The 55,988-nt window shown below is 60.4% G+C and carries 55 protein-coding genes (1 of these 55 only partly in view); 28 read left to right on the top strand and 27 right to left on the bottom strand.

Annotated elements, in window-relative coordinates; genetic code table 11:
• Positions 1 to 202 precede the first annotated feature (202 nt).
• The gene (locus ACEWPJ_RS11660; protein ID WP_416513244.1) at positions 203 to 991 is read left to right on the top strand and encodes a hypothetical protein; all 789 of its coding nucleotides are present in this window, start codon (positions 203 to 205) and stop codon (positions 989 to 991) included.
• 6 nt (positions 992 to 997) lie between these two features.
• On the opposite strand, the gene ACEWPJ_RS11665 is transcribed toward ACEWPJ_RS11660, so the two are convergent.
• The gene (locus ACEWPJ_RS11665) at positions 998 to 2,683 is read right to left on the bottom strand and encodes an NAD(P)H-dependent oxidoreductase subunit E (RefSeq protein ID WP_416513245.1); all 1,686 of its coding nucleotides are present in this window, start codon (positions 2,681 to 2,683) and stop codon (positions 998 to 1,000) included.
• A gap of 163 nt (positions 2,684 to 2,846) precedes the next feature.
• Between ACEWPJ_RS11665 and ACEWPJ_RS11670 the strand changes: the two genes are divergently transcribed.
• Complete coding sequence (locus tag ACEWPJ_RS11670; protein ID WP_416513246.1) at positions 2,847 to 3,920, top strand: alkane 1-monooxygenase; 1,074 nt, start codon at positions 2,847 to 2,849, stop codon at positions 3,918 to 3,920.
• Between the two features lie 51 nt (positions 3,921 to 3,971).
• Entirely contained in the window at positions 3,972 to 4,364 is a 393-nt protein-coding gene (locus ACEWPJ_RS11675; protein WP_416513247.1) for a hypothetical protein, read from the top strand.
• A gap of 14 nt (positions 4,365 to 4,378) precedes the next feature.
• Here ACEWPJ_RS11675 and xseA read toward each other — a convergent pair whose 3' ends face one another.
• The gene (gene xseA / locus ACEWPJ_RS11680; RefSeq protein ID WP_416513248.1) at positions 4,379 to 5,929 is read right to left on the bottom strand and encodes an exodeoxyribonuclease VII large subunit; all 1,551 of its coding nucleotides are present in this window, start codon (positions 5,927 to 5,929) and stop codon (positions 4,379 to 4,381) included.
• Between the two features lie 68 nt (positions 5,930 to 5,997).
• Between xseA and purD the strand changes: the two genes are divergently transcribed.
• Positions 5,998 to 7,260 (top strand): phosphoribosylamine--glycine ligase, encoded by a 1,263-nt coding sequence (purD, locus tag ACEWPJ_RS11685; protein ID WP_416513249.1) that lies wholly within the window; start codon positions 5,998 to 6,000, stop codon positions 7,258 to 7,260.
• Between the two features lie 75 nt (positions 7,261 to 7,335).
• On the opposite strand, the gene ACEWPJ_RS11690 is transcribed toward purD, so the two are convergent.
• From ACEWPJ_RS11690 to rpiA, 8 genes are all read right to left on the bottom strand, one after another.
• Positions 7,336 to 8,052: an FG-GAP repeat domain-containing protein gene (locus tag ACEWPJ_RS11690; RefSeq protein WP_416513251.1), complete on the bottom strand. Its 717-nt coding sequence runs from the start codon at positions 8,050 to 8,052 to the stop codon at positions 7,336 to 7,338.
• A complete protein-coding gene (locus ACEWPJ_RS11695; protein ID WP_416513252.1) occupies positions 8,052 to 8,375 on the bottom strand; it encodes a 2Fe-2S iron-sulfur cluster-binding protein in 324 nt (107 codons plus the stop codon). Before ACEWPJ_RS11695 ends, ACEWPJ_RS11690 begins: the two co-directional genes overlap by 1 nt.
• Before the next feature lie 156 nt (positions 8,376 to 8,531).
• Complete coding sequence (locus ACEWPJ_RS11700) at positions 8,532 to 9,953, bottom strand: Do family serine endopeptidase (RefSeq protein ID WP_416513253.1); 1,422 nt, start codon at positions 9,951 to 9,953, stop codon at positions 8,532 to 8,534.
• A gap of 192 nt (positions 9,954 to 10,145) precedes the next feature.
• Positions 10,146 to 10,343 (bottom strand): DUF2065 domain-containing protein, encoded by a 198-nt coding sequence (locus ACEWPJ_RS11705; protein ID WP_416513255.1) that lies wholly within the window; start codon positions 10,341 to 10,343, stop codon positions 10,146 to 10,148.
• A complete protein-coding gene (hflC, locus tag ACEWPJ_RS11710; protein WP_416513257.1) occupies positions 10,343 to 11,212 on the bottom strand; it encodes a protease modulator HflC in 870 nt (289 codons plus the stop codon). The genes ACEWPJ_RS11705 and hflC overlap by 1 nt, the downstream gene beginning before the upstream one ends.
• Positions 11,212 to 12,360 carry an FtsH protease activity modulator HflK gene (hflK, locus tag ACEWPJ_RS11715; protein ID WP_416513259.1) on the bottom strand — a complete coding sequence of 383 codons (1,149 nt, stop codon included), beginning with the start codon at positions 12,358 to 12,360 and terminating at the stop codon, positions 11,212 to 11,214. Before hflK ends, hflC begins: the two co-directional genes overlap by 1 nt.
• Positions 12,361 to 12,424: 64 nt before the next feature.
• Positions 12,425 to 13,783 (bottom strand): glutathione-disulfide reductase, encoded by a 1,359-nt coding sequence (gor, locus tag ACEWPJ_RS11720; RefSeq protein ID WP_416513261.1) that lies wholly within the window; start codon positions 13,781 to 13,783, stop codon positions 12,425 to 12,427.
• A 14-nt stretch (positions 13,784 to 13,797) separates the two neighbouring features.
• Entirely contained in the window at positions 13,798 to 14,580 is a 783-nt protein-coding gene (gene rpiA / locus ACEWPJ_RS11725; protein WP_416513263.1) for a ribose-5-phosphate isomerase RpiA, read from the bottom strand.
• An 84-nt stretch (positions 14,581 to 14,664) separates the two neighbouring features.
• On the opposite strand from rpiA, the gene ACEWPJ_RS11730 reads away from it, so the two are divergent.
• The 3 genes from ACEWPJ_RS11730 to ACEWPJ_RS11740 all read left to right on the top strand — a co-directional run bounded on the left by ACEWPJ_RS11730 (position 14,665) and on the right by ACEWPJ_RS11740 (position 17,964).
• Positions 14,665 to 15,492, top strand: coding sequence for a glutathione S-transferase family protein (locus ACEWPJ_RS11730; protein WP_416513265.1), 828 nt, complete (start codon positions 14,665 to 14,667; stop codon positions 15,490 to 15,492).
• A gap of 13 nt (positions 15,493 to 15,505) precedes the next feature.
• Positions 15,506 to 16,882, top strand: a complete 1,377-nt coding sequence (locus ACEWPJ_RS11735; protein ID WP_416513267.1) for an L-serine ammonia-lyase — start codon at positions 15,506 to 15,508, stop codon at positions 16,880 to 16,882.
• Between the two features lie 107 nt (positions 16,883 to 16,989).
• On the top strand, positions 16,990 to 17,964 hold the full coding sequence (locus ACEWPJ_RS11740; RefSeq protein ID WP_416513269.1) for a DMT family transporter: 975 nt from the start codon (positions 16,990 to 16,992) through the stop codon (positions 17,962 to 17,964).
• Here the strand turns inward: ACEWPJ_RS11740 and ACEWPJ_RS11745 are convergent.
• A complete protein-coding gene (locus ACEWPJ_RS11745; protein WP_416513271.1) occupies positions 17,855 to 18,538 on the bottom strand; it encodes a thiamine diphosphokinase in 684 nt (227 codons plus the stop codon). The genes ACEWPJ_RS11740 and ACEWPJ_RS11745 overlap by 110 nt on opposite strands.
• 224 nt (positions 18,539 to 18,762) lie before the next feature.
• Here ACEWPJ_RS11745 and ACEWPJ_RS11750 point away from each other — a divergent pair, with 224 nt between their 5' ends.
• Positions 18,763 to 20,964 carry a hypothetical protein gene (locus tag ACEWPJ_RS11750; protein WP_416513273.1) on the top strand — a complete coding sequence of 734 codons (2,202 nt, stop codon included), beginning with the start codon at positions 18,763 to 18,765 and terminating at the stop codon, positions 20,962 to 20,964.
• A 68-nt stretch (positions 20,965 to 21,032) separates the two neighbouring features.
• Here ACEWPJ_RS11750 and ACEWPJ_RS11755 read toward each other — a convergent pair whose 3' ends face one another.
• Together ACEWPJ_RS11755 and ACEWPJ_RS11760 are read right to left on the bottom strand one after the other, a co-directional pair.
• Positions 21,033 to 21,257: a DUF2842 domain-containing protein gene (locus tag ACEWPJ_RS11755; RefSeq protein ID WP_416513275.1), complete on the bottom strand. Its 225-nt coding sequence runs from the start codon at positions 21,255 to 21,257 to the stop codon at positions 21,033 to 21,035.
• Positions 21,257 to 22,549, bottom strand: coding sequence for an adenylosuccinate synthase (locus ACEWPJ_RS11760; protein ID WP_416513276.1), 1,293 nt, complete (start codon positions 22,547 to 22,549; stop codon positions 21,257 to 21,259). The genes ACEWPJ_RS11755 and ACEWPJ_RS11760 overlap by 1 nt, the downstream gene beginning before the upstream one ends.
• 137 nt (positions 22,550 to 22,686) lie before the next feature.
• Between ACEWPJ_RS11760 and ACEWPJ_RS11765 the strand changes: the two genes are divergently transcribed.
• From ACEWPJ_RS11765 to ACEWPJ_RS11805, 9 genes are all read left to right on the top strand, one after another.
• Positions 22,687 to 23,082, top strand: coding sequence for a DUF6524 family protein (locus ACEWPJ_RS11765; RefSeq protein ID WP_416513278.1), 396 nt, complete (start codon positions 22,687 to 22,689; stop codon positions 23,080 to 23,082).
• A 71-nt stretch (positions 23,083 to 23,153) separates the two neighbouring features.
• Complete coding sequence (gene secG / locus ACEWPJ_RS11770) at positions 23,154 to 23,519, top strand: preprotein translocase subunit SecG (RefSeq protein ID WP_416513280.1); 366 nt, start codon at positions 23,154 to 23,156, stop codon at positions 23,517 to 23,519.
• Positions 23,520 to 23,690: 171 nt separating this feature from the next.
• Positions 23,691 to 25,334 carry a CTP synthase gene (locus ACEWPJ_RS11775; protein ID WP_416513282.1) on the top strand — a complete coding sequence of 548 codons (1,644 nt, stop codon included), beginning with the start codon at positions 23,691 to 23,693 and terminating at the stop codon, positions 25,332 to 25,334.
• Positions 25,335 to 25,375: 41 nt separating this feature from the next.
• Positions 25,376 to 25,819: a TerB family tellurite resistance protein gene (locus tag ACEWPJ_RS11780; RefSeq protein ID WP_416513284.1), complete on the top strand. Its 444-nt coding sequence runs from the start codon at positions 25,376 to 25,378 to the stop codon at positions 25,817 to 25,819.
• A complete protein-coding gene (locus tag ACEWPJ_RS11785; RefSeq protein ID WP_416513286.1) occupies positions 25,816 to 26,574 on the top strand; it encodes a phosphate/phosphite/phosphonate ABC transporter substrate-binding protein in 759 nt (252 codons plus the stop codon). Before ACEWPJ_RS11780 ends, ACEWPJ_RS11785 begins: the two co-directional genes overlap by 4 nt.
• Positions 26,575 to 26,674: 100 nt before the next feature.
• Positions 26,675 to 27,454: an ABC transporter ATP-binding protein gene (locus ACEWPJ_RS11790; protein WP_416513288.1), complete on the top strand. Its 780-nt coding sequence runs from the start codon at positions 26,675 to 26,677 to the stop codon at positions 27,452 to 27,454.
• A gap of 38 nt (positions 27,455 to 27,492) precedes the next feature.
• Complete coding sequence (locus tag ACEWPJ_RS11795; RefSeq protein WP_416513290.1) at positions 27,493 to 28,227, top strand: transporter substrate-binding domain-containing protein; 735 nt, start codon at positions 27,493 to 27,495, stop codon at positions 28,225 to 28,227.
• Positions 28,228 to 28,266: 39 nt separating this feature from the next.
• Positions 28,267 to 29,151 (top strand): ABC transporter permease, encoded by an 885-nt coding sequence (locus tag ACEWPJ_RS11800; protein ID WP_416513292.1) that lies wholly within the window; start codon positions 28,267 to 28,269, stop codon positions 29,149 to 29,151.
• Positions 29,148 to 29,975 carry an ABC transporter permease gene (locus tag ACEWPJ_RS11805; RefSeq protein ID WP_416513294.1) on the top strand — a complete coding sequence of 276 codons (828 nt, stop codon included), beginning with the start codon at positions 29,148 to 29,150 and terminating at the stop codon, positions 29,973 to 29,975. Before ACEWPJ_RS11800 ends, ACEWPJ_RS11805 begins: the two co-directional genes overlap by 4 nt.
• A gap of 73 nt (positions 29,976 to 30,048) precedes the next feature.
• On the opposite strand, the gene ACEWPJ_RS11810 is transcribed toward ACEWPJ_RS11805, so the two are convergent.
• Positions 30,049 to 30,237 carry a hypothetical protein gene (locus tag ACEWPJ_RS11810; RefSeq protein ID WP_416513296.1) on the bottom strand — a complete coding sequence of 63 codons (189 nt, stop codon included), beginning with the start codon at positions 30,235 to 30,237 and terminating at the stop codon, positions 30,049 to 30,051.
• 166 nt (positions 30,238 to 30,403) lie between these two features.
• Here ACEWPJ_RS11810 and ACEWPJ_RS11815 point away from each other — a divergent pair, with 166 nt between their 5' ends.
• A complete protein-coding gene (locus ACEWPJ_RS11815; protein ID WP_416513298.1) occupies positions 30,404 to 31,126 on the top strand; it encodes a GNAT family N-acetyltransferase in 723 nt (240 codons plus the stop codon).
• Here ACEWPJ_RS11815 and ACEWPJ_RS11820 read toward each other — a convergent pair.
• Positions 31,123 to 31,839 (bottom strand): response regulator, encoded by a 717-nt coding sequence (locus tag ACEWPJ_RS11820; protein ID WP_416513299.1) that lies wholly within the window; start codon positions 31,837 to 31,839, stop codon positions 31,123 to 31,125. The genes ACEWPJ_RS11815 and ACEWPJ_RS11820 overlap by 4 nt on opposite strands.
• Positions 31,840 to 31,981: 142 nt before the next feature.
• Between ACEWPJ_RS11820 and mce the strand changes: the two genes are divergently transcribed.
• Both mce and ACEWPJ_RS11830 read left to right on the top strand, forming a co-directional pair.
• Complete coding sequence (gene mce, locus ACEWPJ_RS11825) at positions 31,982 to 32,386, top strand: methylmalonyl-CoA epimerase (RefSeq protein ID WP_416513300.1); 405 nt, start codon at positions 31,982 to 31,984, stop codon at positions 32,384 to 32,386.
• Positions 32,386 to 32,682 carry a DUF1467 family protein gene (locus ACEWPJ_RS11830; protein ID WP_416513301.1) on the top strand — a complete coding sequence of 99 codons (297 nt, stop codon included), beginning with the start codon at positions 32,386 to 32,388 and terminating at the stop codon, positions 32,680 to 32,682. Before mce ends, ACEWPJ_RS11830 begins: the two co-directional genes overlap by 1 nt.
• On the opposite strand, the gene ACEWPJ_RS11835 is transcribed toward ACEWPJ_RS11830, so the two are convergent.
• Together ACEWPJ_RS11835 and ACEWPJ_RS11840 are read right to left on the bottom strand one after the other, a co-directional pair.
• Positions 32,642 to 33,334 carry an EI24 domain-containing protein gene (locus ACEWPJ_RS11835; protein ID WP_416513567.1) on the bottom strand — a complete coding sequence of 231 codons (693 nt, stop codon included), beginning with the start codon at positions 33,332 to 33,334 and terminating at the stop codon, positions 32,642 to 32,644. The two genes, ACEWPJ_RS11830 and ACEWPJ_RS11835, sit on opposite strands and share 41 nt — an antisense overlap.
• The gene (locus tag ACEWPJ_RS11840) at positions 33,334 to 33,912 is read right to left on the bottom strand and encodes a nitroreductase (protein WP_416513302.1); all 579 of its coding nucleotides are present in this window, start codon (positions 33,910 to 33,912) and stop codon (positions 33,334 to 33,336) included. Before ACEWPJ_RS11840 ends, ACEWPJ_RS11835 begins: the two co-directional genes overlap by 1 nt.
• Before the next feature lie 177 nt (positions 33,913 to 34,089).
• Between ACEWPJ_RS11840 and ACEWPJ_RS11845 the strand changes: the two genes are divergently transcribed.
• Entirely contained in the window at positions 34,090 to 35,052 is a 963-nt protein-coding gene (locus ACEWPJ_RS11845) for a LysR family transcriptional regulator (protein WP_416513303.1), read from the top strand.
• A 4-nt stretch (positions 35,053 to 35,056) separates the two neighbouring features.
• Here the strand turns inward: ACEWPJ_RS11845 and ACEWPJ_RS11850 are convergent, their stop codons facing one another.
• On the bottom strand, positions 35,057 to 36,262 hold the full coding sequence (locus ACEWPJ_RS11850) for a DegT/DnrJ/EryC1/StrS family aminotransferase (RefSeq protein WP_416513304.1): 1,206 nt from the start codon (positions 36,260 to 36,262) through the stop codon (positions 35,057 to 35,059).
• A 182-nt stretch (positions 36,263 to 36,444) separates the two neighbouring features.
• Here ACEWPJ_RS11850 and ACEWPJ_RS11855 point away from each other — a divergent pair, with 182 nt between their 5' ends.
• Positions 36,445 to 36,921, top strand: coding sequence for a hemerythrin domain-containing protein (locus tag ACEWPJ_RS11855; protein WP_416513305.1), 477 nt, complete (start codon positions 36,445 to 36,447; stop codon positions 36,919 to 36,921).
• A gap of 39 nt (positions 36,922 to 36,960) precedes the next feature.
• On the opposite strand, the gene aspS is transcribed toward ACEWPJ_RS11855, so the two are convergent.
• A complete protein-coding gene (gene aspS / locus ACEWPJ_RS11860; protein ID WP_416513306.1) occupies positions 36,961 to 38,739 on the bottom strand; it encodes an aspartate--tRNA ligase in 1,779 nt (592 codons plus the stop codon).
• Positions 38,740 to 38,978: 239 nt separating this feature from the next.
• Between aspS and ACEWPJ_RS11865 the strand changes: the two genes are divergently transcribed.
• The gene (locus ACEWPJ_RS11865) at positions 38,979 to 40,199 is read left to right on the top strand and encodes a class I SAM-dependent methyltransferase (protein ID WP_416513568.1); all 1,221 of its coding nucleotides are present in this window, start codon (positions 38,979 to 38,981) and stop codon (positions 40,197 to 40,199) included.
• Here ACEWPJ_RS11865 and ACEWPJ_RS11870 read toward each other — a convergent pair.
• From ACEWPJ_RS11870 to ACEWPJ_RS11895, 6 genes are all read right to left on the bottom strand, one after another.
• A complete protein-coding gene (locus ACEWPJ_RS11870) occupies positions 40,181 to 40,798 on the bottom strand; it encodes an aminotransferase class IV family protein (RefSeq protein WP_416513307.1) in 618 nt (205 codons plus the stop codon). The two genes, ACEWPJ_RS11865 and ACEWPJ_RS11870, sit on opposite strands and share 19 nt — an antisense overlap.
• Positions 40,795 to 41,871: an aminodeoxychorismate synthase component I gene (locus ACEWPJ_RS11875; RefSeq protein WP_416513569.1), complete on the bottom strand. Its 1,077-nt coding sequence runs from the start codon at positions 41,869 to 41,871 to the stop codon at positions 40,795 to 40,797. The genes ACEWPJ_RS11870 and ACEWPJ_RS11875 overlap by 4 nt, the downstream gene beginning before the upstream one ends.
• Before the next feature lie 166 nt (positions 41,872 to 42,037).
• On the bottom strand, positions 42,038 to 43,087 hold the full coding sequence (locus ACEWPJ_RS11880) for an ACP S-malonyltransferase (RefSeq protein WP_416513308.1): 1,050 nt from the start codon (positions 43,085 to 43,087) through the stop codon (positions 42,038 to 42,040).
• Positions 43,084 to 45,267, bottom strand: coding sequence for a thiamine pyrophosphate-dependent enzyme (locus ACEWPJ_RS11885; RefSeq protein WP_416513309.1), 2,184 nt, complete (start codon positions 45,265 to 45,267; stop codon positions 43,084 to 43,086). The genes ACEWPJ_RS11880 and ACEWPJ_RS11885 overlap by 4 nt, the downstream gene beginning before the upstream one ends.
• Before the next feature lie 67 nt (positions 45,268 to 45,334).
• Entirely contained in the window at positions 45,335 to 46,549 is a 1,215-nt protein-coding gene (locus tag ACEWPJ_RS11890) for an acyl-CoA dehydrogenase (RefSeq protein ID WP_416513310.1), read from the bottom strand.
• A gap of 106 nt (positions 46,550 to 46,655) precedes the next feature.
• On the bottom strand, positions 46,656 to 47,723 hold the full coding sequence (locus ACEWPJ_RS11895) for a saccharopine dehydrogenase C-terminal domain-containing protein (protein WP_416513311.1): 1,068 nt from the start codon (positions 47,721 to 47,723) through the stop codon (positions 46,656 to 46,658).
• A 106-nt stretch (positions 47,724 to 47,829) separates the two neighbouring features.
• Between ACEWPJ_RS11895 and ACEWPJ_RS11900 the strand changes: the two genes are divergently transcribed.
• The gene (locus tag ACEWPJ_RS11900; protein WP_416513312.1) at positions 47,830 to 48,735 is read left to right on the top strand and encodes a LysR substrate-binding domain-containing protein; all 906 of its coding nucleotides are present in this window, start codon (positions 47,830 to 47,832) and stop codon (positions 48,733 to 48,735) included.
• 2 nt (positions 48,736 to 48,737) lie between these two features.
• On the opposite strand, the gene ACEWPJ_RS11905 is transcribed toward ACEWPJ_RS11900, so the two are convergent.
• Positions 48,738 to 49,466 (bottom strand): Crp/Fnr family transcriptional regulator, encoded by a 729-nt coding sequence (locus tag ACEWPJ_RS11905; protein WP_416513313.1) that lies wholly within the window; start codon positions 49,464 to 49,466, stop codon positions 48,738 to 48,740.
• Between the two features lie 95 nt (positions 49,467 to 49,561).
• On the opposite strand from ACEWPJ_RS11905, the gene ACEWPJ_RS11910 reads away from it, so the two are divergent.
• Positions 49,562 to 49,912, top strand: coding sequence for a hypothetical protein (locus tag ACEWPJ_RS11910; RefSeq protein WP_416513314.1), 351 nt, complete (start codon positions 49,562 to 49,564; stop codon positions 49,910 to 49,912).
• 105 nt (positions 49,913 to 50,017) lie between these two features.
• Complete coding sequence (locus tag ACEWPJ_RS11915; RefSeq protein ID WP_416513315.1) at positions 50,018 to 51,529, top strand: aldehyde dehydrogenase family protein; 1,512 nt, start codon at positions 50,018 to 50,020, stop codon at positions 51,527 to 51,529.
• Positions 51,530 to 51,544: 15 nt separating this feature from the next.
• Here ACEWPJ_RS11915 and ACEWPJ_RS11920 read toward each other — a convergent pair whose 3' ends face one another.
• Positions 51,545 to 52,174 carry a type II CAAX prenyl endopeptidase Rce1 family protein gene (locus tag ACEWPJ_RS11920; RefSeq protein WP_416513316.1) on the bottom strand — a complete coding sequence of 210 codons (630 nt, stop codon included), beginning with the start codon at positions 52,172 to 52,174 and terminating at the stop codon, positions 51,545 to 51,547.
• 282 nt (positions 52,175 to 52,456) lie between these two features.
• On the opposite strand from ACEWPJ_RS11920, the gene carB reads away from it, so the two are divergent.
• Positions 52,457 to 55,792: a carbamoyl-phosphate synthase large subunit gene (carB, locus tag ACEWPJ_RS11925; protein ID WP_416513317.1), complete on the top strand. Its 3,336-nt coding sequence runs from the start codon at positions 52,457 to 52,459 to the stop codon at positions 55,790 to 55,792.
• 96 nt (positions 55,793 to 55,888) lie between these two features.
• Positions 55,889 to 55,988 carry the beginning of a hypothetical protein gene (locus ACEWPJ_RS11930; protein ID WP_416513318.1) on the top strand. The gene runs 431 nt beyond the window's last position, so the window shows 100 of its 531 coding nt (coding positions 1-100); it begins with the start codon at positions 55,889 to 55,891; the stop codon falls past the right edge of the window.

The raw sequence follows: 55,988 nt of genomic DNA on the forward strand, positions 1-55,988 counted from the left end.
GCTGAGAGTCTGCGGCGACCTGCGCCTCGTCAAGCAGTTCCTCTTCCTCGCCGCCTTCTTCGACAATCGCGTCGATCCCCTCTTCGATCTTCGATGAGGATTTGAACAGGCGGGTCTTGAGCTTTTTGAAAAACGACATTGCAAAGCCTTTCAACGTATCCCAATCAACTATTCCACGGTGGCCCGGGATGGAAGGGGTCGGGTGGGCAAAACATGCGAGGGCGATTGTATTGGCGTGCAATCCCGCTATATCAGCCCGATGACCGAGACTTGTGACCCGCCCGCTGACCTGACTGACCGCATTCGGACCCATCTTGCGACCGATCCGGGACGGGTGTCGCGGTTGGAGGTCAACGAGCGGACGCTCTGGATCAAGCAGCGCGAAACACTTGATTTACGCCGCCGTTTACAGAAGGGCGATCCATCGAAGGGGTTTGAACGGGAGCGCGCGGCGCTCCATCACCTGGCAACCATCGACGCGCCGGTGCCGCCCATCGTGGCGGAGGGGGCGGATTTCTTCGCGCTCCCCGATTGCGGACAACCGCTCAGCCAGATTTTGCAGCAGGGGGTCGGAACGGATGCTGAGCGTATTCAGATTTTCCGCGCGGCGGGGGAGGCATTGTCCGGCCTTCACAAGCGCGGCGTCAGTCACGGGCGACCGAACCTCAAGGACATATGCTGGCAGGACGGAGAAATCACCTTCATCGACTTGGAGCGTTATTCCGGCAGCCGCAACACCCCCAAGGGGCACATGCAAGACCTCATCATGTTTGTCTTCAATGCCCATGCCGTTGCGGGCAAGCCAAGCGCCGAAGTGGATGCGGCCATTGACGCTTACCGCGCGACGGATACCGCCGGAATTTGGGCGGCGGCAAAGGCTTGGTGCAGGCGGATGCGTTGGGTTGAGGTCATCACCAAACCGGTGCGCTGGCTGCGCAGTTCCGCGGAATTTGACGCGATTCCAATGGTTTTCAGAACGTTCGGCGCTTAAAGCGCCTTACACCTCGTCCGGGAAATGCTTGATCGTCATGCGGATCGGGTTCGGCGCCGCCTGCCCCAGACCGCAGATCGACGCATCGGCCATCGCGGTGCAAAGCTCCTCCAGCAGCGGTTGGTCCCATCGGTCGGCCTGCATCAGCTTCACCGCCTTTTCGCATCCGACGCGGCACGGCGTGCATTGGCCACAGCTCTCATCCTCAAAGAACCGCAGCATGTTCAACGCGGCGGCGCGGGCGCTATCCTGATCTGACAGGACCACAACAGCGGCAGAGCCAATAAAGCTGCCATGCGGCTGCAACGTGTCGAAATCAAGCGGGATGTCATCCATCGACGCAGGTAGCAGGCCAGAGCTTGGTCCGCCCGGTTGGTAAGCCTTGAACGCGTGCCCGTCGAACATTCCACCAGCGGCTTCGATGATGTCGGTGATTGTCGATCCCGCAGCCAACAGATGCACGCCCGGGTTCTTGACCCGCCCGGACACGGAATAGCTGCGCAGCCCTTTACGCCCGTTCTTTTCGGTCGCGCTCAGCACCTCTGGCCCCTCGCGGCAGACCTTCGCAACCCAGTGGAGCGTTTCGACGTTGTGAACCAGCGTCGGGCGATTGAACACGCCGACTTGCGCAACGAAAGGCGGGCGGTGGCGTGGAAGGCCACGCTTCCCTTCGATCGATTCAATCATCGCGCTTTCTTCGCCGCAGATATAGGCACCGGCACCGCGCCGCAGGTCGATATAGCCTTCCTCGACAACACCCGCGCCTTCCAACGCCTTGATTTCGCGGCGCAAAACCTCAAGCACTGCCGGGTATTCGTCGCGCATGTAGATAAAGCAACGCTCCGCCTCGACCGCCCACGCGGCGATCAACATGCCTTCCAGAAACAGATGCGGCACCCGTTCGAGGTAATAGCGATCCTTGAAAGTGCCCGGTTCGCCTTCGTCCCCATTCACGGCCAGATAGCGCGGCCCGGATTCAGCACGGACAAAACCCCATTTCTTGCCTGACGGGAACCCCGCCCCGCCAAGCCCGCGCAGGCCAGAGGAGAGCACTTTCTCCTGCACCGCTTCCCAATCACCGCTGGCCCGCAAATCTTTCAGAACCCGATAGCCGCCACCCCCGGCGTAGACGTCGTAGGTTTCATATTCGGGCAGATGCACGTGGGTGTCGCCCGCCTTGATCGCACCCGCGACCTTTTCAGGGGTCGCGTGGTCAATGTGGTTGTGCCCAAGCTCCAACACCGGGGCGGTGTCACAACGGCCCATGCAGGGCGCGCGGACCACGCGGACCTCGGACGCGTCCAGCCCGTCTTTCAATGCGGCCATCAGTTCCTGCGCACCGGCAAGCTCGCAGCTAAGGGAATCGCACACCCGAATCGTCAGTTGCGGAGGCGGGGTTTCACCCTCTTTCACCACGTCGAAATGGGCGTAAAAGCTGGCGACTTCGTAAATTTCGGCCTGCGCGGTGCCAAGTTCCTCGGCCAGCGCCCGCAGGTGAGCAGCCGAAAGGTGGCCGTAGGTGTCTTGGATCAAGTGCAGGTATTCGATCAGCAAATCGCGGCGGCGCGGTGCGTCGCCAAGCAGCGCGCGAACCTCTTCCCAAGCGCCATCTTCAAGCTGGCGACCTTTAGGCGTCCGACGCCCTTTGCCTTTGCCGGACTTCCAAACGCCCTTATCCGCTACTGCCGCCATGTCGCACCCGTCCTTGGTTTTGCCTGACCTTATCGCCACAAAGCCATGCAAGACCACGACAAAAGCGACGCCCCCGTTGCCATATGCGTTACCATCTTGTCTGATATTCGTAATCCGGCCCGATTTCGCCGGGACGGGAAGAATGCCCGAAGGGAGAACAGGGATGAAATATCCGATTGCAGCCTTTGGATTGGCGACACTGGCGCCGGTTCTGCTGCTCGGCATGGCGGCCGCATCTGGCGGAGTGTGGATCGCCGTCGCCTGTGCCTATCTGACGGTCGGTGTGGTGCAGTTCGACGCGCTGCCGAAAATCCAGATATCTCCCAGCCCAGATGGCACGGCAGAGATCGGCGGCGAACGGCTTTCGATGATCCTGAGCGTTATGCATTTCGCCTGCCTGTTCGTCGCCGTTCTGACGATCAGCGGTGAAACCTTCTCGATGGCGGAGAAAATCGGGCTATTCGCAGCCGTGGGCCTTTACCTTGGCCAAACCAGCGCCGCCAACGCGCATGAGATGTTGCACAGGTCCGATCCGAATGCCGCGTCAGTGGGCCGGGCGATCTATGCCTCTGTTCTGTTCGGGCACTACGCCGCCGCGCATCAGCGGATACACCACCGCCTTGTTGCGACACCCAGCGATCCTTGCACCGCGAAACCCACCGAATCCTTCTACCGCTTTGCGCCCCGCTGCTGGTTTGGCGCATTGCTGTCCGGCTACCGGGCAGAGCTTGAGGCGCAACGCCTGAAGCGCCCGCGATATACCCGGCTGACGCACCCCTACATGGTCGATATCGGCACTGGGCTGCTTTGCCTGTTCTTGGCTTGGCTGATCGGGGGCGGGCTTGGCTGCTTGATCTACATCGGGCTGGCCGCGTTCGTTCAACTTCAGATATTGCTGGTCGCCTATGTTCAACACTACGGCCTGTCCCGAAGCGTGCGACCAGACGGAACGACCGAACCCGTCGCCCCTACCCACGCATGGAGCGCGCCGCATTGGTTGTCCGGTTTGATGATGCTGAATCTGCCCCGCCACAGCGACCACCACCTTAGGCCCGACGCGCCCTTTCCGCAGCTTTCGATGCCGGAACCCGATACCGCGCCCACCCTGCCCCATAGCCTGCCGATGATGGCCGCGCTCGCCCTGATCCCCGTCCTTTGGCGCAAGAAGATGGACCCGCTGGCCGAGCTTTGGACCGAACGAGCGCGGCTGCGGCGTGTTCGGCAAGACGTCGCCTGACTGGACAAGCGTGCTCTGGTCAAGGCCATTTCGATTTGGCAAGATAATCCTATGAAACCTCTCGTTTTCCTCATACTCTCATCCACGGTTGCTTCGGCCGAAACCCTCGTGACCCCGGAAATGTTTGAACAGATGACAGAGGGGCGGACCTTTTATTACGGCCAAAATTCAGAGCCTTACGGGGCGGAGGAATATCTGCCGAACCGTCGCGTGCGGTGGACGTTTCTGGATGGGCAATGCGAAGAGGGCGAATGGTTCGTCGAACTCGACCTGATCTGCTTTGTCTATGACGCAAACCCGGTGCCGCAATGCTGGTCCTTCTATCAGCAGGACGAAGGCGGGTTGATCGCCCGGTTCGAAAACGACCCCAACGCGACGACGCTTTATGAGATGAGCCAGAGCGACGATCCGCTTCGCTGTCTGGGGCCGGACGTCGGCGTCTGACTAGGCCATTGCCGCTAAAACAGGCTGCCCTGCTCCGGCTTTGGCGGCGTGGGCTTGCTGGCTGGTTTCGGTTTCGCGCCGCCGGGGGCTATGCGACCGTCCTGAAATTCAATCTCAATCGCGTCTGCCTTCTTGGCGGCAGCGGCGGTGGTGACAACCTGCCCGTCGCCCCGCACCACCGCATAGCCGCGCTTCAGCGTTTCGGTGTAGCCGAGCGTTTGCCGCAGACGGTCCCGCGCATCAAGTTGCGTTCGCCAACCGGTGACTTGCGCCGTCGCGCTGTCGGTCAGACGTGCGGCGAGCCGGTCGTAGTCATCCCGCCGACGCTTCAAATCCTGTTGCAGCGCGGGCAAGCGCAATCGGGACGCCTGATGGCTTAGGTCCCTGCGTTGTTGCGTGATGCTCCGGCTCAGACCCGGACCAAGCCGTGCGCTTAACTTATCGACGGTCTGGCGGTGCTGCACGACCCGCCCGCCCAGAACCGAAGGGCGCAGACCCGACGCTGCCGCTGTCATCGCGCCGCGTTTCTTTTCGGCCAGCAGGCTTAGCGCGCCGGGCAGACGTTCGGCCCAGCGATCAAGTCGCTGGCTTGCATCCGCGACTAGCGTTTGTGGTCGAGGCAAAGCCCGCGCAAGGTCGCGCAAACGCTGGCCGCGCTGACTGATCGCAAGGCTGAGTGCGCGGGTCAGTCGGCTATCCTGCTGCCCGACCCAACCAAGCAGTTCGAGCCTGACCGGAACCGCATGTTCCGCCGCAGCCGTCGGCGTCGGCGCGCGCAGGTCAGACACGAAGTCGATCAGCGTCGTATCCGTTTCGTGCCCCACCGCAGAGATCAGCGGAATGTCCGACGCGGCAGCGGCGCGGGCGACGGATTCCTCGTTGAAACCCCAAAGGTCTTCGATAGACCCGCCGCCCCGCGCAACGATCAGCAGGTCCGGGCGCGGCAACGCGCCACCGGGTGTCATTGCGTTGAACCCTTCGATGGCGCGGGTGACTTCCGGCGCGCATTTATCGCCCTGCACGGCGACCGGCCAAATCAGCACCTTGCGGGGAAACCGATCCCGCAGACGGTGGAGAATATCGCGGATGACAGCGCCAGAGGGTGAGGTGATGACGCCGATGACTTCGGGCAGATACGGCAGCGGGCGCTTGCGGTCGGCGGCGAACAGCCCTTCAGCCTCAAGCGCCTTCTTGCGTTTTTCCAGCATCGCCATCAGGGCGCCCATGCCCGCCGGGGCGATATCGTCAATCACGATCTGGTACTTCGACTGGCCGCCAAAGGTCGTGATCTTGCCGGTAGCGACGACCTCCATCCCCTCTTCGGGCTGCACCTTCAGACGGGCCGAAACGCCCTTCCAGATAACGCCGGACAGGACCGAACGATCATCCTTCAAGTCAAGGTAGATATGCCCCGACCGCGGGCGCGACACGCGGCCAACCTCGCCCCGGATGCGAACCCGCGAAAACGCGCCTTCGATGGTGCGTTTCACCGCGCCGGAAATCTCTGTCACCGTGTATTCGGGTGCATTTTGCCCTGGTTCAGGATCGTCGATCAGGTCGGACATCGTGCCTCGCTTGTCTTGGCCTCGCCCGCACCTTAGAACGCTGCCAAGCGAAGGCCAAGGAGACATGCATGAACATCCTCATTCTCGGAAGCGGCGGGCGGGAACACAGCCTTGCATGGGCGGTCAAACAGAACCCGAAATGTGACCGCCTGATCGCCGCACCGGGCAATGCGGGCATGGCCGAGATTGCAGAATGCGCCAAGCTCGACATCATGGATGGCGGCGCGGTCGTCACCTTTGCCGAGGAAAACGCGGTTGATTTCGTGATTGTCGGGCCAGAAGCCCCACTGGCCGCTGGCGTCGCGGACCGTCTGCGTGATGCCGGGGTCGCGTGTTTCGGCCCCTCTGCCGCTGCGGCAAAGCTCGAGGCCTCGAAAGCGTTTACCAAGGAGATTTGCGACGCGTCCGGTGCGCCAACGGCTGGCTACGCCCGGTTTACGGAGGCCGCCCCGGCCAAGGATTACATCCGCGAACAGGGCGCGCCGATTGTTGTGAAGGCCGATGGCCTCGCCGCTGGCAAGGGCGTGATCGTTGCGATGACCGACGACGAAGCGCTCGCCGCGATCGACGATATGTTCGGTGGAGAGTTCGGCGCAGCCGGGGCTGAGGTTGTGATCGAGGAATTCATGGAGGGCGAAGAAGCGTCGTTCTTCATCCTATGCGACGGAACGGACGTGCTGCCGATTGGCACGGCGCAGGACCATAAACGGGTTGGCGAAGGCGACACAGGGCCGAACACCGGCGGGATGGGCGCATACTCCCCCGCGCCGGTCCTGACGGATGAGATTGCAGAACGGGCCTTGGCCGAGATCATCCGCCCAACAGTGGCCGAGATGGCGCGGCGCGGCACACCCTATCAAGGGGTGCTTTATGCGGGTCTGATGATCAAGGACGGTGCACCACGGTTGGTGGAATACAACGTGCGCTTCGGTGACCCGGAATGTCAGGTGCTGATGATGCGGCTGGGCGCGCAAGCGCTCGACCTCATGCTGGCTTGCGCGGAGGGGCGCTTGGCCGATGCGCGCGTCAACTGGGCCGAGGATCACGCACTGACGGTTGTGATGGCCGCGAAGGGCTATCCCGGCAGCTACGACAAGGGCAGCGTCATTCGCGGCCTTGATGGGTTGCCGGAGACGAGCAGCGAAATGACCTTTCACGCCGGGACTGTCCTTGATGGTGGGTCGGTGGTCGCAAACGGTGGGCGCGTCCTGAATGTGACCGCGCGGGGCGACAGCTTGCAGGACGCCCGCGACCGAGCCTATGCGATGGTTGAGGCGATAGACTGGCCGGAAGGGTTCTGCCGCAAAGACATCGGCTGGCGCGCGTTGTAGGGGGCTGTCTGCCCCCGCCCTTTGGCGATGCCAAAGGACTCCCCCGAGGATATTTCTGGAAAGATGAAAGCCGGGTCAGCCCTTGCAGGCAAGCGCGTCGGTTAGGCTGGCGCGGTTATTGAAGGGGCCAAGGACGCGGGTCGTGACGCTGCCACCTGCGAGGCGGGAGGCGACGACCTGCGTCCAGTCCGCGTTCGCCGTGATGATTTCCGGCCCGCCGCCACAATCGCGGATACCGCCCGAAATGTAGTCCTGCCCGATCCGATGATTGGTCAGGCCGGGCCTGTCGGCGATCGGGATCAGCCGTCCATCCTGATAGCGCCAGATGCGGAGTGTTTTCGCGAGGTGCGGCCGGTCGATATAGGCGAGTTCGATCAGGCCGTCGCCGTCGAGATCAGCCACCCCCAGCGGCGCAAGCCAGCGGCGGGTCTGGCCAATATGCGGGGTTTCGGCAAGTTTCCCGGTTTCGTCATAGATCGCAAGTGCGGCGCCCTGACGAACATCGGTTTCGACGACGATCATTTCGCGGTCGCCATCACCGTCCACATCGGCAAGGCGGGGGGCGGTGTCTTCGAACACATGATCTGAGGGCAAACGGACAAGGGCCGTTCCGCGCTGAGGGGTGGATGTCGGATTGTCGAACCGCATCTCCAGCGCACCGTATTCGATAGCGTCACCCAGAACGCCGTGATTGTAGCGATCTGTCGGTTCCAGATACCGGGCGCTGAGAACGTCGGCGGACGCCGCGCCCGCCGATAACGCGGCGGCCAATAGGGCTGCCGCCCGCAACATCAGATTTGTTTTTCGGGCATCTGAACGATCAGACCATCGACCGCATCGCTGACCTTCAACTGACAGGTCAGGCGGGATCGGGTCGTGTCAGGTTCATACGCAAAGTCGAGCATGTCTTCTTCCATCGCGTCCTTCGCGGGCAGCTTTTCGACCCAGTCAGGGTGCACGTAGACATGACAGGTCGAACAGGCGCAGGCGCCGCCGCAATCTGCTTCGATACCGGGAATATTATTGTCGCGCGCGCCTTCCATCACGGTCAGGCCATCGGCAACGTCAACAACGTGTTCGGTGCCGTTATGTTCGATATAGGTGATCTTTGCCATCCGCCTTCGTTCCTTAACGAGAATTCATCAAAACGTCCTTAGCGGGCGAAACGCGCCCATGCCAGAGTCTTTTTTGTCCAGAGGGTTGGTGTGTTGCCTTACGAAGAAGGGGCACCGTTGCGGGCGCCCCTTCTAATTCAATGCGAAAGTCGCACCTTAGCTAAGCGGCAACGCCACAAAGCGCGGGTCGCCTTCGCGACGGACCAGCAGCAGGATCGACTTGCGCCCGGCGTTGCGGGCATCTTCGATCCGGGCTTGCAGATCCTCGATGGTGCGGACGCGCTGTTGGCCAGCTTCGGTCACGATGTCGCCGGCCCGGATGCCTTTGGAATAAGCGCCGGATTCGGTTGCGACATCGGTGATGACCAAGCCATCATCGCTGGTGTCGAGACCAAGTTGTTCGCGCAATTCGTCGGTCATTTCGGACAGGGTTAGGCCAAGCACCTCTTCGGTGGCGGGTTTGTCCGGGACAGACCCAACGGCGGGAATGCTGCCTTCGGCGGTTTCACGACGGCCAAGCGTCACGCGAAGGGTTTCTGTGCTGCCCTCGCGGTTGACGACAACGCGGACGGTCTTGCCGACCTCGGTATTGCCAACCTGACGGACAAGATCGCGGGTGTCGGCAACTTCGACGCCGTCAAACGATACGATCACGTCGCCCTGCTCCATCCCGGCTTCGGCAGCCGGACCTTCGGGAACGTCTGTCACAAGCGCGCCAGAGGTTTCGGTCAGACCCATCGCCTCGGCCACATCGTCGGTCACATCCTGAATGCGGACACCAAGCCAGCCGCGGCGGGTTTCGCCAAACTCTTTCAACTGGTCAACAACACGGGTCACAACACCGGATGCCATTGAGAACCCGATGCCGATGGACCCACCGTTCGGGCTAAGGATCGCGGTGTTCACGCCGATCACTTCGCCATCCATGTTGAACAACGGACCGCCGGAGTTGCCGCGGTTGATGGCGGCGTCGGTCTGGATGTAGTCGTCATAGGTCCCGGACAGCGCGCGGTTGCGGGCGGATACAATCCCCGCCGAGACCGAGAAGCCCTGCCCAAGCGGGTTGCCCATCGCCATGACCCAATCGCCAACGCGCATGACATCGCTGTCACCAAACGGGACGAACACCAGCGGAGAGTCACTTTCGACCTTCAACAGCGCGATGTCGGTGTTCGGGTCGGTTCCGACGACTTCGGCCGGCAGTTCCTCGCCCGAGAAAAACTCGATAAGGATCTCATCCGCGCCTTCGATGACGTGGTTGTTGGTAACGATGAACCCATCTTCAGAGATCACGAAACCCGAACCGAGCGCTTGGCTGCGGCGGGGCGGTTGATCACCTTGCGGGCCGCGTTCGTTGAATTCACGGAAGAAATCTTCGAACGGGGAACCTTCGGGCACCATCGGCATGGGGCCGCCGCGTGTGGCGACCGTCGTGGATGTGGTGATATTCACAACTGCGGGGCTGACCTTGTCAGCGAGGTCAGCAAAGCTTTCCGGGGCGCCGCGTGCGGCGGCCGAAAGCGCCTGGGCGATCAAGAGCGCAAAGCTCAACACCAGAACCCAGAACGCGCGCAGCATTCTGTCTGCTCCTGCTTGCTGAGGAATCGAAATTGCCTGAGGTTTCACTGCGAACTCCTTCGTTTTCGGCTTTTCGTCGCCCGTCCGTGCGGGCCTGTCTACTCTATATTTTGAACGATTGTCGGAATCTTCAACTGTGGTTCCGTGTTTGGACATAACAACAACGTGAGCGCGTTTGCTTGTTTTGAAGTGTCACGCACCCAGCACCGCCTTTGCAAGCCAGATTATCGCAACACCTGCGGCAATCGCGAAAAGGCCAATCATACGGCGTCGTTCGATCGACATTAATCTAAGGGTTTCAAGTATATCCTCGATACGCGAAGGGGCCAGCGCAAGCACCAGCCCCTCAACCGCGAAGACGAGTCCAAGTCCCAGTAGCAGCGTTGCCATTACCGGGGTTGGTCCGTTTCAAGGTAGTCAAAGAATTCGCTGTCAGGTGACAGGACCATTGTCGTATTGCTGCCCTGAAGCGATTGACGATAGGCCGAAAGCGACCTGTAGAATTCAAAGAATTCCGGGTCAGCGCCGAACGCCTCGGCAAAGATCGCGTTTCGGCGGGCGTCGGCCTCACCCCGGATGATCTCTGACTGACGCTTGGCGTCGGAGACGAGTTCGACAACCGTTCTGTCAGCCTGTGCCTGAATACGCTGCGCGGCCTCCGCACCGCGGGCGCGTTCGTCGGTCGCTTCGCGTTCACGCTCGGCCCGCATCCGGTCAAACGTCGCTTGCAGGTTTTCGCGCGGAAGGTCGGTGCGTTTCAAACGCACGTCGATGATTTCGAGGCCCAGCGCACGCGCTTCGAAGATCGCGGCGTTTCGGATACGGAGCATCAGCGTCGCACGGTCCGAACTCAGGATATCATTCGAGCTGACAGAGCCCAAAATCTCTCGTGTTTTAGATCGCAGGATTGAATCCAAGCGCACCTCTGCCGCCGCAATGCCACCGACACCAACGGCCTGACGGAACTGCTCGACGTCAGCGATGCGATACCGGGCGAATGCGTCAACGACCAGACGGCGGTCATCAAGTGGTGTCACCTCAAGCGGATCAATATCGCGGCTGAGGATACGGTCGTCATAGCGCACAACCTCTTGAATCAGCGGAATTTTGAAGCCAAGACCGGGCTCTTCCTTAACGTCGACAACGCGGCCAAATTGTAGGATCAAGGCCTTTTCGCGTTCATCCACGATGAAAACCGAGGAAAGAACAGCCGCAATCACGATCACGACGATCGGCAGTATGATTGTGGATTTACGCATCAGTTATTCCCCTCGGAAGAGTTACGGCGCAGCTCGTTTAGCGGCAGGTAGGGCACGACGCCCTGCCCTTGTCCGCCGGCGTTATCGTCAAGAATGATCTTGTCGACTGAGCCAAGCACTTGCTCCATCGTCTCAATATATAGGCGGCGGCGCGTCACTTCGGGCGCTTTCACGTATTCTTCAAGCACGGCGGAGAAGCGGCTGGCCTCACCTTCGGCTTCGTTGACGACACGGGCGCGATATCCTTCGGCTTGTTCCAGAACCTGCGCGGCTTCACCACGGGCCTCAGCCAAAACGCGGTTCGCGTAGGCGTCGGCCTGCTTCTGGAAGCGGTCGCGTTCTTGTTCCGCAGCCTGAACGTCGCGGAACGCGTCGATCACTGTTTCCGGCGGGTCGGCCTTGTCAAAGTTAACGCGGATGATCGTGACGCCACTGTCATAGCTGTCGAGCGTCAGCTGCATCAGGTCCAGCAAGCGCGTCGCAATCGATTCCCGGTCCCGGTTCAGGATTGGGGAAAGTTCCGACTGGGCAATAATTTCACGCATCGCAGATTCGGCAACGGCGGCAATCGTCGGTTCCGGGTCACGCAGGTTAAACAGGAATTTCGCTGGGTCATTGATGTTCCAGACGACCTGGAAATCAATATCGACGATGTTTTCGTCGCCGGTCAGCATCAGACCGGCTTCGGACCCTTGACGGCCAACGCCGATATCAAGGGTCTGCTCTCGGGTCACTGGGATAACTTCAGCGCTAACAACGGGCCACGGCGCGAAGTTTAGGCCCGGCTGCCCGGTCGAGGAGTATTCGCCAAGGAACAGTTCAACGGACTGTTCTTCGGGTTTCACAGTGTAAAACGACATAACAGCCCACACCACGATCAGCACGAGGGCACCCAAACCAACGGTTCCACGGGTCAAGCGCGGGCCACTCGGGCCACCGCTTCCGGCGCCGCGACCACCGTCGCCGCCACCCCGGCCACCCATCAGAACGCGAAGCTGTTCGCGGCCCTTGTTCATAATCTCTTCGATTTCGGGAATCTGGCCGCCTTCGCCTTCCGGCTTGCGTCCACCGCCACCCTTATTGTCGTCGCCGCGGTCGTTTCCGCCGCCCGATCCGCCGCCCCAAGGGCCGCCGTTATTTCCTGCCATTCGGGTAATTTCCCTTTTCTTGGTCAATGACGTGTTGCCAACGTGGTCACATTATCACGTTTTTTCAAGTTTCTCTCACCGGAGTCTTCATCGTTACAAGTTCCTCCGACATGGTTGGGTGGACCGCGACGGTGCGGTCAAAGTCCTCTTTCGTGGCCCCCATCTTTACGGCGATCCCGGCGAGCTGGATCAACTCACCCGCGTGATCCGCGACGATATGGCAGCCAAGCACGCGGCGATCAGCCTTCGACACGATCAGCTTCATGTAAACCTTATCCTCGCGCCCGGCAAAGGCGGATTGCATTCCCTTGAAGCGGGTTTCGTAGACCTCAATCGGGCCTTCGTCACGCGCGTCCTCCTCGCTCATGCCGATTGTGCCGAGTTCGGGCTGCGTGAAAACCGCCGAGGGAACAAGGTGGTGGTCGACAGGTGTTGGGTTATCCTTGAACACGGTTTCGACGAAGGCCGCGCCTTCGCGGATGGCGACGGGCGTCAGATTGATCCGGTTCGTCACGTCGCCGACGGCATAGATCGTCGGGACAGAGCTTTGGGAATAATCATCGACCTCAACCTGCCCGCCTTTGCCAAGCGTGACACCTGCATTTTCCAAACCCATGTCCGATGTGTTGGGCTTCCGGCCCGTCGCGAACATGACCTTTTCGAACATCGTTTCGCGACCGTCGGTATCTGTCACCGACAGGCCGCCATCGACCTTTTTGATTGTAGTTGCGTTGGTGCGCAGGCGCAGATCGATGCCGCGTTCCTGCATCGCAGCGGCAATATGGCTCGCGCTTTCGAAATCGAAGCCGCGCAAGATCATTTCGCCGCGATAGTATTGAGTCACCTGAACGCCCAGCCCGTGAAGGATGCAGGCAAATTCGCAAGCAATAAAACCGCCACCGACAATCAGGATCGACTTTGGCAACTCATCCAGCAGAAAAATATCGTTCGAGGTGATCGTATGTTCTGCCCCTTCGATATCAGGCGTGAACGGGTGGCCGCCGGTCGCCAGCAGGATGTGCTTTGCGGTCACGGTTTGGCCAGTCGACAGTTTGATCGTATGTGCGTCGATCAGTTCGGCGCGGGCGTCAAATGTTTCAACACCGTTTGATTTCAGAATGTTGCGATAGATGCCTTCCAGCCGGTCAAGCTCCGCATGAAGCCGGGGGCGGAACACTTGCCAATCGAAATCGCCCGCCTCAACATCCCAGCCATAGGCGCGGGCGTCTTCCATCATCTCGCCATAGCCTGACGCGAACACCATCAGCTTTTTTGGCACACAACCACGGATGACGCAGGTGCCGCCATAGCGGTATTCCTCGGCCAGTGCGACGCGGGCGTTGCCTTCGGTCGCGGCAAGCCGCGCGGCCCGGACCCCACCGGAGCCGCCACCGATGACAAAAAGGTCGTAGTCGAAATCCATGGAAACCCCAGCCTTCAAAGATCGGAAAACAAATTCGCGTTTTCGGCGATGTCGATGCGTTCTTCTTCGACGGTGCCGGCGTTGATGTCGTGCACCTCAACCTTGCCGTCGCCGTGACCAACAATCACCGCATCACAGATATCTATGAAAAGCCCATTTTCAACAACGCCCGGAATCTGATTGATAATCATCGACAATTGCCGGGCATTGCCGATCCGATTGAGGTGCAGATCAAGTATAAAGTTGCCTTCATCCGTCACGAAAGGTGCGTCGCCGTTCAAGCGCAGAGAGGTCGCCCGGCCCAGAACATCAAGACCGATCAGCGTTTCCTCAACCAGCGCCTTGGTGGTTTGCCAACCAAACGGGATCACCTCAATCGGCAAGGGAAATGCGCCGAGGTGTTCGACATGCTTGCCGACATCCGCGATGACGACCATCTGGTCGGACGCGGTCGCGACGATCTTTTCCTGAAGCAATGCGCCGCCGCCGCCCTTGATAAGGTTGAGGTCGTTGTCAAATTCGTCCGCGCCGTCAATCGTCAGGTCGAGCCATTTCGCCTCGTCCAGCGAGGTGACGGTGATACCGACTTGTTGTGCCAGTTCCGCCGTGCGGGTGGAGGTTGGAACGCCGGTGATCTTGAGGTTGTCCTGCCGCACCATTTCGCCAAGGCACCGCACCATCCACGCAGCGGTTGAGCCTGTTCCAAGGCCGATCCGCATCCCGCTTTCGACATAGTCACATGCCCGTTTTGCGGCGACAAATTTGGCCCGGTCGATTGGCGACAGTTCTCCGGTCATGGCTGCGACTCCCCAGTGTTTCGTCGGCCTTATACGAAATGTGTCGCTGGGCCGCGAGGGGGGAATTGCATCGAAAGCCACGCGATGCCGCAAAGGCGACCGCTCGGCACGGTCCGCAATCGCCGATTCACGTCTGATCTGCACCCCGGCAGGTCGCTTTTCGGGCAGGTCATCGGCTGGATTGATATAGAGAAGGATCAGGGACAGGAGGATCGAATGCTCACGCTGCATTACGCGCCCGACAACGCTTCGCTGATCGTCCGGCTGGTGCTGGAGGAGTTGACGCAGCCGTTTGATACGGTCCTGATTGATCGCGCGGCGCAGGAGCAGGCCGGAGAGGCATACCGCAGGCTTAACCCGCGCGGGTTGATCCCGGTTCTGGAAACGCCTGACGGTCCGATCTTTGAAACGGCGGCTATTCTGCTGTGGCTGTCAGAGGCGTTCGGCAAAATGGCCCCGCAACCCGGCGCGCCTGATCGCGCTGCGTTCCTATCTTGGCTGTTCTACCTGTCGAACGGGCTGCACGCCGATATGCGGATGTTGTTTTACGGCCAAAACTATGTTGGCGTTGGCAGTGACGCTCAGACCTCACTGGCGCGCCAGACCCACGCCCGGATCGACGGGCATCTGGCGCTGTTCGACGAATGCGCTGGCGCTGGTCACGAGTGGTTTTCGGCGGAGCAACCGTCGATCATCGACTACTATCTCGCGACTTGCTTGCGCTGGCTCGCGCTATATCCCAAACAGGGGCACGCATGGTTCGATATCGACAGAACGCCGGCGCTGCGCCGTTTGGCCGAACGGATGGAGCAGCGCCCCGCAACCCTTCGTGCAGCGAAAGCCGAAGGGCTTGGCAAGACGCCGTTTTCCGCGCCACGCTATGCGGAGCCGGAAAGCGGTAGTGCAACATGAAAGGCGATACCTAGTGTTCCTATCGGTTTTTGACATGTTCAAGGTGGGTGTTGGCCCGTCGTCGTCCCACACGATGGGCCCGATGGTCGCCGCTGCGCGGTTTCTTGACCTGCTGCGCGAAAGCCCGTTCAACCCGGCGGGCGTTCGCGGATCGCTTCACGGCTCGCTCGCCTTTACCGGGGTTGGGCACGCGACGGATCGGGCAACAATCTTGGGGCTGTCGGGATTTCTGCCGGATACCTATGACGCGGAAAAAGCGGATGAAACGCTCGCCCGCATTCGGGAAACGAAACTGGTTGAGCCTGAGGGTCTGCCCCCGCTTCGCTTCGATCCTGAAACTGACCTGACGTTTGACTACGGCCCCGCCCTGCCCGGCCATGCCAATGGGATGATCCTGATGGCGACGGATAGTCAGGGGGACGTCATTCTGCAGGAAACATATTACTCCATCGGCGGTGGTTTTGTTCTGAGCGAAGATGAACTGGGACAGGACGCGAAAAAAGCGACACCCCCGGGCGACTACCCCTACCCGTTCGAAACAGCGGCGCGGATGCTGAAGATGGCCGATGAAAGCGGCCTGTCGATTGCCGAAATGAAACGCGCGAACGAGCTTGTTCACCGGAGCCACGCCGAGTTGGATCACGACATGGGCCGGATCTGGCAGGTGATGAACAACTGTATCGAACGCGGGCTTCGGACCGATGGCATTCTGCCCGGAGGGCTAAGCGTGCGACGCAGGGCGAAGGGCATTCACGACGCGCTGGAGTCTGAACGTGGGCTGAACATGTCGGCCCCGCACACGATCAACGATTGGATGAGCGTCTACGCGATGGCGGTGAACGAGGAAAACGCAGCCGGCGGTCAGGTCGTCACAGCACCGACCAACGGGGCGGCAGGCGTCGTGCCGGCGGTGATCCGCTACTGGCTGGATCACGTGCCATCCGCGACCGTCACGCGGGTCGGAGATTTCCTGCTGACTGCGGCGGCAATTGGCGGGCTAGTGAAGCACAACGCGTCAATTTCAGGCGCGGAATGCGGGTGCCAGGCCGAAGTCGGCTCCGCCGCCGCAATGGCGGCGGCTGGGTTGTGTGCGGTGATGGATGGAACACCGCAGCAGGTTGAAAACGCGGCTGAAATCGCGCTAGAGCATCATCTGGGCATGACCTGCGATCCTGTCAAAGGGCTGGTCCAAGTGCCGTGCATTGAGCGCAACGGGCTTGGCGCGATCAAGGCTGTGAGCGCGGCGTCGCTTGCCCTGCGAGGGGACGGCAATCATTTGGTACCGCTTGACAGCGCGATTGAAACCATGCGCCAAACCGGTGAGGACATGAGCGAGAAATATAAGGAAACCTCGCTTGGTGGATTGGCGGTAAATATCCCGAACTGCTGAGGTTGCTGCGACTGTCACGCTGCCTCCGGCGGGGATATTTCGGGAAAATGGTGAGAGTGGTGCGTTTCAGGTTTGTGTGTCCGGGAGTGGCGCAATAGCGTAGCGCGATGACACAGGACCGTCCCTTCCTTGGCCTTCTTCTGATGATTGGCTTTTGCGTGCTGGCGCCGCTTGGTGACTCCATCGCCAAGGTGCTGGGCGACCGCATTCCGCTTGGCCAATTGTTGATCGTGCGTTTCGCGGCGCAGGCAGTGATCCTGTTTCCGCTCGTCGCGTGGTTGGGGCTGCACTGGCGCTTCACAGGGCGCGTGCTGCGGCTGACGATCGTGCGGACGGTTCTGCACATCATCGGGATTGGGGCGATGTTCACATCGCTCAGGTATTTGCCGCTGGCGGATGCGGTCGCAATCGCCTTCGTCATGCCGTTCATCATGTTGCTTCTCGGCAAGTTCGTTCTTGAGGAGGAGGTCGGAGCACGCCGGTTAATCGCGTGCTGCATCGGGTTCGTCGGCACATTGCTGGTTGTTCAACCTGCCTTTGCGGATGTCGGCTTGCCTGCTTTGCTTCCGTTGGTTGTTGCTGTTGATTTCGCGTTTTTCATGCTGGTGACACGGCAAATTGCCAAGGACGTGGAACCTGTCAGCCTGCAGATGGTGTCTGGACTAGTTGCGTGCGTAATTCTACTGCCACTGATCTTCGTGGGCGAAGCGGCAGGATTTCCGGGCCTCGGCTTTATCGCGCCGTCGGGAATCGACTGGGCGCTACTGGCGGCGATTGGCGCGTTGGGGACCGGGGCGCATCTGTTGATGACCTGGTCGCTGCGGTTCGCGCCCTCGGCGACGCTGGCACCAGTTCAATACCTCGAAATTCCGTTCGCCACCGTGATCGGCTATCTGATCTTTCGCGACTTGCCGAACGGTTTGGCGGCAGTGGGAATCTTCATCACTGTCGGCGCGGGGCTTTATATCGTGTTCAGGGAGCAGGCCATGTCTCGGGCAGTGCGGCAAGCGTCTCCGCCACCTCACCCAACGCCTGCCGTGGCAGAAGCATCAGCATTTTCGGAGCGTCAAAGCGAAGAGTGAGAGGAGCGATCACCTCGTTTGACGTGCCAATCCGACCGTCGGGCGCGAATTTCAGCCCTTTGATCGGCCAGCGCAAGCCCCCTGACGTGCCATTCACCCGACCGAATGGAAACAGGGACAGGCGGCTACCGTCGGGCAAGTTGAGTTTGATATCCGGTGGGGCCAGAAACGTGATGTCGTCGGCCCCGATCAGAACGCAGCGTTTATGCGGGTGCCGGACCAGCGCGTTCAGCGCGGCAAGTTCGTGGTCAAGCCGCGCACCTGCAAAGCCCACGCCAAGGATCAGAGGGGCGGAAATACGCGTCAGACACTTTTCGAAGTCCGTCGTTTCCTGTTCCGGGATGTAGTGAAGCCGATTCTCGGGGATTACCGCGCGGCTGTCGACATCGAGAGAATCGAAATCTCCGATAACCGCTTGTGGCATATGCCCTTTTTCCAGCGCCAGTTTTGCGCCACCATCAGCCGCGACGAGAATCGGGCCAATCGAAAGCGCGGAGGTAAGCGCGTCGTCGCCGAAACAACCGGCGCCAAGCAGCGTAATTGGCTCCGAATCGTGTACAATGTGGCTTTTCATGGGCAGTTCACGCATTTTGAGGAGGTTTGACACATTCTGGCCTCAAAAAGATACCGGAAATATCTAAGTTCTGTGCCCTTCTGGGACATAGACATTGGTAAACAGTTTGTTGCTGAATAGAGAAAGAAAGCGAGCACATTATGGTCGGTGCAAGTAAAATCCTTACGGTTTCATACGGAACCTTCTCCTGCACGCTGGAAGGTTTTGATGATTCCTTTTCTACGATGAAGGCGATCGCTGAGTATTTTCGCGATCTCGCCTCAGACGACCGGTATTTCGGTGCCGAACCTGCGACGCCGGATGCAGAAATGCTCGCCCGTATTGCGGAGCGTGAAACCCAAAAGCGCGTCGAAGCCAAGCTGGGAAACAGCGGTGTCGTCCTGCGCCAGAGTGAGGCGGAACCGCAGATCGGCCATGTCGCCTCCGAAGCGCCCGCATATGAGCCGACTTACGAGGCCGAGCAGCCCGCAGATGTAGACCATGACGCTGAGAGCGCTGAAAGCGTTGCTGCGAAATTGCAGCGTATCCGCGCCGTTGTCGCCCGCAATCAGGCGGTTGAGCCTGCGTTCGACGCCGAAGAAATCGACCCGCTTGTTGAAGGTGAAGATACCGCGTCTGACGACGTTTTCGCTGCACCCGCGGCCGAAGAATTCGTCGCCGAGGATATTGCCGAAGAACCGGTGTTTGAAGAAGAAGCCGCTGCTGAGGATTTTGCCCCGGTTGAAGAAGAAGAAGTTGCGGCTGAACCGGAAGCCGACGAAGAACTGTCGTCGATCCTTGATCGCGTCAGCGATGATGAGCCGGTGACAAGCGAAGAGATCGCAGAAGAGATTGTCGAGCAGGCCGATACAGGCTCCGTTCTTGAAGAGCTCGCGACGGAAACCGTTGAAGAGTTTGAAGAAGAGGTCATCGAAGAAGAGCCCGTGGCAGAGATCGCGGAGCCTGAACCGGTTGAAACCGTTGAAGAGCGCGCTGTTGAAGAATCCGTTGCTGAGGAAGCGCCGGAAGCCGTTGAAGAGGCTGTCGAAGAGGCAACCGACGATAGCGACGACCCTTATGCAAACGCTCGCCGTCGCCGCCCCCGGACCTCTGCGTCCGAAGCGGCAGAACGTGCGCGCGCTCGTGCGCTTCGCATGAAAGGTGGCGATGCGGCTGCTGTTGCTGCGCCTGCTGCTGTGGCCGCAACCGTTACGGATGCGGTTGAAGACGAAGTAGCAGAAGAACCGGTTGCAGAGTTTGAACCGATTGATGAGACGGAAACAGTTGAGGCACCGGAGTTCGAAGAAATCGCGGAAGAGCCCGAAGTCGTAGTGGCCGAATCCGAAGCAGACAGCGACGACGTTGATCTTGCCGAGGAAGAAGCCGCGAAAAGCTTGCTTGAGGGCGGCCAGAACGATTTTCAGTCCGCGCTCGCTGAGATTGAGCAAGAAGCGCTTACGTCGGACGACGAAGGCGACAGCGAAGGCGAAACCGAAGAAGACGCCGATGCTTTTACTTCAGAGACGATCCAAAGTGATGAGATCGTTGAGGACGCGGCAGAATCAGAGACTTCGGAAGAGGATGACAACGAAAACGATGAGGCATTGGATGCTGCCCTTAGCGCTGCGTTGATGGGACAGACCGCCCCTGTTCGCAACCGCCGGGGACGTGACATTCTTTCCCACGACAGCGAAGAGGAAGAAGCCTCTGTCGAGCGTCTGATGGAAGAAACCAACAGCCAATTCGACAACCCGGAAACCAGCCGCCGCCGCTCTGCGATCTCGCACCTGCGCGCTGCGGTTGCGGCAACGGTCGCTGATCGCTTGGTCAAGACCGACCCGCTGGGCGAAAGCGGTGACAAGACGGATGCCTACCGCGCCGATCTTGCCGAAGCTGTGATTCCGCGCGCTGATGCGGATGCGGAAAAGGACGAAGTAGAAGAAATTGTTGAAAAGCCTGAACAACCCGCGCCGCTGATGCTAGTTTCAGAGCAGCGGATCGACACGCCGGAAGACGATGTAGCGCCGCAATCAAACCTTGGTGCATCCGTTCGCCCGCGTCGGGTTGGTGGCGCCGCTCCGGCCCTTCGTGAAGTGAATGAAGACTTTGCGCAGGACGCCGAAGACGATGCGGACGAAAACATCTTTTCGGAATCAACCCGCTTTGACGAATTCGCACGCAGCATGGGCGCGACAGAGCTTCCGGACCTTCTGGAAGCAGCGGCGGCCTACACGATCTATGTTGAAGGTTGCCCGCATTTCTCGCGTCCGCAGGCAATGCGCCTCGCGTCCGAGTTTCTTGGCGACGACAAGTTTGTTCGCGAAGACGGGCTGCGGTCCTTCGGACAACTGCTCCGTCAGGAGCGGATCGTGAAACTGAAACGTGGTCAGTTCACGATCGCGGAAGACACACGCTTCAAGCCCGAAGCCCGCGCGGCTGGCGAATAAGAACACCAGAACGACTCGTTCCACATATTAAAGAGTGTTGGGCGGGGTGATCCTAGGATCGCTCCGCCCTATTTCTTTTCGGCATCCGGGTCAGCTTTGCCGACGCCTTTGAAAATCCACTTGAACGGCAGCGCCCAAAGCACGCCAAGGCCGACATAAATCGCCAATTCAACAAGGATCGACGGGCGGTCGAACAGGTTTACAATTGTCACCGCCGTCACGATGTAAGCCGGCAGGCCGATCAGCAGAATAATCAGCGACCAGCGTCGCCGAGCTTTGTAGGACAGCGCCATCAGTCGGCGAACGGGTCGGTGACAAGGATTGTGTCATCCCGCTCCGGACTGGTGGACAGGAGCGCGACCGGGCAGTCGATCAGTTCTTCGACCCGGCGCACGTATTTGATCGCATTCGCGGGCAGATCGGCCCAGCTTCGCGCGCCTTCGGTGCTTTCGCTCCACCCCGGCAGGCTTTCGTAGATCGGCGTGCAACGGGCCTGTTGATCCGCGGCGATGGGCAGGTGATCCAGCGTTTCGCCGTCAAGTTCGTAACCGACGCAGATTTTCAGTTCCTCGAACCCGTCGAGAACGTCGAGCTTGGTGAACGCAATACCGTTTACGCCCGAAGTCGCGCAGGTCTGGCGCACGAGAACCGCATCGAACCATCCACACCGGCGCTGACGCCCGGTTACGGTGCCAAATTCATGCCCACGCTCACCAAGGCGTTGGCCGTTTTCATCGTTCAGCTCTGCCGGAAACGGCCCTTCGCCAACCCGCGTGGTGTAGGCTTTGACGATCCCAAGAACAAAGTCGATAGAGCCGGGGCCGATCCCCGTCCCCGTCGCCGCTTGCCCCGCGATCACGTTTGATGACGTCACGAACGGATATGTGCCAAAATCGATGTCGAGCAGCGCCCCTTGTGCCCCCTCAAACAAGATGCGCTTTCCGGATTTTCGCTTTTCATTCAACACCTTCCACACCGGTGCCGCGAACTTCAGCACCTCCGGCGCGATGTCGTTGAGTTGTTCCAGCAGCGCGGCTCGGTCGACTTCCGGCAGGCCGAGTCCACGGCGCAGTGCGTCGTGATGAACGAGCAGCCTGTCAACGCGAAGTTCCAGCGTGGCAGGATCAGCCAAGTCCGCAACACGGATCGCACGGCGGCCAACTTTGTCTTCATAGGCCGGGCCGATGCCACGGCCTGTCGTGCCGATTTTCGCGACGGACGTTTGCGCCTCACGCGCCCGATCAAGTTCGCCGTGAACAGGCAGGATCAGCGGGGTGTTTTCGGCAATCATCAGGTTTTCAGGCGTAATTTCAACGCCTTGCCCACCAAGCTTCGCAATCTCTTCAACCAGATGCCACGGGTCGAGCACAACGCCGTTGCCGATCACCGACAGCTTGCCACCGCGCACAATGCCCGAGGGAAGCAGGCTTAGCTTATAAACCTTGCCGTCAATGACCAGCGTGTGTCCCGCGTTGTGGCCGCCCTGAAACCGCGCGATGACATCCGCGCGCTCTGAAAGCCAGTCCACGATCTTGCCTTTTCCTTCGTCACCCCACTGGGCGCCGACGACGACGACATTGGCCATTTCTTTCCCCGATGCTGGTCAAAACCGCGTCACCCTATAGCCGCTCATCGTCCGCCATGAAACCGCAAATTCGTCGCAACACTGGACAGCGATGCGGCAATCCGGCAAATCGTCTTTAAGAACAAAGGGGAAAGAGTATGGCGTTTGTCCTTCGGTGGGTGTTTGCATTTATCTTGCTGGCCGCAACGTTCAATCCGACGCAGTGGAATTTCGTCCGTTGGGCGCGCGAAAACTATGCGGAGCAGTTGCCGATCACGGTCCTGCTCGGCCTTGTCCTGTTAATCGGCTACATCATTTACCTGCGGGCGACGCTGCGGTCGATTGGCGGATTTGGCATGTTTCTGGTCGTGGCCGTCGTCGGCGCTTTGATCTGGGTGCTGGTCGATTGGGGCATCCTGACGCTGGATAATCCCAGCCAGAACGTATGGCTTGGCCTGCTTGCGCTGTCGATTGTATTGGGCGTCGGCCTCAGTTGGAGCCACGTGCGCCGCACGCTTTCCGGACAGGCCGATATGGATGATGTGGATGAGTGACCGGAAGGGGTTGCGACGAAGGCTGAGAAGCCCTAGATAACCGCATCACACTATACGCCGAAGGCCGATCCATGGAAAACGTAGTTCTTGTCATCCACCTGATCCTCGCGCTGTGCCTGATTGGCGTTGTGCTGTTGCAGCGATCCGAAGGGGGTGGCCTTGGAATTGGCGGCGGTGGCGGCGGCGGTGTCATGTCGGGCCGCGCGGCGGCGACGGCACTCGGCAAGCTGACTTGGTTGTTTGCGATTGCCTTCATCTGCACATCGATCACGTTGACGGTTTTCGCAGCGCGCGACTCTGCAGGATCGTCGGTCCTTGACCGTATCGGCAACAGCGCCCCGGCTGAGGAAACAGCACCCGCCCTACCAGGCGCGGAAGAGCTTCTTCCGCCAGCGACGACGGACGAACCGCTCGCCCCGTCGCGCGCTGACGAATAAGTCACACAACCACTAGAAATAGCCTTCGGGGCCACTTGGCCCCGCAGCATCTTGCGGTCTGGTTGCGCGGTGAACGCGAATCCTCTATAGCTTAAATCCCGTGATGCTGCGGTCTTTCGGGGCCGATTCCAGTCAGACAAAAACACAAATTTCACGGGGGATGCCGACCCAATGGCAAGGTTTGTTTTCATTACAGGTGGTGTTGTTTCGAGCCTTGGCAAAGGTCTCGCTTCGGCGGCACTCGGGGCGCTTTTGCAGGCGCGCGGCTATTCTGTTCGGCTTCGCAAACTTGACCCTTACCTGAATGTCGATCCCGGCACGATGTCCCCGTTTGAACATGGCGAAGTGTTCGTGACCGACGACGGCGCGGAAACCGACCTTGACCTGGGACATTACGAACGCTTCACCGGCGTTGCGGCGCGCAAGACCGACTCAATCTCATCCGGGCGGGTTTATTCGACCGTTTTGGAAAAAGAACGGCGTGGTGATTACCTTGGCAAGACGATTCAGGTGATCCCGCATGTCACGAACGAGATCAAAAGCTTCATCGAAATCGGTGAGGATGAGGTTGATTTCATGCTTTGCGAAATCGGCGGCACAGTGGGCGACATCGAGGGCTTGCCGTTTTTCGAAGCAATCCGACAGTTCAGCCAAGACAAGCCGCGCGGCCAGTGCATCTTTATGCACCTGACCCTGCTGCCTTTCATCAAGGCCAGTGGAGAGTTGAAGACGAAACCGACCCAGCACTCCGTCAAGGAACTCCGCTCCATCGGTATCGCGCCCGACGTTCTCGTTTGCCGGTCCGAGGGGCCAATCCCCGCGAAGGAACGTGAAAAACTCGCTCTGTTCTGTAACGTCCGCCCAGACAGCGTGATCGCCGCGCAAGACCTGAAATCGATTTACGAAGCCCCGCTCGCCTATCATCGCGAGGGGTTGGATCAGGCGGTGCTGGACGCGTTCCAGATTGCCCCCGCGCCGAAACCCGAGCTGAGCCGATGGGAAGATGTGGCAGACCGCACGTTCAACCCCGAGGGCGAAGTCAAAGTCGCCATCGTAGGTAAATACACCCAGCTTGAGGATGCCTATAAATCAATCGCTGAGGCGCTGACACATGGCGGTATGGCGAACCGGACCAAGGTTAAAATCGAATGGGTCGATGCGGAACTTTTCGACCGCGAAGATGCTGCGCCACACCTTGAAGGCTTCCACGCCATCCTTGTTCCCGGCGGGTTTGGCGAGCGCGGAACCGAAGGTAAAATCAAGGCCGCCCAATTCGCCCGCGAACGCAAAGTGCCCTATCTTGGTATCTGCCTTGGAATGCAAATGGCGGTGATCGAAGCGGCGCGGAACGTGGCGGACCTGACCGATGCGGGGTCCGAGGAATTCGATCACGAATCCGGGGAAAAGCGTTTTACGCCAGTTGTTTATCACCTGAAAGAGTGGGTACAGGGCAACCACAAGGTTGAACGCAAGGTTGGCGACGACAAGGGTGGAACCATGCGCCTTGGCGCCTACAACGCGACCTTGGCCGAGGGGTCGAAGGTTGCGGAAATCTATGGCTCCACCCAGATCGAAGAACGTCACCGACACCGCTATGAGGTGGATGTGAAATACCGGGACAAGCTGGAAGCCTGCGGGTTGCAGTTCTCCGGCATGTCACCGGATGGGCGGTTGCCGGAAATCGTCGAATGGAAAGATCATCCGTGGTTCATCGGTGTGCAGTTCCATCCTGAGCTGAAGTCAAAGCCCTTCGCCCCCCATCCGCTGTTTGCGGATTTCGTGCGCGCGGCGATTGAGACGTCCCGACTCGTCTGACCCCCGTTGGCAGCGCCGATGCGGTGCCCTATATCTGAGTCATGTTCGGACAATTCCTTTCGCGGCTGACCGCGCCCGACCCCGACCCGCTTGCGGATGACGACGCGCGCTTGGCGCTGGCCGCCGTGCTGGTCCGCATCGCCCGTGCCGATGGCGCCTATGAAACGTCAGAGATTGAACGGATCGATCGCATCCTCGGCGCCCGCTATGGCCTTTCGCCGTTCGAGGCAACCGCGCTGAGGCGTGACGCGGAAACGCTAGAGGTCGAAGCACCCGACACTGTCCGCTTCACCCGCGCGATCAAGGACGCGGTTCCTTATGAAGACCGCACGAAGGTTGTCGAAACGCTTTGGCAAGTCGTTATGGCCGACGGGCACCGCGATCATGAGGAGGACGCGCAGCTTCGCCTGCTGGCCAATCTTCTGGGCGTCAACGACCGCGACAGCGCGCTTGCCCGGCAAAGGGTCGAAAAGCGCCAAGGATGATCGCGCATCTCGGCATGTATGACCGGGCAGAGACCGCTGCCGCCAACGACCGTCTATGGGCCACAATTCGCGAAAACCTTGGATACGGGCCGGATCACCTGACCCGCAACAGGCCTTTCATGGACGTCTGGCGCGATCCGGGGCTACTGCTGGCGCAAACCTGCGGCTACCCCTATCGCGCCGTGCTGCATGATCGCGTGACACTAATCGGAACACCCGACTACGGGTTGCCGGACTGCGCCCCCGGCGATTATTTCAGCGTTTTCATCGCGCACAAGGAGGACCCTCGCCGCGACGTTTCGGAATTCGGGGGTGCCAGCTTTGCCTTCAACGAACCGATGTCCCAATCCGGTTGGGCCGCCCCGCGCCACCACGCCGACCAGATCGGCATCCGGTTTGGTGCGCTCCTTCAAACGGGGGGACATGTCCGCTCCGCCAAAGCGGTCGCTGATCAGAAGGCTGAGCTTGCAGCGATTGACGCTGTCACCTGGACGATGATCGAACGCTGGGACAATTGGGCGAAGGATCTGAAAATCGTAGGCCGCACCGCGCACTCACCCGGTCTGCCGTTGATTACGGCCCAACCGGATACGCGTGACGCGCTGTTTTCTACCGTTTCCGACGCAATCGCCAACCTTACGCCGCGCGACCGCGACACGCTTTCCTTGCGCGGCATCGTCGGCATCCCAAAACAGCGCTATCTTTCTGTTCCCACTCCGTCAGCACCTGACAAATCGTCCAGTTCGACAGGCTAATTGACCAACGGTCACGCTATCATTCTGAATTTCGGCGTTGCAATTGGGCATTTTTTCGGGACTACTGCTGCCCTGTAAACTTGACCAGAACAGCGCCTGCGTGACCAAAATTCAAACGCCCGTTATTGAAATCCGCGACCTGCACAAGGCCTATGGCTCTCTCGAAGTGCTGAAAGGGATCAGCCTTTCCGCGATGAAGGGCGATGTCGTGTCGCTGATCGGGTCGTCCGGTTCCGGCAAATCGACCTTGCTGCGTTGTTGCAACCTGCTTGAGGACAGCCAACAGGGCGACATCCTGTTCGAGGGTGAGCCGATAAAATGGACCGGAACCGGCCTTAACCGGCATCCATCCGACAAGGAACAACTGATCAAAGTCAGAACCAACCTGTCGATGGTCTTTCAACAGTTCAACCTGTGGGCCCATATGTCGATCCTGCAAAACGTGATGGAAGCGCCCGTCACCGTTCTTGGTCGCGACAAGGCAGAGGTTGAGGAAGCCGCCCGCGGCTATCTTGCCAAGGTCGGCATCGGTGACAAATGCGATGTCTACCCCGCGCAGCTATCCGGTGGTCAGCAACAGCGCGCCGCAATCGCCCGCGCCCTTTGCATGGAGCCTCGCGCGCTGCTGTTTGACGAACCGACATCGGCCCTCGACCCCGAACTTGAACAAGAGGTCGTGCGCGTCATCAAGGCGCTTGCAGAAGAGGGCCGCACGATGCTGATCGTGACCCATGATATGAAAATGGCCGCTGACGTATCGGACCACACGGTGTTCCTGCATCAAGGCCTGATCGAAGAGGAAGGCGCGCCCTCTGACCTTTTCGGCAATCCAAAAACCGAACGTCTGCAACAGTTTCTAAGCGCGACTGTCGCAGCCTGATATAACAACGCGCATCTACTAACTGGGAGAATCACAAAATGAAAAAACTAATCCTGACGACCGCCGCTCTGGCCGTGACCGCTGGTATGGCCTTTGCCGATAGCCACGCCACGACCGTCCGCATGGGGACAGAGGGCGCCTACCCTCCGTATAACTTCCTGAACGACGCGGGCGAAGTCGATGGCTTTGAACGTGAAGTTGGCGATGAGCTGTGCAAACGTGCCGAGCTGACCTGCGAATGGGTGACGAACGACTGGGATTCGATTATCCCTAACCTCGTCTCTGGCAACTACGACACCATCATCGCCGGTATGTCGATCACCGATGAGCGGGACGAAGTCATTGATTTCACTCAAAACTACTTCCCGCCTGCGGCCTCTGCCTATGCTGCGATGTCTGACGGTGTTGATGTCAATACCAGCATGATCGCGGCACAAACTTCGACCATTCAAGCAGCCCATGTGGCAGAATCCGGCGCGTCCCTCATGGAATTCGCAACCCCGGACGAAACCGTTGCTGCGGTGAAGAATGGCGAAGCGGATGCGGTTTTCGCTGACAAAGACTACCTTGTTCCGCTGGTCGAAGAATCCAATGGCGAAATGATGTTCGTTGGTGACGATGTCGCGCTTGGCGGCGGCATTGGCCTCGGTCTGCGTGAAAGCGATACCGAACTGCGCGAAAAATTCGACGCGGCGATTCAGTCGATGAAAGACGACGGAACGCTGAACGAGCTGATCACAAAGTGGTTCGGCGAAGAAGCAACCACGTTCTGATAAGGTCAGGCGGGGCCGGACCAGGCCCCGCCAACTCCGATGTTTTCCGCATGTTCTGATCCATCGTCGCTTTCAGGCCTGTCGTGGTTGTTCTGCTATCTGACAACCGGCAAGCATATGTCGTTCTATGGCTCGTTCGGCACGGTGTTGTTTCTGCTGGCCATCACGGCCCCCACCGCGCTGTTGTTCGGATTTGGCGGTGCAGCAGCGGCCCGGTCGACCTTCGCCCCGCTGCGTTGGTTCGGAAAAGGCTACACCGCCATCGTGCGCGGTGTGCCGGACATCGCGTTTTTTATGTTTTTCGTCATCGCACTGGATCAAGCGATCGAGTGGATTCGCCATCAGATAAAGTGCCCGGATTGGCCCGATGCCGTCCGTCAGGGCAACGATTTCGTCGTTTGCAGTCAGGCGAAGATGCCGCTTTCGTCGTCGGCGCAATGGGTGCACGAAACATACGGCTTTGCGCTTGCCGTTTTGACATTTGCCATCGTCTTCGGCGCCTTTGCCGCGAATGTGCTTTACGGCGCGATGCGGGCTGTTCCGCATGGGCAGATCGAAACCGCCGAAGCCTATGGTATGTCGCACCGGCAAGCCTTCTGGCGCATCCTCGTCCCGCAAATGTGGGTCTACGCGCTGCCGGGCCTGTCGAACCTCTGGATGATCCTTATCAAAGCGACGCCCCTGCTGTTCCTTCTGGGGGTCGAGGATATCGTATACTGGGGCAGCGAGCTTGGCGGGTCGAAGACCGCCCGCTTTACCGATTATCCGCACGGCGATTGGCGGCTTTATTACTTCCTCGGCTTGTTGGTGTTCTACCTGCTGATGACCAGGGCGAGTGAAATCGTGCTCGATCGCATGATGTTAAGGCTCACTCGTGGTCAGGCGACGACTGGCGGCGAAGCACAACGGAAGGCCGCCGCATGAGTTGTTGGCAAACCATTCAGGATTACGCCTTCCGCTCCATCGGCTATGGCGAAAGGTTGCTGCCGCGTGACGATTTCACGCTCTGCCAGCAATTCACGCTGATCGGCTCCGGCCTGATCTGGAACGTCTATTTCGGCGTGTTCGCCCTGTGCCTCGGGTTTTTCTTCGCGACCGCCCTCGCGCTCGGCAAGATCAGCCCAAACCCGTGGCTGCGCAAACCTGCGGAGTGGTTCATTTTTATCTTCCGCGGCTCACCGCTGTTCATCCAGTTCTTCCTCGCCTACTTCCTGTTTCTGAAGCTGAACAACCTTGACCTTGGGATCATCTCGTTTGACGACAAGTTCAAATGGCTGACGAGCGCATGGCTCGGCGCGTTGGTCGTGCTGTTCCTGAACACCTCCGCCTATTCGGGTGAGATTTTTTACGGCGCGCTGCGCTCCATCCCGAAAGGGGATGTTGAGGCCGCCGATGCCTACGGCCTGACGGGCGTTACCCGGTTTCGACGGATCATTTGGCCGACAATGCTGCGCCTTGCCTGGCCCGCCTATACGAACGAAGCGATCTTTATGTTTCATGCAACGACGCTTGTTTTCTTCTCAAGCTTCCCGTCGTTGCAGCAAAAGGGCGATGCGCTTTACTACGCCCAGTACTTTGCGGACAAGACGTTCAACCCCTTCGTGCCTTACCCGATTCTGGCCGGATATTTCATCCTGCTGACACTGCTGGTGATCACTTTCTACGGGATGATTAACAAGTACCTAAATCGGCATCTGCCACAGACCCAGCAGCGCCGGCTCAAAATCCGCCCACAGGTCATCCGCTAGATCACAGCACCCGGAATCAGAAACGCCACGCGCTTGGCGTGGCGTTTTGATCTGAGTGTCCAATCCAGATTGCTCAGATATTTGCCTCAATCTGGGTGACGTTTTGTGCGCCTGTTGCGTCGACCGAAATAATGGTCTCTGGCGCGTTGAACGTCATCGCCATCGCTACGACCAGCGACAGCAGCCCGGTTCCAAAGATCAACCAGTCGACGGTCTTGCTGCCTTTGTCGTCGTTGGTGTAGCGGTCAATCAGCGTTTCCATGGCTTGTATTCTCGTTCGTTTAGGTTGTCCGATGGCATCAACATCGCGCTGAAATGGGGCAAGAATGGGGAATGAATGGCGCAGATTGATGAAACTAATGCGGTAATTTAGATGTTTTGGCGCACACACTCCGCTATCAATTCGGCATAGTCGCAAAAGGCATCGCATGACCGACCCTGCTAAATTCGGAAACCCCGTCGAAGGTTGGACCCCGCCCGAGACGCCCAATCAGATCGCGTTTCTGGGCCGTTACGCGCGGCTTGAGCGGCTTAACGCGGACCAGCACGCCGTCGATCTTCATCGCGCGAACGCTGCCGACGACCGGATCTGGGATTATCTGCCCTACGGCCCCTTTGCATCCGCCGCCGAATACCGCCGCTGGGCAGAGGGTAGTGCGGCGGGAGATGATCCGATCTTTTACGCGATCCGGGATGAAGAAACCGGGCATTTCGGCGGTGTCGCCAGCTTTCTGCGGATCAAGCCCGAAGCCGGTTCGATTGAGGTTGGGCACATCAACCTGTCGGCAGAGATTCAGCGCACCCGTGCCGCAACCGAAGCCCTGTATTTGATGATGAAATGGGTGTTTCAGGCGGGCTACCGTCGGTTTGAGTGGAAGTGTAATGCGCTGAACCTCGGCTCACGACGCGCGGCAGAGCGGTTGGGCTTCAGCTACGAAGGCGTGTTTCGCCAGCATCTTGTCGTCAAAGGGCGCAACCGTGACACCGCGTGGTTTGCGATGATCGACAGCGAATGGCCCGCCTTGCAATCCGCCTTTGAAACCTGGCTTCGGCCCGAAAATTTCGATGCTGAAGGGCGACAGATCACCCGCCTTTCTGATCTAACCCGCCCAATCCGCATCACGGATGACCCGGCCTTGCATCCGGCCTAAATCACACTCGCCGTCGAAAGACGGTCCTGCACAATCCCGGCAAGTCGGGCGAGGTGCGATCGTGTCGGCAACCCTTCTGCCCTATCCCGCACCAGCGCATCTGCCGCTGCCTCCAACGTCGAATCCCGTGCGCTGCGCGCCACGCCACCAACGAATTGCGCGACGTAATCCACGGTTTTCACGTCGCTGGCATTGGTCATCACCGATGCGATATGGGCAAGGTCGTCACGAAAGGCGATCTTGTCAGGCTCCACCCGCGCGGTGGTCACCGCTCGCGGACCGATCGGCTGCGCATCGCGGGGCAGATGACTCAGCACTGCGGCCTGAAACGCAGCGAGGGAGTCGATCGGTTTGGCCAGAAATCCATCCGCTCCTGCCGTCATCGCCAACATTTCGGCCCCCGTATCGCCTGAGCACCCCAAGATAACCCCGACTCGCGGTGCGGCGCTGGCAAGTTCTGCAATCAACTCCTCCCCCGATCCGTCGGGCAGGCCCAGATCGACAATCACCGCAGAAGGCCGATAAACCCGCAGATGTCGTCGTGCGGACCGCAGGCAATCCGCGCGGCGAATCCGCGCACCGCTTCGCAAACACAACAGGCGCACAGCCTCGCTCGCGAAACGGCTGTCTTCGACAACCAAGACCGTCAGACCCAGCAGTGGGCGTTTGGCGGTTGGGCTAAAAAGGGTCATCTGCGGTTCAAAGTCATCCATATCCTCTGCCTTTCGAAAAAGTAGAATCGAATTAAAGGCAGCTTTGGTGAATCTCCGGTTAATGCGGAGTTACCGGTCCGTTGCTTGCGCGTTCGTGGCGAAAAAGTCATAACCTCGGCTATCGCAGCAATAGGAGTTTTCAATGATCGGTCGCCTCAACCACGTTGCCATTGCCGTCCCAGATCTGGAGGTCGCCTCTGCGCAGTACCGCGCGACGCTTGGCGCGAATGTCGGTGCGCCGCAGGATGAACCCGACCACGGCGTCACGGTGGTTTTCATCGAACTGCCGAACACCAAGATCGAACTGCTTTATCCGCTTGGCGAGGACAGCCCCATCAACGGCTTTCTGGAAAAGAACCCGGCGGGCGGCATCCACCATATCTGCTATGAGGTCGACGACATCCTCGCCGCCCGCGACCGCCTGAAATCCGAAGGCGCGCGCGTTCTTGGCACCGGAGAGCCCAAGATCGGCGCCCATGGAAAGCCCGTTCTGTTTCTGCATCCCAAAGACTTCAACGGCTGCCTGATCGAGCTGGAACAGGTCTGATGTCGATCACCTCCGCCATCGTTCTGTTTGCGATGATCTGGTTCCTCGTCCTGCTGGTCGTTTTGCCGATCCGCCTAAAAACACAGGGCGAAGCCGGAGAGATCGTGCCCGGCACCCATTCCGGCGCGCCTGACGACCCTCAGATCGGGAAGCGGGCAAAGATCACCACGATGATCGCCGTCGTCCTGTGGTGCATCATCGCTGGGGTCATCTTTAGCGGAGTGATTACCGTCCGCGATTTCGATGTTTTCGACGTTATGCCGCCTCTGCCTGAAGACGGTGGAACAGATGGGTGAACGTCGCTGCCCCGAGCACGGGGACGAGTAGGTTCACGATCGGAATCGTCAGCGGCATCGCCATCAGAATACCTGCAACCCAGATCGCGAGGCCATGCTTTCGGCGCAGGGCTTTCGCGCCTGCGCGCCCCAAACGCCGCATCGCGACAAGCTGAAAATATTCCCGCCCTAGCAAAAACCCGTTCAGCGCCCAGAACACCACGGGCGAGAATATATTGACCAGAAAGTAGACGACCAGCGCCAGCAGGTTCGCGATGACCATCAACGCCAGAAAATTCAAACTGTCCTGAAGCGATTCCGTAAACGCTATGCGCGGCGCGGGGGGCAGGTGCGGATAGTGGCGATCCTCAACCGCTTGGGCCACGTCTTCCAGAAAAAACCCGGTAAAGGCCGACGCCACGGGCACCATCAGAAACATGCTCAGGACCGTCATGAACAGGATCGATCCCCAGCTCAGCAGATCATCGACCCATTCGACAGTTCCGACCCACGGCAGCGTAATTTCGTCGGGGGTGAACCAGTTCACCACGCCCAGAAGTGCCGCGTAAACCGCGAATAACAGGGCGAGCGTCAGTCCAACCCCCAGCGCCAGAACACGCCTAAACCTCGGGTCGTCAAGTTGGCCGAGTGCCTTTGCGAAATCGTTGAAGATCAAGAGGATACCCAAGTCGTTATAGAGTCGACGTCCGGGCGCGGACGCTCTGGCGGAGCCACAGTTTCGGTGCCGATATGGATGAACCCGGCGATGCTTTCGCCTTCGGCAAGACCAAACCCTTCGGACAGGATCACTGGGTCTGTCGAAGCGATCCCGGTCAGCCAGTTCGCGCCCCACCCCGACGCCAGTGCCGCGTTCAGCAACGCGAGGCACACCGCCCCGGCTGACATCAACTGCTCCTCAACCGGGATTTTGTCGGAGGGTTTGGGCGACGCAACAACCGTGACCGCAAGGTCCGCCTGTGCGAATTGCTGCCGCATCTTGTCGACTTTTTCGGACGTTTCGCCCAACGCTTCGGCCCGCTTCGCAACAAGGTCGGCAATCCGGCCCATCGCACCTTTTTCCAGCACGATAAACCGCCACGGCTCCAGCTTGCCGTGGTCGGGGCTGCGGGCGGCGGCTGTCAGCATGGGCAGCAGTTCGTCGCGGCTTGGGCCCGGCCCGGTCAAGGTTTTGGCTGGGCGCGATCTGCGGGTCAGCAAGAATTCCAGTGCGGCGGGGTTTGGGGTGGGCATGGTATCTCCGTCCTGTTGACGTGTCGTTTGGCGATCAGGGCTAGGGATAATCTCTGCCGGGCTGTGATCTTCGGTATCGCCCCTGATGTAGTCGCGCGGCATCGCAGGTGCAAGCCACCGACCTTGCCTGCCCCCTGGCAACGGCGTAGCGTGCAACCAGATCGAGGGAACACGAAGATGGTGGACACACCCGGACGGATCACCCTTTGGGGCATCGAGGTCTTTGTCGCCACGGCGGACGAAGGGTCAATCTCCAGCGCCGCCCGTCGGCTCGGGGCCAGCGCCTCCGCCGTCAGCCAGCAGATCACCAACCTTGAAGGCGCAATGGGCACGACCCTGCTGAACCGCAACGCGCGGCCCGTGTCCCTGACCCCCGCGGGCCAGATTTTCCGCCGTCGCGCGCAATCTATCCTAAACGAAGCGGAACAGGCGCGGGCCGAACTCGCGACGTCGGACCTCTCCGCCCTCACCCGCTTTCGCCTTGGAATGATTGAGGATTTCGATGCCGACGTCACGCCCCGGCTGCTGTCTGACATGGCGGAGGAATTGCAAGGCTGCCAGTTCCTGCTGGAAACCGGCCCCTCGCACCGGCATTTCGACTTGCTCGAAAATCGCACGCTCGATGTGATCGTCGCCGCCGATATCGGCGTCGCTGCGGACTGGATGGAGGTGCACCCTCTGCTCGAAGAACCCTTCATCGCCGCCGTCCCCAAATCCGTTGAGGTCGGCGCGGAACTCCTCTCCGATGTCGCGGATCTGCCGCTGATCCAATATACCGCCCGTCACATGATGGGCCGCCACATCGCCGCACATCTCGCACGTCAGAACCTGCGCCTGTCGCATCGGTTCGAACTCGACAGCTATCACGCGATCCTTGCGATGGTGGCGGCCGGGGCGGGGTGGACGATCCTGACGCCGCTCGGCGTCCTCCGGGCGCAGCGTTTCCTTGACGATGTTGCACTGCATCCCCTGCCCGTCGCGCCGCTGACGCGCACGATCTCGCTCCACGCACGGCGGGACGTGCTGGGCGACATGCCCGCAAGCGTCGCAGGCAGGCTTCGCCCGCTTATTCAGGAACTTATCGTCGGCCCGGCGCTCACCAAGATGCCGTGGCTATCGGATTCGCTTCGCGTATTGTGATCGGTCAGGCGACCGCCTGCTCTTCGCCCTTCACCTCTTCCGCCGCCGAAATCAGCGCATCGGCGATATAGTCGAGGTCGTCGCGCCCCAATCGCGCCGGAAGCCGCACATCGCACGCCCGCATCAGCATCGCGCGGGTCTTCGGCAGGTCCGGCACCGGGCCAAGGAACGCCCAATTCCAGAACGCCCGCGCATTGTCGTCGGACAGGCCGAACACCTGCACCGAAATCCCGTGTGCCGCAGCGGCGATCTGAAACTCCCGCGCCTCCGCATCACTCGCGAAACCCTGCAGGTTGAACTGGATCGAATCCGGTGCGCGTCGTTCCGGCCCAAGCGGCGCGGGAACGGTCAGCCACGGCGACATTTCCAGCCGCCCGGCCACATAATCATGGTTCGTACGACCATCCCTGACCCGCCGCGCCAACTCACCAAGCTGCGGACGGATCACCGCCGCCGACAGGTTCTGCATCCGCAGGTTATAAAGCGGCAACTGGTTCTGCCATTTTTCAAACGCGACGTGCAGCACCGGGTGTTTCTTCCAGTTATGCTCATACGCGCCCGACATGATGATCGCCTGCGCCACAAGGTCGGCGTCGTCGGTGACGAGTATCCCGCCCTCGCCCGCATTTATCAGCTTGTAGGACTGGAACGAAAAGCACCCGACACGACCAATCGTGCCGATATTGCGCCCGTGCCACGTGGTCCCCAGCGAATGTGCCGCGTCTTCGACGACCGGAATCCCCTTCGCATCGCACAACGCCATGATCGCATCCATGTCGGACGTGTGACCCCGCATGTGGCTGATGATGACAGCCTTGATGTCATCACCCAGCTTCGCCTCGAAATCCGCCAGATCAACGCGGTAGTTGTCGCCAACTTCGCACAGAACCGGCACACATTCGGCGTGGACAACCGCAGACGGCACCGCCGCGAACGTAAACGCCGGGATCAGCACCTTCGCATCCCGCGGCAGGCCCAACGCCTTCAGTGACAGGAACAGCGCCGCCGAACAGGACGACACCGCCAGCGCGAATTTCGCGCCCAGCAGGTCCGCAAACTCCTGCTCCAACTGGGCCACCGGCGCGTTATCGGGCGCGGTGTAACGAAACAGATCGCCGGAGCTTAACAGCCTCTCAATCTCTGCCTTCGCAGCCGCTGGGATCGGCTCTGCATCATAGACATTCGGGGCGGTTTTGGTGGATTGCGTCATAGCTTCGGCTTTCCTGAAGTTATATTTCAGAAAATCTGTAGCTTAAATCCCCGTCAAAAACCACGCCTTTGTCACACCCCCTCAAATGATCGCAGATTTACGCCGAACCCCGGCCCACCTATCGGAACTCCGCCCGCCCCACATGCGTTAGCAACCAAACCAAATGAATGTAGGAGAGCCCAATGCCATCCATCTATGACGCGATAAAATCCGACCACGACAACCATCGTAAACTGTTGAACACGCTGGAAGATACGTCCGGAGATTCCGAAACTCGCCGCAAGGCGTGGGATGATTTCTACTACGATGTGAAATCCCATGCCGCCGCTGAGGAAGAGACATTTTATTCAAAGCTCATCTCAAAAACCTGGGGTCAGGATTCCGCGCGCCATTCGGTGCATGAACACCAGCAGCTTGATGACCTGATGGAGGAGTTGAACGACACGGACATGTCCTCCCCCGGCTGGCTGACGAAGTTCAAGACGCTGAAACACGACTACGAACACCACATGGACGAAGAAGAAAACGAAGTCTTCACCCGCGCCCGCGAAGTGATCGAGAATAGCGAAGAGGCTGGGTTCGGCGACCGCTTCCTCTCTCGCAAGAAAGAAGAACGCAAGATCGTCGATGAAAAGGTCGCGGATAGCCTCGAAGACTGACGCGGCAGGCGGCGCGGGCCGAGACCCGCGCCATCCGCCTTATTCCTCGGGCGGCAGAACCCGCAGGCGCAATTCGCGCAACTGTTCGTTCGTCGGGTCGGACGGGGCCGCCATCATCAGGTCTTCGGCGCGCTGGTTCATCGGGAACATGATGACCTCGCGAATATTCGCTTCATCGGCCAGCAGCATCACGATCCGGTCGATCCCTGCCGCGCAACCGCCATGGGGCGGCGCGCCGTATTTGAACGCGTTGACCATACCGCCAAAGCGTTTGCGCACCTCATCTTCACCGTAACCCGCCAGTTCAAACGCCTTGAACATGATCTCTGGCTTGTGGTTTCGGATCGCGCCGGACACAAGCTCATACCCGTTGCAGGCAAGGTCATATTGGTAGCCGAGCACCTCAAGCGGATCGCCCGACAGCGCCTCGATCCCGCCCTGTGGCATCGAAAACGGGTTGTGAGAAAAGTCGATCTCTCCGGTTTCCTCATCCGCCTCATACATTGGAAAATCAACGATCCACGCAAAGGCAAAGCGGTTCTGGTCGGTCAGCCCAAGCTCGTTCCCGATCTCAACCCGTGCACGGCCCGCGACAGCCTCAAACGCGCTTGGCTTGCCACCAAGGAAGAACGCCGCATCCCCGACCTCAAGGCCAAGCTGCTGGCGGATCGCTTCGGTCCGTTCCGGGCCGATATTCTTGGCAAGCGGGCCGGCGGCTTCCATGCCCTCGCCCTGATCGCGCCAGAAAATATACCCCATCCCCGGCAGCCCTTCTTTCTGGGCAAAGGCGTTCATCCGGTCGCAGAACTTCCGGCTGCCGCCGCCCGGCGCGGGGATCGCGCGGATTTCGGTGCCTTCCTGCTCCAGCAGTTTCGCAAAGATCGCAAAGCCCGAGCCTTTGAAATGCTCGCTCACCACCTGCATCTTGATCGGGTTGCGCAGGTCGGGCTTGTCGGTGCCATACCACAGCGCCGCATCGCGGTAGCTGATCTGCTCCCACTCCATATCGACCGTCTTGCCACCGCCGAATTCCTCGAAGATCCCTTGGATCACCGGCTGGATGGTGTCGAACACGTCTTGCTGCTCAACAAACGACATCTCCATATCAAGCTGGTAAAAATCGGTGGGCGACCGGTCGGCACGCGGGTCTTCATCGCGGAAACACGGCGCGATCTGGAAATATTTGTCAAAACCCGACACCATGATCAGCTGCTTGAACTGTTGCGGCGCTTGCGGCAGCGCGTAGAACTTGCCCGGATGCAGACGGCTCGGCACGAGGAAGTCGCGCGCGCCTTCGGGGCTGCTGGCCGTGATGATCGGGGTCTGGAATTCGTTGAACTCCGCATCCCACATCCGTTTGCGGATCGACCGAACGACGTTCGAGCGCAGCAGCATGTTGTCTTGCAACTTTTCCCGCCGCAGGTCGAGGTAGCGGTATTTCAACCGCGTTTCCTCGGGGTATTCCTGATCGCCAAATACCATCAAAGGCAGTTCTTCCGCCGCGCCCAACACTTCCATGTCGCGCACGTAAACTTCGATCTCGCCGGTCGGCAGCTTGGCATTCACAAGGCTTTCGTCCCGCGCCTTCACCTCTCCGTCAACGCGGATGCACCATTCGCTGCGCACCTTCTCAAGCTCAGCGAAAACTGCTGAATCCGGGTCGCAGATCACCTGCGTCATGCCGTAGTGATCGCGCAAATCGATGAACAACACGCCGCCGTGGTCGCGGACCCGATGGACCCAGCCCGAAAGACGGACGGTTTCGCCCACGTTAGACTTGTTCAATTCGTTGCAGGTCAGGCTGCGAAAGGCGTGCATTTCATGTTCCCTTGAGGGTGTTTGATCTGTTCGCGCCGATGAACATTCTACAGGCCCGGAAGTCAAGGCCGCTCTCCTCCCGGACCGGGCATTCCGCAAGCGCTTTGGCACAAAACGGCGCGAAAACTGGGCCTTGGGCCTCAAATCTGGACAAACGGAACAATTATCCTGCAAAATCAGTTGTAAGAGAGGAGATATTGACCATTACCGCCGACGATGGTGCGGCTTGGGGGGTGAATATGTGGGAAAAGATTTTCTTGCGAATGGTCGGGCACCTGATCCGACACGGCACGCTTAGCGTGACGATGCCTGACGGCTCAACCCATCATTTTGGCGACGGCGCGGGTGACAAGGTTGCGGTAACGATCACCGAACCCGAGGTGCTGCGCCGCTTTCTCCTCAGCCCCGAACTCGCAATCGGAGAGGCCTATACAGACGGCCATCTGACCATTGAAGACGATGACCTTTACGGCCTGATCGCGCTTGGCACGAAGAACCTGACGCTCGGCAAGGGGCATGGGCTTGAACGACTGATCGCCCCGATGATGCGGCGGATCAATCAATTCAATCCAATGTCCCGCGCCCGCCGCAATGTCGCCCATCACTACGATCTGTCCGGCGCGCTGTACGATCTGTTTCTCGACAAGGACAAGCAATATTCCTGCGCCTATTTCCGCGATCCGAACTTCACTCTGGAACAGGCGCAAGAGGCGAAGAAAGCGCATATCGCGGGGAAACTCCGCCTTCAGCCGGGAATGCGAGTCCTTGATATCGGCTGCGGCTGGGGCGGCATGGCGCTGACCCTCGCCCGTGATTACGGGGTGAATGTTGTCGGCGTCACCCTGTCCGAAGAACAGCACAAGGTCGGCACTGACCGCGTTCGCGCCGCCGGGCTGGAAGACAAGATCGACCTGCGCCTGACAGACTACCGAAAAGTGACCGAAGATTTTGACCGCGTCGTCTCCGTCGGCATGTTCGAACATGTCGGCGTGCCGCATTACCGCGAATATTTCAACGCCGTGCACGATCGGCTGACCGAGGATGGCATCGCCCTGATCCACACGATTGGCCGCGCAGGCCCGCCGGGGCGCACAAGCCCTTGGATCGACAAGTATATCTTCCCCGGCGGTTACGTTCCGTCGATGTCCGAAGCGATGCAGGCCATAGAACGCGAACAGCTATGGACGACCGATGTCGAGGTCTGGCGCCTGCACTACGCCGAAACTCTACGCCACTGGCATGATCGCTTCATGGCGAATATCGACAAGGTGAAAGAGATCTACGACGAACGCTTTTGCCGGATGTGGCGGTTCTACCTGATCGCATCCGAACTGACGTTCCGGCACGCGCAGCAGGTCGTGTTCCAGTTCCAGCTTGCCCGCAAGCAGGATGCCGTGCCGCTGACACGCGACTACCTGTATGCACCGCACGAAGACAGGATTCAGGACGCCGCCGAATAACCCACGAGGTCGGCGGGGATCAGACCCCGCAGCGAATTGCCCACGTAAAGCTCCCGCGCGTCGGCAAGGTCGCCGGGGATGAGCGTATCCTCGACCGCCTGCCCGCTTTCCAGCATCTCGGCCCGCAAGACCCCCGGCAGCACCCCCGCACTCAGCGGCGGCGTCACCAGCAGCGCCCCAAGATCGGCAAAAACGGTGGTGATCGTGCCGTCACAGACATGCCCGGCCTCGTTCAGCAACACCCGTTCGTCGATACCGTCCGGCAACTCCGCCCGCATCCGGTCATAGATCGCGCGCTGCGTCGTCTTGTGTCTCAGCCACGGATCGGCCGACTCCAGTCGCTCCGGCGCAATCTCAATCCGCCAAGTCCCTGTGACAGGCAAGAAGGGCGTGGTTTCAAACGCAAACGCGCCCTCGGCATCCAACGTCAAGCGGCACCGCAACGGCGCGTCGCCCTCTATTCGCATGGCGTCCTCCGCCGCCGCCCGGTCAAACACATACCCCAGCGCCTCGGCACTCCTCGCCATCCGCTGAAAATGCCGCTCCAACCGCCGAAACCCCTCGCCGGGGTGATATCCAAACGTCTCAATGATCTTCATCGCGGCAACCGGGCGTAACGGGCTTTCAGCAACGCCTCCTCATATTCCGACGGTGCGGTGCTGTCCCAAACGACCCCGCCGCCGACATTCAGCCGCACCTTACCGTCCTCAAACACACTCAAGGTCCGGATCGCGACGTTGAAACTCGATGCGCCATCCGGCGCCATCCAGCCAATCGCGCCGCAGTAAACCCCGCGCGGGTCCGGCTCCAACTCTCGAATAATCTCCATCGCCCGAATTTTCGGCGCACCCGTAATTGACCCACACGGAAACAGCGCGCGAAACAGATCGCCAAGGCCGACATCCGGCAACAACTGCGCCACCACCCGCGATACCATCTGATGCACTGTCGTGTATGTCTGCACCTTGAACAGCTCCGGAACCTCGACCGATCCGACCTCTGCAACCCGGCTGATATCATTGCGCAAAAGATCAACGATCATCAGGTTTTCGGCGCGGTTCTTGATGTCGTTGCGCAGCCATTCCTTCCGCGCCACATCCTCCGCCTCCGTCAGCCCTCGCGCAACCGTGCCTTTCATTGGCAAAGTCTCAATCCGCCCCTCCGCATCCGTGCGAAAAAACAATTCGGGGGAGCGTGACAGGATCACCGGCCCAACCCCCAGTTCGACAAACGCACCATGCCGCACCGGTTGGTGCGCCCGCAGCGCCTCGTAAAGCGCCCGCGCATCGCCCGACAATGCACCGATCATCGGAAATGTCAGATTGACCTGATAGGTATCGCCCGCGCCAATATAATCGCGAACTATCTTAAACGCCTCGCGATACCGCGCGGCATCCCAAACCGGCTCCGGCGGCGCCAGGTTCGCATTGCCCCTCGCCCAACGCTCCGGCCCTTCCGGCTTATCGAATACGCCAAACGCCATCAGCGGAGTGTCCCACTCCTCCGGCATCAGATCCGCCAGCGATGGGATCAGCGCATAGCCAAGCTCATAGCTCGCGTATCCCGCAACCCATTTACCCGACGCCCGCACCCGATCCACTGCCTCAAGCGCGGCGTCGACCTCCCCCGGCGTTTCGGCAACGATCAATCGCTCCGGCCGCCGGAACGCCATCGCCGCCCCGCCGGGACCGTGGTCAAAACAGATCTCTGGCTCACTCAATGGAATCGCCTGCCCAGTGTGTCGCAAAGGATATACCCCGCTTTCCACCAAAGCGCGCCACCCCGCCACCATTTTCCAAAAATATCCCCGCCGGAGGCTCCGACATAGGCGGCAAACCTCAACCGGTATGGCTGCCCACAACCAACCCGCGCTGCTCGTCCATTCCCATCGACAACAACCGGGGCCGCTCCGCCTGCGCGGCCTGAAAGCTCGCCTTATCCACCATCCCGCGCCACTCCGCACGGATCAGACTTTGCGCCACCGCCCCGCCCAGAGTATTCCCCGGCCCCAGCATGATGAAGACATCCGGCATCAGCTCCCGCGCGGCGACGCGAATCGCGGCGGTAAAGTCATAAGGCCGCACAACCTGATGACCCAGCGTGTAGTCCCACAGCCCCGAAAGCTCCGCCGCCTTCGGCCACCAGATCGCGCCACGCCCGTCGATCAGCGGAACCTCCGGCTGGTGGAACAAATCCCGCCCCAACCGTGCGCGACCTTCCTCTGCGACGGGTTCCTGCAACGCCGTATGGAACGCCGCGTGGTTCGGCAGGCGCATCGGAAAGCGGTCATCGACGCGCGGCATCTCGGCCTCGAACGCCGCCAGCCCGGCCTCGTTCCCGGCGATCACCAACATGCCTCCCAAGTCAATCGAAAGGCCCAGAACGTGATCCGCGCGCTTGTCTATTTCGAACATTTTGCGCTCTATTTTCTCGCGCCCACCCTCAATTTCTTTCCATTCCTTATCAAAATAGGGATAAATCAGCTGCCCGCCGATCAGCCGCTCCTGCATCAGCATGCCCATGGTGTTCACGACCTCAAACCCGCCCATCGGATCAAGCGCGCCGCCGCAGGCCAGCGCGATATACCAGCCCATCGAATTGCCGGTGACGCCGATGACGTCGAACCGGTCCCGATCAATCGCCAGATAGTCGGCAAAAGCGCAGGCATAAATCAGCGGAGAGGCATTATCCCCCCGCGTGTGCTTCGCCCCCGAAAACCGTTCCGCACCATCAAGCGCAGAAACAGCCTCCTGCCCTGCATCCGCGCGATAGGCGTCGAAGGCATCCAACATCTCCCCCCGCGCCGCATGGTGCCGCGCGAAATATCCAAGCTCTGCCTTGTTGTAAGTCCCGCGCCCCGGCGCGACGACGACTGCGGTTTGTTTCATGTCCGCCCCCACAGCCCCTTGGCAGCTTCAACAATCGACTCTTTCGACGGCATCGTCGCGGCGTAGGCTGGCCCAGTCGCGATAAAGCTATCCTCCGCCGCCAGCCGCGCATGGGGCAGCCCGGTGCGTTCCGCCAGCAGCGTCATCAGCGCCTCCGACACGTTGCCCGACCGTCGACATTCATCAACGATCAAGACCTTCTCCGCCCCCTCCAGCGCCGCGATGACACCATCCTCCGGCAACGGCGCGATCCAGCGAATGTCGATGACCCGCGTTTCAATCCCTTTCGCGGCCAACACCTGCGCCGCTTGGCAACTCAGGTAATGCCCATTCCCGTAGGTCACAATCGCCAGCGGCCCGTCGCCCGTCACCCCGACCTCGCCCAGCGCGATCCGCTCGCCAACCGCCGGATAGGCCTGCATCCAGCCGCCATCCTTTTCCTTGTGCAGATCCCGCACCGGGTAAAGCGCGATGGGTTCCACGAACACCACGACCCGCTGTTCCTCTCGCGCCAACCGCACGCATTCCCGCAGCATCTTCGCGGCATCGGCTCCATGCGACGGCACCGCAACGATCACCCCCGGAATATCCCGCAAAACCCCTAGCGAGTTATCGTTATGAAAATGCCCGCCAAATCCCTTCTGATAGCCAAGCCCGGCAATCCGCACGACCATCGGGTTGGTAAATTGCCCGCCGGAAAAGAACGGCAGCGTCGCCGCCTCGCCCCGCAGCTGATCCTCGGCATTGTGCAGATAGGCGAGGAACTGGATCTCCGGCATCGGGACGAACCCGTTATGCGCCATGCCGATGGCAAGGCCGAGGATCGACTGCTCATCCAGCAGCGTATCAATCACCCGATCCTTGCCAAACCGGTCACACAGCTTTTGCGTCACGCCGTAAACGCCGCCCTTCAGCCCCACATCCTCGCCCATCACGGCGATCTCTGGATGCTCCAGCATCAGATCGGTCAGCGCCCAGTTGATCAGGCGGCTCATCGGTTGCGGCTCTGCCATCGCGCGCATGTCGCTGCCGAAGGCCGCAGCCCGCGCCTCCTCACCCGGCCCGTTGGTCGGCTTGCAGGCACGCTTCGGCGGGATCAGCGATGCCATGACTCCCTTCGCGTCCTTCAACCGGGGCCGCGTCACCACCTCCGCCGCGACCCGCGTGCATTGGGCGTCAGTGTCGTCGTAGATCGCCAACGCCTCCTCCGCCGTCAGCGCCCCGGCCTCCACCAACAGCCGCGCGGAATGAAGCAGCGGGTCCGCGGCCTCCCACCCCTCAAATACGTCTTTCGCCAGATACGTCTGCTGCATGTCAGACCCCGCGTGGCCATACAGCCGCACCAGCGACAAATGCAGAAATGCAGGCTTCTTCACCGTCCGCACATACTCCGCCGCCGCCCTTGACGCGCGGTATGTGTCGAACAGGTCAAGCCCGTTGGCGTGAAAATACTTCAACCCCGGCTTCGCCGAATAATTCGCCGCGACCCAGCCCTTCGGCGTCCTGACCGAAATCCCGATCCCGTTATCCTCGCACACGAACAACAGCGGCAGCGGCACCGACTGATAGCTGGTCCAGCAAGCCGAATTGATCGCCCCCTGCGCGGTCGAATGGTTTGACGAGGCATCCCCGAACGAACACATGACAATGCTGTTGTCGTCCAGCACCTTATGCTCTGGCGCGTGCCTCCGCCCGAGTCCAATCGAATAGGCCGCCCCCACCGCCTTCGGCAAATGGCTAGCAATCGTCGAGGTCTGCGGCGGGATCATCAGCTTGCGCGACCCCAGCACCTTATGCCGCCCACCGGAAATCGGGTCTTCGGTCGAGGTCGCAAAGCTCAGCAGCATGTCCCAGGCCGGAGTCACCCCCGGCACCTGCGCGCTGCGCCGGGTCTGAAACGCGCCGTCCCGGTAGTGCAGAAACGCCATGTCATCGGGCCTGAGCGCGGAGGCGACCGCCGCCATCCCCTCATGCCCGGACGAGCCAATCGTGTAATACCCCTGCCCGGCCTTCTGCATCTTGCGGCTGGTCCGGTCGAGGTTCCGGCTAAGGCATTGCGCGCGGTAAATCGCGACCGCTTCCTCTGCCGCCAACGGCCCGACAGGCGCGGCGCTTTCCGGCAAATCGCCCTTCGCCACACGCTCGCGGAACGCCTCATGCACGATATCAGCGCGGTCCAAGCTTACCCCCCTTCGCCACGACCGCGCCAAAAAATCGTCAGGGCGCGGTCCATACGTGATCCATATCTTAGAAAAACGCCTGCAACCCGGTCTGCGCCCGCCCCAAAATCAGTGCATGAACGTCATGCGTGCCCTCGTATGTGTTCACCGTTTCAAGGTTCACCATATGCCGGATCACCTGAAACTCGCTTGAGATTCCGTTGCCGCCGTGCATGTCCCGCGCCATCCGTGCAATATCCAGCGCCTTGCCGCAATTGTTGCGCTTCATCAACGAAATCATCTCGGGCGCGGCGTTGCCCTCATCCATCAGCCGCCCGACACGCAAGGCCCCCTGAAGGCCCAGCGTGATCTCCGTCTGCATGTCGGCCAGCTTCTTCTGGAACAGTTGCGTGCCGGCGATCGGCTTGTTGAACTGCTTGCGGTCAAGCCCGTATTGCCGCGCCGCGTGCCAGCACGCCTCAGCCGCGCCCATGACCCCCCAACTGATCCCATACCGCGCACGGTTAAGGCACCCGAACGGCCCTTTCAGCCCTTCAACGTCGGGCAGCAACGCATCCTCGCCCACCTCGACGCCGTCCATCACAATCTCGCCCGTGATCGACGCCCTGAGCGACAGCTTGTTGCCGATTTTCGGCGCGGAAAGCCCCTTCATGCCTTTTTCAAGTACGAAGCCTTTGATCTTTCCGTCATGAGCCTCAGATTTCGCCCAGATAACAAAGACATCGGCAATCGGCGCATTGGAAATCCACATCTTGCTGCCCGAAATCACGTAGCCGCCATCGACTTTCTTAGCGACGGTTTTCATCCCGGCCGGGTCGGACCCTGCGTCAGGCTCCGTCAAACCGAAACAGCCGATGAACTCGCCAGATGCCAGCTTGGGCAGATACTTCGCACGCTGCTCTTTCGATCCGTAGGCATAGATCGGATACATCACCAGCGACGATTGCACCGACATCATCGACCGATAACCGCTATCGACGCGCTCCACCTCGCGCGCGACCAACCCGTAGGAAACATACCCAGCGCCGATCCCGCCGTATTCCTCGGGCACCGTGACGCCAAGCAGCCCCATCTCTCCCATCTCGCGGAAAATCTCCGGGTCGGTCTCCTCTTCCTCAAACGCTTTCAACACGCGCGGTTGCAGCTTTTCCTGCGCATAGGAATGGGCCGACTCGCGGATCATCCGCTCATCCTCGGACAGTTGCGCATCCAGCAGAAACGGGTCTTCCCAGTTGAAATGACCAAGTTCAGGGCGGCTTTGCGGGGCGAGGTCTTTTGCCATGTCAGGCTCCTTTCAGGATCGCAGCATCTCTTTTCACCGGCAGACTAGGCCAAGCGCATAGCGCCGACAATGCCACCACAACGGGCTTTCATCTTGCCAAAAATACTCATTGTTCCCCGCGCTGAAACAGCGCACCCGTCCGGATTTTCATGAACGCATCCAGCGGGATATCCTCTTGCTTCAGGAACCCCTGCTGCGGCAGCGCGCCGTCGCGCACCATCTCAATCACCGCAACAACCGAAGCCGACGTCGTCCAAGCAATCGCCGTGCGCCGCTTGCCTGCGACATCAACCGGGCGATACCCATGCACGAATTCGCGCCGTTGCAGCCGTCCGTCGATCAAACCCTCAGCGGCGACATGCACATAGACCACATCATCCTGCACCGGCGGCTTGGCGTTGACTAGGATTTCGCCCGCCTCGGCCCGGCGATCCCGCATCAGAAGCTCATGAAAAAAGAAATTCATCAGCGACATATGACCAGGGTAACGCATGGTCTTGTAGTCGATGTTCTCGACGCTGCCGTGATAGGTGTCGCACATCGTCCCCAGCCCGCCCGAGGTCGTGAACGCCTCAAGCTTCACCCCGTCGATGTAAAGCGACTCGTGCCATTCCATCGGGCTGACCCACTTGCGCTCGCCGCCCTCGATCACCTCGCAATCATTGAGGTATTCGTTCACGACTCCCTCCGGCGACCAGTTGAACGCATAGCCCATCAGACCCGTCGGGTTCTGCGGCAGCGCGCCAACCCGCATCCGGCAGGATCGGCAGGTTTCAAACTGCGCGATCAGATCGGCCCCGACGATCCCGACAAACCCCGGCGCCAGCCCGCATTGCGGGGCCATCAGCCCTTTCGAAGTCGCGGCGAGTTTCTGGATCGCCTGCGTCGTCGGCACGTCCTCTGTCAGATCGAAATAGTGGATGCCCGCCGCATGGGCCGCCTCGGCCAGCGGAATGTTCAGGCTGTAGGGCAGGCAGGACAGCACCGCATCCACCTTGCCGAACGCATCCCGCATCGCATCGCCAGAGGTCACGTCAAGCGCCCGCACCACGAAGGGATGATCCCCGCCGCGCGGCGCGACGTCGATCCCGGTCACGGCAAACCCCGCTTCGTGCAGCAGCGTCGCGGCCAGCGTGCCGACCTTGCCCAGCCCCAAAACGATGATCTTCTGCATGATACGCCCTCTGCCCTCAGGTGATTTGCGACCGACGATAGCAATTGCTGCCCCGCGCAAACATCATTAAATACGCAGCGATACATGAGAATTGCGAATGTAACCGATGCAGCAGACCCACCAGCGCCAGATCACCCCGTCCTTCGCCGCCTTGCGCGCCTTTGAATGCGCCGCGCGACACGGCAGTTTCACCCTCGCCGCTGAGGAGTTGCACCTGACCCAAAGCGCCGTCAGCCGTCAGGTGAAAGACCTTGAAGGGCTGCTTGGCTTTTCGCTGTTCCGCCGCAACGGGCGCCGGGTGCTGCTGACCGACGCGGGGGCGGAGTTTGCATCGAACCTCGCCATCGACCTTGAACGGCTGAAGCAAACCGTGACCCGCGCCGTGGCCGCCGGGAACACCAAGAAGACCCTGCGCATCGCGACGCTCGCGACCTTCGCCAGCCGCTGGCTGATCCCACGCCTGCCGGGGTTCGAAAAACTCTACCCCGATGTGGAAATCAGCCTGTCCGCCCGCAGCCACGCTTTCAACTTCGACGAAGAACGCTTTGATCTTGCGATTTATTATGGCCTGGACGACTGGCCCGACACCCAGATGACCAAACTGTGCGAGGAAGAACTGCTCGCCGTCGCCTCCCCCGCCTTTCACGACGCGCATGACCTGACTGATCCGGCGCAGATTGCCCATGCGCCCCTGCTGCATCAGGAAGACCATCCAAGCTATTGGTCGGATTGGCTCCAGCTTCAGGGCCACGACGCGCCCCATGCCCCGCGCGGCAAGATCTATGACCAATTCTCGATGAGCATCGCCGCCGCGTCCGCTGGCCTCGGCGCGGCAATCGTGCCGCGTTATCTGATCGAGGACGAGCTTCGGCAAGGCACACTCGTCCCCTTACCCGGCAAACCGCTGGTGACGCGGAACGCCTATTACCTCGTCACCCCCGCAGGCGCGGGCAGTGAGATGGCGCATCGCTTTGGCCAATGGGTGAAAACGCAGGTGTCGCGCCGACGCTAACGCTACATCAGGGGCCGTTCCAGCGGCGGCGAAAGCTCCACCCCCGCGATCCGTGCCAGCCCCTTGAGGTCATGAAGCTGCAACGTCCCGTCATGCCAGCTTATCATCTGCCGGTCGCGCAACTTGCCAAGCGTCTTGTTCGTATGCACCAGCGAAAAGCCCAGCGCGTCCGCCAGGTCCTGCTGCGAATAGGGCATCGGAATTGCCCCATCCTGCACCATATCAAGCGCCGTGGCACGCATGTGAAACCGCACCAGCGCCCAGGCGACCGCCGCCAGCGCCGTCCGCTGTCCGACCGTGGCCAGCGCATCACCCAGCAGATGCTCCTCCACCGCGGCAAGCCATGTCAGCGCAAAGGCTCTCTCGGGGTGGTCGCGGAAAAACGTCCAGAACTCCGCCCGGTCAAAGACGCATAGCGTCATCTGGGTCGTCGCCTCGACCGAATGGCCCATTTCCCCCATCAGCCCGGCCTGCATCCCGATAAAGTCACCCGGAAAGATAAAATTGATGACCTGCCGCTGCCCGCCTTCCAAGGTCTTGTAGCGCAACCCCATTCCCCTCAGCGCGGTGAACAGTTGCGGGCTGTTCGACCCCTCCATCAGCAGGGTTTTACCGGCGTCGATAACAAGCTCTCCGGCCTTGAAACGCTGCATATACCGAACCTCATCCGCGCTCATCTGCGCGAACAGGTCTTTCCTTCGCAAGCTGCAATTCTCGCAGTCGGTGGTCATAGATTACGTCCCGTCAACCATATGTCATAGTTTAATGCGCCCTTTTCAAAAGTAATGCAGATATGCGCCATACTTGAAAAGGAAAGATTGGAATTATGCGTCAGTTTCTGGTGTTGGAATCGAATCCGCTCGTGGCCGAGGATTTGGCGGAGGCGCTGCGCACGGGCTGCGAAGGGTGCGTGGTTGCCGTTGCGGCCTCGATTGAAGAGGCCACCGATCTTTTGGCGAAAACCAAGGACCTGACCGCCGCGTTTCTGCGCGCGCCGTTCGACGCGCTGAAGGACTCGGGCCTGCCCCAGCGGATCACCGAACTCGGCGCGCAGCTTGTCGTGTTCGACGATACCGGGCTGTGCGAAGATGTTCAGGGCTGGATCATGCTTCCGACGCCATTCACCAACGACATGATCGAACAGGCCCTTGCCCGGATCGCGCCGGGCGACAGCTGACACTGATGAGCTTTCCGCATCGGTCCGGCAGTATTTCACGATTTTATCGAAGGTAGAATTCGCCTACCTTGCGGCCAAATCTCAGCTATGGAAGAGGAGCCGCAGATGTCCGCCACGTCTGAAATCCACGACATCATGTCCCGCCTCGGTGTCGAAAAGTCCGCCTATACCGGCGGCGACACCCCGATCACCAGCCCCGTGACGGGCGAAGAAATCGCGCGAGTCACCGAAATCTCCGCTGCCGATACCAAGGCCGCCATCGACAAGGCGCATGACGCCTTCAAGGCGTGGCGCGACGTGCCCGCCCCCCGGCGCGGCGAACTCGTCCGCCTGATGGGCGAGGAACTGCGCGCCGCCAAGGACGATCTGGGCCGCATCATCACCATCGACGTCGGCAAAGTGACCTCCGAAGGACTGGGCGAGATTCAAGAGATGATCGACATCTGCGATTTCGCCACCGGCCTTTCCCGCCAGCTTTACGGTCTGACCATCGCGACCGAACGCCCCGGCCACCGGATGATGGAACAATGGCACCCGATGGGCGTGGTCGGCGTGATCTCCGCCTTCAACTTCCCCGCCGCCGTCTGGTCGTGGAACGCGGCCATCGCTTTCGTCTGCGGCAATTCCGTCGTCTGGAAACCGAGCGAGAAGACCCCGCTCATCTCCCTCGCCTGCAAGGCCGTGTTCGACCGCGCCGCCGCACGTTTCGGTGACGCGCCCGACAACCTCCTGACCCTGCTGATCGGCGACAAGGACGTGGGCGAAGTGCTGGTCGATCACCCGCGCGTTCCAGTCCTCTCCGCCACCGGCTCCACCCGCATGGGGCGCGAAGTCGCCCCCCGCGTTGCCAAACGCTTCGGCCGCTCGATCCTCGAACTCGGCGGCAACAACGCGGGCATCGTCTGCCCGTCGGCGGATCAGAACATGGCCCTCGCCGCCATCGCGTTCGGCGCAATGGGCACCGCTGGCCAGCGCTGCACCAGCCAGCGCCGCGCCTTTGTCCATTCCTCGATCTACGATGAATTCGTCCCGCGCCTGAAGGCCGCATATCAGTCCGTAAAAATCGGCAGCCCCCTCACCACCGACGCCCTCGTCGGCCCGCTGATCGACAAACGCGCGGCGGACGGCATGGCAAAGGCGCTGGAAGACGCCAAGGCCGCAGGCGGCACCGTCACCGGCGGCGAAGAAGTCGACGCGGGGCATAGCGGCACCTACTACCGCCGCCCGGCCATCGTCGAAATGCCCGAACATGCCGGCATCGTGTGCGAAGAAACCTTCGCCCCGATCCTCTACGTTATGCGCTACGACGATCTCGACGACGCGATCGACATGCAGAACGGCGTCGGCGCGGGCCTGTCCTCGACCATCTTCACCCTCGACATGCGCGAGGCGGAGCAGTTCCTGTCCGCCGCCGGGTCCGACTGCGGCATCGCCAACGTCAATATCGGCACCTCAGGCGCGGAAATCGGCGGCGCGTTCGGCGGCGAAAAGGAAACCGGCGGCGGGCGCGAAAGCGGGTCGGACGCGTGGAAGGCCTACATGCGCCGCGCGACCAACACGATCAACTATTCCCGCGACCTGCCGCTGGCCCAGGGCGTGAGCTTTGACATCGACTAACCCGACGGTGCGCCCTCAAAAGGGGCGCACCACATTGCCCGAATAGAAATAGACCCCCATCCCCAGCGCAAAAAGCACGACCCCCGCGACCGAGTGCAGCACGAAGGCCAGCGGAAAGCTCCGCTTGACCTCGTAGGCCCAGGCAAAGATCAGCCCGCCGAAAAAGGTCATCCCCGCGACGACCCAGCTCCAATACATCAGGTGGCCGAAGGAAAACAGCGCGGCATTCAGGACGAGCCCCGCCGTCCCCCGCGGCAACACCGCGCCATACCGACGGAAATACAGCACCCGGAACAACAGCTCCTGCGGCAGCGCCGACAGGAACGGATAGAACAACGCGATCACCAACATGAATTCCGGCCGCGCCTTCACCAAGGCAAACAACGCCCCCGGTGCGGACACCGACAAAACCGCATAGCCGGTCACGAACGTCACCACCGCAACCAGCACGACCACCGGCAGACGCACCGCGCGCCAGCCCCGCCAAAGGTCGCGCCAATGGAATCCCGGCGTCAGATGCAACAGCACCATCCCGGCCACCATCATCCCCAGCAGAACCGGAAACAGCCAGCCTTGCGGCAACAGAACCGCCATCAGGATCGGCGCGCCGATAAACAGAACCAGGAACTCTACCAGACGGATCATGCAACTCCGCTCCGCAACCCTCCCGACAACCTAGTTGCGACATCTTGAAATTCCAGTGAAATTTCGGTGAAACCCGACGCCCGCAAAAACCAGTTTCCAGAAATATCCCCTCCGGAGGATGCCAAGCATCCGCAAGGATGCGCGCCCAATCCCGTGGCGCGGCACGCGCCTCCGCCTTTCAGCGACCCCGACAGATACGAAATTCGCGGCCATCAGGGCTTGCACCTCGCCCCTTCATGTCTATAACCCACGACAATTTGCGCATACCCGGGGGCCGCACACATGCCGAAAAGAACTGACATCTCTTCGATCATGATTATCGGTGCCGGTCCTATCGTCATCGGGCAAGCCTGCGAATTTGACTATTCCGGCGCCCAGGCCTGCAAGGCGCTGCGCGAAGAAGGCTACCGGGTCATCCTCGTCAACTCGAACCCCGCGACGATCATGACCGATCCGGGCCTTGCCGACGCAACCTATATCGAACCGATCACGCCAGAGGTTGTTGCAAAGATCATCGAAAAGGAACGGCCCGACGCGCTCCTGCCGACGATGGGCGGGCAGACCGGCCTCAACACCTCGCTCGCGCTTGAAGAAATGGGCGTGCTCGAAAAATTCGGGGTCGAGATGATCGGCGCAAAGCGCGAAGCCATCGAAATGGCCGAGGACCGCAAGCTGTTCCGCGAAGCGATGGATCGCCTCGGCCTTGAAAACCCGCGCGCCACTATCGTGACCGCTCCGAAAAACGAAGACGGCTCCGCGAACCTCAACGAAGGCGTGCGGCTTGCCCTCGCCGAACTCGAAGATATCGGCCTGCCCGCGATCATCCGCCCCGCCTATACGCTTGGCGGCACCGGCGGCGGCGTCGCCTATAACCGCGAAGATTACGAACATTATTGCCGCACCGGCATGGACGCCTCTCCGGTCAATCAAATCCTCGTCGATGAATCGCTTCTCGGCTGGAAGGAATATGAGATGGAGGTCGTGCGCGACCGCGCCGATAACGCGATCATCGTCTGTTCCATCGAAAACGTCGATCCGATGGGCGTGCATACAGGGGATTCGATCACCGTCGCGCCGGCGCTCACGCTGACCGACAAGGAATACCAGATGATGCGGTCGGCCAGCATCGCGGTCCTGCGTGAAATCGGCGTGGAAACTGGCGGGTCGAACGTGCAATGGGCGGTGAACCCGGATGACGGCCGCATGGTCGTGATCGAGATGAACCCCCGCGTATCGCGCTCCTCGGCGCTGGCGTCCAAGGCCACCGGCTTCCCCATCGCCAAGATCGCCGCGAAACTGGCGGTCGGCTACACGCTCGACGAACTCGACAACGACATCACCAAGGTCACTCCGGCCAGCTTTGAGCCGACGATTGATTATGTCGTCACCAAGATCCCGAAATTCGCGTTCGAGAAATTCCCCGGCTCCCAGCCCCACCTCACCACCGCGATGAAATCCGTGGGCGAGGCGATGGCGATCGGCCGCACGATCCACGAAAGCCTGCAAAAGGCGCTCGCCTCGATGGAATCCGGCCTGACGGGGTTCGATGAAATCGCGATTGACGGTGCACCGGAAAAATCCGCCGTCATCCGCGCGATCAGCCTGCAAACCCCGGACCGCCTGCGCTCCATCGCGCAGGCCATGCGCCACGGGCTCAGCGACGATGAAATCTTTGCCGCGACCAAGTTCGACCCGTGGTTCCTCGCCCGTATCCGCGAGATTATCGACGCCGAGGCCGACATTACCGCGAACGGCCTGCCCGAAGGCGAAACCGGCCTGCGCCGCCTCAAGATGATGGGGTTCACCGATGCCCGCCTCGCCCACCTGACAGGGCAAAGCGAAACCGACATTCGCGGCACCCGTCTTGCCGCTGGCGTCACCGCCGTCTTCAAACGCATCGACACTTGCGCCGCCGAATTTGAGGCGCAAACACCATATATGTATTCCACCTACGAAGCCCCGATGATGGGCGAAGTTGAATGCGAGGCCCGCCCCTCCGATCGCAAAAAGGTCGTGATCCTCGGCGGCGGCCCGAACCGGATCGGGCAAGGCATCGAATTCGACTATTGCTGCTGTCACGCCTGCTACGCCCTCACGGACGCGGGCTATGAAACCATTATGATCAACTGCAACCCGGAAACCGTGTCGACCGACTATGACACCTCGGATCGCCTCTATTTCGAACCGCTGACCTTTGAACACGTCATGGAAATCCTGCGGGTCGAACAGGAAAACGGCACGCTGCACGGTGTCATCGTCCAGTTCGGCGGCCAGACGCCCCTGAAGCTCGCGAATGCGCTTGAGGCTTCGGGCATCCCGATCCTTGGCACGACCCCCGACGCCATCGACTTGGCCGAGGACCGCGAACGCTTCCAGTCCCTCGTCAACAAGCTCGGCCTGAAGCAGCCCAAGAACGGCATCGCTTCCACCGACGCGCAAGCGCTCGCCATTGCCGACGACATCGGCTTCCCCCTCGTGATCCGCCCCTCCTACGTCCTCGGTGGCCGCGCGATGGAGATTGTGCGCGACATGCCCCACCTCGAACGCTACATCAACGAGGCGGTCGTGGTCTCCGGCGACTCCCCCGTGCTGCTCGACTCCTACCTCTCCGGCGCGACCGAAGTCGACGTCGACGCCCTCTCCGACGGCACCGACGTCCACGTCGCCGGCATCATGCAGCATATCGAGGAGGCCGGCGTCCACTCCGGCGATTCCGCCTGCTCCCTCCCGCCCTACACGCTCTCGAACAGCGTCATCGAGGAACTCAAACGCCAGACCGTCGCCCTTGCCCTCGCCCTTAACGTCGTCGGCCTGATGAACGTCCAGTTCGCGGTGAAGGACGGCGACATCTACCTGATTGAGGTCAACCCCCGCGCCTCCCGCACCGTGCCGTTCGTCGCAAAATCGACGGACAGCGCCATCGCCTCCATCGCCGCCCGCGTCATGGCCGGGGAACCGCTGTCGAACTTCCCCAAGCGCCCGCCCTACCCCAAGGACGCCGCCAAGGGCGACCCGGAGCCGATGGGCGACCCGATGCGCCTGGCCGATCCCGACCAGATGCCGTGGTTCAGCGTGAAAGAGGCCGTGATGCCCTTCGCCCGCTTCCCCGGAGTCGATACGATCCTCGGCCCCGAAATGCGCTCGACAGGGGAAGTCATGGGCTGGGACCGCTCCTTCCCCCGCGCCTTCCTCAAGGCCCAGATGGGCGCCGGAATGGTGCTCCCGACCAAGGGCCGCGCCTTCATTTCGATCAAGGATACGGACAAGACCGACCTGATGCTCGACGCAGCGCGTATCCTCATCGACCTCGGCCTGACCATCACCGCGACCCGCGGCACCGCCTCATGGCTGGTCGAGAACGGAGTCGCCAGCGACACCGTCAACAAGGTCTACGAAGGCCGCCCGAATGTCGTCGACCTGCTGAAAAACGACGAAATCGCCATCGTGATGAACACCACCGAAGGCGCGGCGGCAGTCGAAGATAGCCGCTCCATCCGAGCCGTCGCCCTGTTCGACAAAATCCCCTATTTCACGACAGCCGCCGCCAGCCACGCCGCCGCACAGGCAATGCGCGCGATGCAGGAGGATGAGTTGGGGGTGAGGTCGCTTCAAGGTTGAACTCTACGACTTGACATATTCTGTAAGTCCCTCGCAGTATGTTGTGGGGTTCATAGAGGTTTTGACAAGATGAGTGACACAACACTAATTGTAGACATGGCGATTGGCCGTTTAGAGGTTTCGGGCAGCGAGAGCTTTGTGCGAGATATTTACAAGGATTTTTGCGCGGAACTTGGAAGCAATAGGCCTGTGCAAA

The sequence above is a fragment of the Aliiroseovarius sp. YM-037 genome (genome assembly GCF_048060095.1).
GTDB lineage: Bacteria > Pseudomonadota > Alphaproteobacteria > Rhodobacterales > Rhodobacteraceae > JBLUOA01.

Coding starts and splice junctions, on each gene's coding strand:
- ACEWPJ_RS11665 (WP_416513245.1), bottom strand. CDS start 2,683: ATGGCGGCAGTAGCGGATAAGGGCGTTTGGAAGTCCGGCAAAGGCAAA.
- ACEWPJ_RS11670 (WP_416513246.1), top strand. CDS start 2,847: ATGAAATATCCGATTGCAGCCTTTGGATTGGCGACACTGGCGCCGGTT.
- ACEWPJ_RS11675 (WP_416513247.1), top strand. CDS start 3,972: ATGAAACCTCTCGTTTTCCTCATACTCTCATCCACGGTTGCTTCGGCC.
- xseA (WP_416513248.1), bottom strand. CDS start 5,929: ATGTCCGACCTGATCGACGATCCTGAACCAGGGCAAAATGCACCCGAA.
- purD (WP_416513249.1), top strand. CDS start 5,998: ATGAACATCCTCATTCTCGGAAGCGGCGGGCGGGAACACAGCCTTGCA.
- ACEWPJ_RS11690 (WP_416513251.1), bottom strand. CDS start 8,052: ATGTTGCGGGCGGCAGCCCTATTGGCCGCCGCGTTATCGGCGGGCGCG.
- ACEWPJ_RS11695 (WP_416513252.1), bottom strand. CDS start 8,375: ATGGCAAAGATCACCTATATCGAACATAACGGCACCGAACACGTTGTT.
- ACEWPJ_RS11700 (WP_416513253.1), bottom strand. CDS start 9,953: ATGCTGCGCGCGTTCTGGGTTCTGGTGTTGAGCTTTGCGCTCTTGATC.
- ACEWPJ_RS11705 (WP_416513255.1), bottom strand. CDS start 10,343: ATGGCAACGCTGCTACTGGGACTTGGACTCGTCTTCGCGGTTGAGGGG.
- hflC (WP_416513257.1), bottom strand. CDS start 11,212: ATGCGTAAATCCACAATCATACTGCCGATCGTCGTGATCGTGATTGCG.
- hflK (WP_416513259.1), bottom strand. CDS start 12,360: ATGGCAGGAAATAACGGCGGCCCTTGGGGCGGCGGATCGGGCGGCGGA.
- gor (WP_416513261.1), bottom strand. CDS start 13,783: ATGGATTTCGACTACGACCTTTTTGTCATCGGTGGCGGCTCCGGTGGG.
- rpiA (WP_416513263.1), bottom strand. CDS start 14,580: ATGACCGGAGAACTGTCGCCAATCGACCGGGCCAAATTTGTCGCCGCA.
- ACEWPJ_RS11730 (WP_416513265.1), top strand. CDS start 14,665: ATGCCGCAAAGGCGACCGCTCGGCACGGTCCGCAATCGCCGATTCACG.
- ACEWPJ_RS11740 (WP_416513269.1), top strand. CDS start 16,990: ATGACACAGGACCGTCCCTTCCTTGGCCTTCTTCTGATGATTGGCTTT.
- ACEWPJ_RS11745 (WP_416513271.1), bottom strand. CDS start 18,538: ATGAAAAGCCACATTGTACACGATTCGGAGCCAATTACGCTGCTTGGC.
- ACEWPJ_RS11750 (WP_416513273.1), top strand. CDS start 18,763: ATGAAGGCGATCGCTGAGTATTTTCGCGATCTCGCCTCAGACGACCGG.
- ACEWPJ_RS11755 (WP_416513275.1), bottom strand. CDS start 21,257: ATGGCGCTGTCCTACAAAGCTCGGCGACGCTGGTCGCTGATTATTCTG.
- ACEWPJ_RS11760 (WP_416513276.1), bottom strand. CDS start 22,549: ATGGCCAATGTCGTCGTCGTCGGCGCCCAGTGGGGTGACGAAGGAAAA.
- ACEWPJ_RS11765 (WP_416513278.1), top strand. CDS start 22,687: ATGGCGTTTGTCCTTCGGTGGGTGTTTGCATTTATCTTGCTGGCCGCA.
- secG (WP_416513280.1), top strand. CDS start 23,154: ATGGAAAACGTAGTTCTTGTCATCCACCTGATCCTCGCGCTGTGCCTG.
- ACEWPJ_RS11775 (WP_416513282.1), top strand. CDS start 23,691: ATGGCAAGGTTTGTTTTCATTACAGGTGGTGTTGTTTCGAGCCTTGGC.
- ACEWPJ_RS11780 (WP_416513284.1), top strand. CDS start 25,376: ATGTTCGGACAATTCCTTTCGCGGCTGACCGCGCCCGACCCCGACCCG.
- ACEWPJ_RS11785 (WP_416513286.1), top strand. CDS start 25,816: ATGATCGCGCATCTCGGCATGTATGACCGGGCAGAGACCGCTGCCGCC.
- ACEWPJ_RS11795 (WP_416513290.1), top strand. CDS start 27,493: ATGAAAAAACTAATCCTGACGACCGCCGCTCTGGCCGTGACCGCTGGT.
- ACEWPJ_RS11800 (WP_416513292.1), top strand. CDS start 28,267: ATGTTTTCCGCATGTTCTGATCCATCGTCGCTTTCAGGCCTGTCGTGG.
- ACEWPJ_RS11805 (WP_416513294.1), top strand. CDS start 29,148: ATGAGTTGTTGGCAAACCATTCAGGATTACGCCTTCCGCTCCATCGGC.
- ACEWPJ_RS11810 (WP_416513296.1), bottom strand. CDS start 30,237: ATGGAAACGCTGATTGACCGCTACACCAACGACGACAAAGGCAGCAAG.
- ACEWPJ_RS11815 (WP_416513298.1), top strand. CDS start 30,404: ATGACCGACCCTGCTAAATTCGGAAACCCCGTCGAAGGTTGGACCCCG.
- ACEWPJ_RS11820 (WP_416513299.1), bottom strand. CDS start 31,839: ATGGATGACTTTGAACCGCAGATGACCCTTTTTAGCCCAACCGCCAAA.
- mce (WP_416513300.1), top strand. CDS start 31,982: ATGATCGGTCGCCTCAACCACGTTGCCATTGCCGTCCCAGATCTGGAG.
- ACEWPJ_RS11830 (WP_416513301.1), top strand. CDS start 32,386: ATGTCGATCACCTCCGCCATCGTTCTGTTTGCGATGATCTGGTTCCTC.
- ACEWPJ_RS11840 (WP_416513302.1), bottom strand. CDS start 33,912: ATGCCCACCCCAAACCCCGCCGCACTGGAATTCTTGCTGACCCGCAGA.
- ACEWPJ_RS11845 (WP_416513303.1), top strand. CDS start 34,090: ATGGTGGACACACCCGGACGGATCACCCTTTGGGGCATCGAGGTCTTT.
- ACEWPJ_RS11850 (WP_416513304.1), bottom strand. CDS start 36,262: ATGACGCAATCCACCAAAACCGCCCCGAATGTCTATGATGCAGAGCCG.
- ACEWPJ_RS11855 (WP_416513305.1), top strand. CDS start 36,445: ATGCCATCCATCTATGACGCGATAAAATCCGACCACGACAACCATCGT.
- aspS (WP_416513306.1), bottom strand. CDS start 38,739: ATGCACGCCTTTCGCAGCCTGACCTGCAACGAATTGAACAAGTCTAAC.
- ACEWPJ_RS11865 (WP_416513568.1), top strand. CDS start 38,979: ATGTGGGAAAAGATTTTCTTGCGAATGGTCGGGCACCTGATCCGACAC.
- ACEWPJ_RS11870 (WP_416513307.1), bottom strand. CDS start 40,798: ATGAAGATCATTGAGACGTTTGGATATCACCCCGGCGAGGGGTTTCGG.
- ACEWPJ_RS11875 (WP_416513569.1), bottom strand. CDS start 41,871: ATGGCGTTCCGGCGGCCGGAGCGATTGATCGTTGCCGAAACGCCGGGG.
- ACEWPJ_RS11880 (WP_416513308.1), bottom strand. CDS start 43,087: ATGAAACAAACCGCAGTCGTCGTCGCGCCGGGGCGCGGGACTTACAAC.
- ACEWPJ_RS11890 (WP_416513310.1), bottom strand. CDS start 46,549: ATGGCAAAAGACCTCGCCCCGCAAAGCCGCCCTGAACTTGGTCATTTC.
- ACEWPJ_RS11895 (WP_416513311.1), bottom strand. CDS start 47,723: ATGCAGAAGATCATCGTTTTGGGGCTGGGCAAGGTCGGCACGCTGGCC.
- ACEWPJ_RS11900 (WP_416513312.1), top strand. CDS start 47,830: ATGCAGCAGACCCACCAGCGCCAGATCACCCCGTCCTTCGCCGCCTTG.
- ACEWPJ_RS11905 (WP_416513313.1), bottom strand. CDS start 49,466: ATGACCACCGACTGCGAGAATTGCAGCTTGCGAAGGAAAGACCTGTTC.
- ACEWPJ_RS11910 (WP_416513314.1), top strand. CDS start 49,562: ATGCGTCAGTTTCTGGTGTTGGAATCGAATCCGCTCGTGGCCGAGGAT.
- ACEWPJ_RS11915 (WP_416513315.1), top strand. CDS start 50,018: ATGTCCGCCACGTCTGAAATCCACGACATCATGTCCCGCCTCGGTGTC.
- ACEWPJ_RS11920 (WP_416513316.1), bottom strand. CDS start 52,174: ATGATCCGTCTGGTAGAGTTCCTGGTTCTGTTTATCGGCGCGCCGATC.
- carB (WP_416513317.1), top strand. CDS start 52,457: ATGCCGAAAAGAACTGACATCTCTTCGATCATGATTATCGGTGCCGGT.